The organism is Vibrio sp. 10N.247.310.17 (genome assembly GCF_041466605.1).
Classification (GTDB): domain Bacteria; phylum Pseudomonadota; class Gammaproteobacteria; order Enterobacterales; family Vibrionaceae; genus Vibrio; species Vibrio tasmaniensis_A.
Map to the genome: position 1 here is coordinate 1 of NZ_JBFSTC010000020.1, position 57671 is coordinate 57671.

Consider the following 57671-nt stretch of genomic DNA (forward strand, 5'->3'; position numbering starts at 1 on the left):
CCATATCACTTACTACCGTTTTTGTTTTAAGTTCCCGCTAATCCGCGATGAACCTAAAATAAGCGCTTGGGCTGTTAAATAAACGCCCTCCATTTAACGAAAAGGGTCACCATAATAATTATGGTGACCCTTTTTTGTTTCGATGAAAGACTGTCTTATTATAAAAATACTGAACGATTACTTACCGCGCATTTTTCCAATCGCAGTCCAAACAGCAACGACAATCAAGCCAGCTAAAACCCCAATCACACCGTTTAATAGCGTCGGTACCACCGCTGTCGCAATCGTATGTCCACTAAAATCCATAATAATCGGTTCAATTAAATGATGAATCGCAGGAACGTTGTGCACCACAATACCGCCGCCAACCAAGAACATCGCCGCAGTACCGACCACCGCAAGCGTCTTCATTAACTTGGGCGCAAACGCGACTAGACCGTTACCCAATTGAGTTTTAATGGTACTCCCATTCGATGTTCGCTGGAGATAGAAACCTAAATCGTCCAACTTCACGATCCCAGCAACTAAGCCATAAACACCAATCGTCATCACAACTGCAATCAAACTCACGACAAGAATCTGAGTGACGATACTTGTACCCGTCACGGTACCCAGAGCTATCACGATGATTTCCGCAGATAATATGAAATCAGTACGAATCGCGCCTGCGACCTTTCTCTTCTCATATTCCTCTATGGATTCGCCAGTACTCGTATCCTCTCCCTTTTCATCATCTTGATGAGAATGAGGAAATAGCTTCTCTAAGATTTTCTCTGCGCCTTCAAAACAAAGAAACAGACCACCAATCAAAAGCAAAGGCATGATCAGCCAAGGAATAAAGGCACTGATCAATAATGCCGCGGGCACCAAAATCAGCTTGTTTTTAAAGGAGCCTTTTGCAACCGCCCATACCACTGGGATCTCTCGTTCAGCAGAAACACCGGATACCTGCTGAGCGTTCAGCGCTAAATCATCCCCCAACACACCAGCGGTTTTTTTAGCTGCCACCTTAGACATCAGTGCGACATCATCCAACACGGTTGCAATGTCATCCAGTAGCGTTAATAAGCTTGCTCCAGCCATTTTATGGTCTCTTTTAAGGGATTAAACAATTGGTAAAATGTAACACCATCAATCCACTCATCAAAGTTATGAGTCTGTAAAAAATAGAGTCACAAGTTGTGTTTTCTATTGCCGTCTCAGCTAGACAGGACTAGTCTGTCTTCATCTTTCACGAACATAAAAGAAGAAGTATAGATGAAAAGTGAATACTCCTACCCAATCGGTGAGCCTGGAAAAAAATGGCAACAAGCAGAACGTCAAGCATGGTTCGCTCAAAGAACGGTTAAGCGTGAATATCAACAAGAAGTTGTGCCAAAGATTAAAGCACTTGCAGACCGTTTTGACATCGAACAATACGGCGCACTGAGCTACGACGAAGCTCGCTTCCCACTTTTCGCAATTAAGAGCAAAAACTGGGACGAGTCAAAGCCGACCATTCTCGTTACAGGTGGCGTTCACGGTTACGAAACCAGTGGTGTGCATGGCGCTATCAAATTTGCAGCGACCCAAGCAGAGAAATACGCAGCGCACTTCAACATTGTAGTAGCACCTTGTGTAAGCCCTTGGGGTTACGAAGTGATCAACCGCTGGAACCCAAATGCTGTTGATCCAAACCGTTCTTTCTATGACGATACGCCAGCAGAAGAATCAGCAAACCTACGAGCTTTAGTGGCCTCTTTGCCAGAAGTATTGGTTCACGTTGACCTGCATGAGACGACAGACTCTGATGAAACTGAATTCCGACCCGCACTCGCTGCTCGTGATGGTATTGAGTACATCGAAGGTATGATCCCAGATGGTTTCTACACGGTTGGCGATACAGAAAACCCGCAACCAGAATTCCAAGCGGCAGTCATTGCTTCAGTAGAAAAAGTAACGCACATTGCGCCTGCGGATGACGAAGGCAAGATCATTGGTTCAGATGTCACTCAACACGGTGTGATCAACTACCCAATGAAGAAGCTTGGCTTATGTGGCGGCGTGACCGACTGTAAGTACGGAACAACCACAGAGGTTTACCCAGACAGCGACAAAGTGACTGACGAAGAGTGTAATGACGCTCAAGTTGCAGCGGTAGTCGGTGCTTTGGATTACGTAATTCAACATGAATTGAACGCGTAAGCTATTAGCTAAAGCTGCTCCCTAAAACTAAAAAGAGCCACAAGTGACGATTCACTTGTGGCTCTTTTTTTTGTCTTTTCTACTTGTCTTTGATTTCTTCTTGGGCATAAAAAAGCGCCCTTGCACACAGCACAAGAGAGCTTTGAAATAACGCTGAATAAGGAGTAATTAGCGAACTATATACTCCCCATACTCGATTACTTTATTTAGCGATTTCACTAACGTTTTCTTGTCCTTTATCTACTTCAGTCAGTAGACCTTTCAACAAGCTAAAACAGCCAATCAGAAGAATGATCGTAAACGGCAGTGCAGCAATGATCGTGATCGATTGCAGAGCTTGGATAGATTGAGTACCACCAATCCACAGCATCACCATTGCGATAGCACCTGAGATAACCGCCCAAACCACTTTCTGTTTAACAGGAACTTCAAGCTTACCACCCGCCGTCATGCCATCGATAACGATAGAGCCTGAGTCTAACGTTGTAACGAAGAACACAATGATCAGTGCGACCGCGAGAACTGACAGAATGCTACCGAACGAGTAAGCATCTAGCATGTAGAACAAGCTTAGAGATACGTCTGTAATGCCTTGGTCGAGGCCAAGTTGTCCCACATGGTTAATTACTTGCTCGATAGCCACACCACCGAAGATCGACATCCAAGCCGACGTCACCAATGTTGGGATAATCAGTACGCAAAGTAGGAACTCACGAACCGTACGGCCCTTAGAAATACGCGCTACGAACATACCGAAGAATGGTGCATACGCAACCCACCATGCCCAGTAGAACACAGTCCAGCCATGCAGCCATGTTGTGTCTTCACGACCCGCACTTTGGCTCAAAGCTACGATGTTTTTCACATAGCCCGTTGCCGCAGTCGCCACAGAATCAAGCACTGTCGTAAAGTTCAATACAGCGATAAGACCAAGGAATACGAACGCTATAACCATGTTCAGGTTACTTAGGAACTTAACACCACCGTCCATGCCACGCATAACAGAGATGATCGCCAAACCCATAATCAAAACGATAATAGATTGCTGAAGGTAGATGTTGTTTTCCAAGCCAAACACGTGGCTAATACCACTTGCTGCTTGCGTACCACCTAGGCCCAATGAAGTCGCAAGGCCAAACAGAGTAACCAGTACCGTTAGTACGTCGATCACATCACCTGTTTTACCCCAAACTCGTTCACCCAGTATTGGGTAAAACACAGAACGCATTGATAGCGGTAAGCCTTTGTTGTAAACAAAGTACGCTAGACAAAGCGCCGTCATGCCATAGATAGCCCATGCATGAAAGCCCCAGTGGAATACGGTTGCACCAAGTGCCAGTTCACGGCCTGCTTCTGTAAAAGGTTCCGCATCTAATGGTGTTCCGAACCAGTTCGTGAAGAACGCGGTTGGCTCAGCAACACCCCAGAAAATAAGCCCGATACCCATACCGGCTGCGAATAACATCGCAATCCAAGATGACATCGAATAGTCCGCCGTCGCATCTTCGCCACCTAGGCGAATCTTACCCAACGGTGAAAATGCTAGAACAACAGCAAACGCTAGCATGATGTTAGCTCCCCACATAAACAGGAAGTCAAACTTTGATAAAACAGCACCCTTAATAGAATCAATAGCAGCTTTAGCGTCTGCTGGAGGAAGAGCAAGAAGAGTGATGATGAAGAGAAGAGATAAGCCTACTGAGGCTATGAAGACGGTGTTGTGGACATCCATGCCCCATTTACTGACGTTATCTTGACCAACTTGATAGTCAGTAGAATCGATACTGTATTTTTTTGATTTAAAACTCATAAATTATGATGTTCGCATATCCGAATCAACGAATATAAGGACGCTCTCCATATCCAATTACTACTTGATTGGCTCGCCGCACCACCTAAATAGAGGCGATAAAAATCACAATGATTGGTGATAAATGGACTTATTGGCTCAATCCCAAGGCGCGAATTATAGCACAGCTCAAAGCATTTTGACTGAGTTTTAGCTCAATAGCCACCCAAACCACCGTCAATAGTGATAGTCAAGCCAATAAAAACAGAATGAAATAAACAAATAAACATGTTTAAATACAGCACTTTAAATAAAAATAACGCACTGTAAAATCTCATGCAAACTTTCTAAAGATAAAATCAACAACAGCCTAATTTATTTATAGCTCTAACAAAAAAGCCCCGCTATAGGGGCGGGGAAATTACCAAAGGTAAAAGAGAAATCAGTATTCAAATGTCAGTGCTACGTCTAGCAGAGCAGCACTTCACATTTCAAAGACAGCACATTAGATCGCGAAGCAAAAACCTAGGTTATAGTCTTCGCCATTTTTTGCCGTGAACTCTTTATCTTCACTTGAAGCGTTCGGTCGACCGCTTTCATCGCCTTTCACTAAGCTCACCCAGTGACGGATGCCAGAAGAACGGCTCGCCTCAGTTTGGCCAAACGTGGTGCATGTCTCTAACTGGATATCTTGAATATCAACCAATTCTAAGTAGCCAGTGCCTTTACGAGCACCGATTGTCACTTCAACGTGCGTACCGCTTTCATCACGGAATAGGATTGCTGAAGGCTTAGATTTATCACCGGTGTAAGCCACAAAGTGTTTAGCGCGTTTCAGTCCAGTATGTTCACCATTCTTGAAGTAAACCTGAACGTGTCGGTAATCGATCTCGTAGCTCACTACATCTTCATGTGAACCCGTCTCTAGAGGGAATAGAGTATCAAGCAACTGTTTCGCCATTTTTTGTTTTTCGAGTTGCTTGTCTGCTTTCACCATTTCGACGGCAAAGACAGCTTCAGCAATAAATGTTGAATGGTTTCTGTGAAGTTCTGTTTTGTCTAGTGTCAGCATATTCATAGTCTATCCCTCGTACGGCTTTAAATTTCATTTAGGTCAAACATCCCAATAGACCCTTTTCAAAATTGTTCTTTACTGTGTGGTTTCCATGTTTTTCATACTACTGTTATTTTTGAAACAATTTCACAACAAAAATTACACAGTGTGAATTTTACTAAATTGCTTTTTTGCACAAACCGGCATTTCGAGCCCCCAGCCCTTTATTTAACTGGGTTGAGGGTTCCGTAGAAACGCGTTTACGTGTTGTTTGAATTTGTGCAATAACCGACTCAATCACAGTCAACATGCAACGCTATGGTCATCATTTCAGGAAAAACGGGAGGTGTTTTCATCTTGAAAACAAAAAACTGTATTATTGAGTCGTAACCATAAGCTTCGAGCAACGAACACCTGGTCGAAGTCACTCTAACTCTCACTGCCCACAAATAAGCAACACGTCCAAAGGAATCACGATGCTAAACATTGATAACCAGCACTTACTCTCTTTTATGGTGACAGAAGCGAACAACGCAGTTGCAGTCACAAACCCAGCAACGGGTGAACTCATCGGGCACGCACCGATATCATCAGAAACAGAGTTAGCGAGCGCGATTGAACGAGCTCATGTTGCACAGAAAGAGTGGGCCAAGGTTCCAGCTAAATCTCGTGCTGCATCACTGCACCGTTGGCACCAACTGATCCTTGAAAACAAAGAAGATCTGGCTCGAATCATGACGATTGAGCAGGGTAAACCGTTAGCAGAAGCGACAGGCGAAGTCGTGTATGGCGCGAGCTTTATTGAGTGGTTTGCAGAAGAAGCCAAACGTACTTATGGTGATTCTATTCCTAGCACAGTCGCTGGCAAACGCTTGGTGACCATCAAGCAGCCTATTGGAGTCGCGTGTGCAATTACGCCATGGAACTTTCCGATTGCGATGATCACTCGTAAGGCCGCTCCTGCCCTTGCTGCTGGCTGTAGTTTTATTGTAAAGCCCTCAGATGAAACGCCGCTTTCTGCATTTGCTGTGGTTGAATTGGCTTACCAAGCGGGCATTCCTAAAGATCTACTCCAAGTCGTACTTGGCGACAGCCCTGAACAGATTGGCGAGCTTTTCACATCACACCCACTGATCAAAAAGATCTCTTTTACTGGTTCGACTCGAGTCGGCAGTATCTTGATGGCTCAAGCGGCAAAAGGCATTAAGCGTACCTCAATGGAACTGGGTGGCAATGCACCGTTTATCGTGTTTGACGATGCGGATATCGACGCTGCAGTTCAAGGCGCAATGGCGTCGAAATTCCGTAATGCGGGACAAACATGTGTCTGTGCAAACCGTTTCTATGTTCACAGTAAAGTATACGATGAGTTCGTGGCTAAATTCGATCAAGCGGTTCAGCAGCTTAAGATTGGTAACGGCTTAGATGAGGGTGTCACCATTGGTCCTGTTGTCAGTCAGAATGCGAAGAACAACATCCAAGCATTAATAGACAGAGCGGTAGAACAAGGCGCGACACCTGTGACGCCAACTCAAGAGCTTGATGGGCTTTTCCTTCAGCCTGTCATTCTTAAAAATGTGAAACACAGCATGGACATTGTTCAGCAAGAGATCTTTGGTCCTGTCGCTCCTGTGATGCAATTCGAGACAGACGAAGAGCTTATTGAGATGGCAAACGACACCATTTATGGATTGGCGTCGTACTTCTACAGTCAGAACATTCATCGAGTATGGAACATCGCAGAGGCACTTGAGTACGGTATGGTCGGTATTAATGATGGTCTCATCTCAACCGAGGTCGCGCCGTTCGGCGGTGTTAAGCAATCAGGTATTGGCCGTGAAGGCGCAAAAGAAGGCATCGATGAATACATGGACATAAAGTATCTTTGCTTTGGCGGAAAATAAGGTTGGTAGTAACTAAGTTTCGGCAGTGATTAGGGCTCAGAAATAATTAAGTCTTAGTGATCACTAACCTACCCCACTCCCCACCTTTCTCACCACAAAAATGAATCAAAAAAAGCCGCGCTATAAAAGCGCGGCACCTTGGGCTCGGTTAAAGGGGGTTTCTTTTTTTTAGTATTTTACATTCTCTGTTTTTGTTATTGGGTTGCTTCTCTATCCCTGCGCTTTCAGTTTTAGACGCATAGCATGCAGTACTGGCTCAGTGTAACCACTAGGCTGAGCACAGCCTTCGAATACCAACTGACACGCTGCTGAAAATGCGATGCTGTTTTCAAAGTCAGGTGCCATATTACGGTAGCTCGGGTCGCCAGCGTTTTGCTCATCCACCACTGCGGCCATGCGCTTCATGGTTTTCATTACTTGGGCTTCATTACAAATCCCATGACGTAACCAGTTCGCAATGTGTTGGCTCGAAATACGCAGCGTAGCGCGGTCTTCCATCAAACCTACATCGTTAATATCTGGCACCTTAGAACACCCGACGCCTTGGTCAATCCAACGCACTACATAACCAAGAATACCTTGCGTATTGTTATCCAATTCATTTTGGATATCTTGAGCGGTCAGCTTTTGATTACCTAATAGCGGAATAGTCAGAATATCATCGACGTTCGCTCTCACTCGCTCACGAAGCTCTTTCTGACGACTTGGTACACTCACCTTGTGATAGTGCAGAGCATGCAAAGTCGCGGCAGTTGGAGAAGGAACCCAAGCAGTATTTGCGCCCGCTTGAGGATGTCCGATTTTCGCGTCCATCATCTTCGCCATATTGTCTGGCTCTGGCCACATACCTTTACCAATCTGGGCTTTACCTTGCAGGCCACAAGCTAAGCCAAGATCAACGTTCTGATCTTCGTATGCGCCAATCCAAGTCATGGTTTTCAGCTGTGTTTTAGGAGCGAATGGTCCCGCTTCCATACTGGTGTGAATCTCATCACCCGTTCGGTCTAAGAAACCTGTATTGATGAACACAACACGATCTTTAGCCGCTCGAATACATTCTTTAAGGTTAACCGAAGTACGACGCTCTTCGTCCATGATGCCGACTTTGATCGTGAATCGATCTAGCCCTAATGCATCTTCAATGCGGCCAAACAGCTCATTGGTGAACGCGACTTCTTCAGGACCATGCATCTTAGGTTTTACAATATTGATACTGTTCGCGGTCGAGTTTTGGTAAGCACTGTTCCCTTTTAAATCGTGCATTGCGATTAACGAGGTGACCATGCCATCCATAATGCCTTCAGGGACTTCATTGCCTTGAGCATCAATAATGGCAGGGTTGGTCATTAGGTGGCCCACATTGCGTATGAACAACATACTGCGACCTTTCAGCGAGATCTCGCCGCCCGTCACGCTGGTGTATTGGCGATCTGGATTAAGGTTACGAACGATGGTTTTGCCGTTTTTCTCTAGCGACTCTTGTAGGTCACCTTTCATCAAGCCTAACCAGTTGCGGTAAGCCAATGCTTTGTCTTCACCATCAACCGCAGCTACCGAGTCTTCGCAATCCATAATGGTGGTGAGAGCCGATTCCACCAGCACATCTTTAATACCAGCCACATCAACGCTACCAATCGGTGCGCTCGGGTCAATTTGAATTTCGATGTGCAGATTATTGTGTTTAAGAAGAATGCACGAAGGTGAACTCGCATCACCTTGATAACCAATGAACTGGTTGCGATCAATCAGAGTGACTTCTTCGCCATTGTCTAAGGTCGCTGTTAGTGTATTACCAATGCTGACGTTGCTGATGCTGTATTTGGTGACGTCTTTATGAGAGACACCGTTTAACGGTGCAGCGTCATCAAGGAAACCTCGAGCGTAGCTCACCACTTTAGCACCACGTACCGGGTTAAAGCTTCCGCCCTTTTCCGCGCCGTCACTTTCACTGATGACATCGGTTCCGTAGAGCGCATCGTATAAACTGCCCCAACGTGCGTTGGCCGCGTTAAGTGCAAAACGTGCATTCATAATAGGTACAACAAGCTGCGGACCCGCTTGTGTTGCAATTTCAGGCTCAACGCTGGCGGTCGTTACTTGAAAGTCATCGCCCTCAGGAACTAGGTAGCCAATCTGCTGTAAGAACTGTTTGTACTCGGCCGCATCTAGCGTTTGTCCCGCACGCTCTTGGTGCCAAACGTCAATTTGATGTTGAAGATCTTCACGCTTGATAAGCAGTGCGCGGTTCTTGGGAGCTAAGTCTTCAAGGATAGTTGCAAATGATTGCCAAAAGTCTTCAGCGACAATGCCTGTTCCAGGAATTACCTGCTCATTAATTAATTGGTAGAGGGTGCTATCAATGTTCAAGCTTCCCTGTTGAATACGACTGCTCATAAAATCTCTCTCAAACTAACTGATGACTACTCATTAAATCTAAGTAACTGGCTTAAATTTACGTTACTAGATTAAACTTACGCAACGGACATAAATTTAGCTAATTTATGCCAGTTATGCTGGATATTCACAAAAAAAATACCCTACAAACTGTGTTATTCCGTCACACCACTCTCTATTTCATTAGCGACACTTTTAATCAAGCGACGCATCCACTGATGGTCGGGATTGGTTTGTAACAATGGACTCCACGCCATCTTCACCTCAAAGGGTTCAATCGCAAATGGCGCAGGCTTGATCAACAATCTAGGGTTATTGCGCTGCAGTTGAGCCGCTTTGGTTGGAATGGTCAGGATCAGATTCTTTTGTTGTGCGAAGAGAATCGCCGACAAATAGTGTCGAGTAAACACCGTGATATTGCGCGTTTTACCAATGCGCATTAATGCTTCATCTATCCAACCGAGCTTTTGCGCTTCGCTTGGGTTGATCCCAACTCCGGTTCCCATTCCGGTCTTACTTACCCAGATATGTTGCGCCTTTAGATAAGACAAAATATCGAAGTTGTCCGCTATTGGGTTATCACAACTAAATAGGCAAGAAAACCCGTCGTGCCAAAGGCTCATCTGATGGAACGACTGTGGAATGTCGTCAAAACGGTTGATGATAATATCAACAGTGCCTTGCTCCACATCCTGATAACTCACGTCACTTGGCGTCATGATATCCAGTCGTATTTTCGGCGCGATCTCGCTTAACCTTTTCAGAAGAGGTTGAATAATAGTCGACTCAGCATAGTCACTCGCCATGATACGAAACACACGTTCACTGTCTTCTGCATTAAATTCCGTGGTCGGCTGCAGTGTCTTCTCTACATTAACCAAGATGTTTCGAATCAGTGGCTGCAACTTATGTGCTCGCTCGGTCGGTATCATCCCTTCACTGGTTCTCACTAACAGCGGGTCTTCAAAAAGATCACGCAGTCGGCGTAGGCCATTACTCATGGCTGGCTGAGTAATACCCAGTTGATTTGCTGCACGCGTTACGTTTCTTTCACGTAGCAACATGTCTAAATACACAAGTAAATTAAGGTCTACACGAGCAATATTCATAAGAAAAATACCGAACATAATAACTATAAATTAACAAAATTATCACATACATGGTTATTCTTTGTCCATGGTTAGATTTAATCCAAATCAAATGACCTCGCCAAATTGGCCAACATGTCCACGTGAAACTAAGGAATAGTTATGTCGCAAATTACACAAGATATCGAAAAGATTGAAGTTGCAAAAAGCGCTGCTGGTGCTCCATGGGATGCAATTAACCCTGAATCTGCAGCCCGTATGCGAGCTCAAAACAAATTCAAAACAGGTCTGGATATTGCGCAATACACGGCAGATATTATGCGTGCAGACATGGCGGCTTACGACGAAGATAGCTCTCAATACACTCAGTCTCTGGGTTGCTGGCATGGTTTCATCGGCCAACAAAAGCTGATTTCGATTAAAAAGCACTTTGATGGCAAGACAGACCGTCGTTACCTATACCTTTCAGGTTGGATGGTCGCGGCACTTCGCTCTGACTTCGGTCCACTTCCAGACCAATCAATGCATGAGAAAACCTCGGTTGCTGGCCTAGTAGAAGAGCTATACACCTTCCTACGCCAAGCAGATGCTCGTGAACTAGGTGGCTTATTCCGTCAACTAGATGCGGCACGTGAAGCTGGCGATGTGAATCTACAAGACCGAATCCAAGACAAAATCGACAACCACGTAACACACGTAGTGCCAATCATTGCGGATATCGATGCAGGTTTCGGTAACGCAGAAGCGACTTACCTAATGGCTAAGCAGATGATTGAAGCGGGTGCATGTTGTCTACAAATCGAAAACCAAGTAGCCGATGAGAAGCAATGTGGTCACCAAGACGGCAAAGTAACGGTTCCTCATGCTGATTTCCACGCAAAACTTCGCGCACTTCGTTACGCTTTCCTTGAACTAGGCATCGACAACGGCATCATCGTTGCTCGTACCGATTCACAAGGTGCTGGCCTAACAAAAGAAATCGCGGTAGTGAAAGAGCCAGGCGACCAAGGTGACATCTACAACTCTTACCTAGATGTTGAAGAGATTGATGTTGCAGATATGGCTGAAGGTGATGTTTGCTTCAACCGTGACGGCAAGCTAGTTCGTCCTAAGCGTCTGCCTTCAGGCTTATACCAATTCCGCGAAGGTACGGGTGAAGACCGCTGTGTATTCGACTGTATTGAAGCAATCAACGCGGGTGCTGACCTTCTTTGGATTGAGACTGAGAAACCACACATCGGTCAAATCAAAGAGATGATGGACGGCGTACGTGAAGTACACCCTAATGCGAAACTGGTTTACAACAACTCTCCATCATTCAACTGGACATTAAACTTCCGCCAACAAGCATACGATGCAATGGCAGCAGAAGGTAAAGATGTATCAGCTTACGACCGTGCAAGCCTAATGAGTGCGGAATACGATGAAACTGAACTGTCTGCAAGCGCTGACGAGAAGATTCGTACATTCCAAGCGGACGCATCTCGCGAAGCGGGTATCTTCCACCACTTGATTACTCTGCCGACTTACCACACAGCAGCACTGTCTACCGACAACCTTGCAAAAGAATACTTCGGTGACCAAGGCATGTTGGGCTACGTTGCTAATGTTCAACGTAAAGAGATTCGCCAAGGTATCGCATGTGTTAAACACCAAAATATGTCTGGTTCAGACATGGGTGACGACCACAAAGAATACTTTGCTGGTGAAAATGCACTAAAAGCAGCGGGTGAAGCGAATACGTCTAATCAATTTGATTAATCGTTAACAGCGTTTCCCTTCTAGAATCTCCCCCTCCCTTTTCCCTGTTAGGTGCTGGGAGGGAGGAGGTTTTGGGATCAAGCTTGTACTGCCGGCTTCATCTCAAAGCCTCAGATTTGTGTTCCACACCACGGTTAACCGAACAACTTCTGTTTAAGCTAACTGTATACATATTTGTTCAGATTCCTATTTGTTGAGATTCTTATTTTTTGAGAGTGCCTATGACTTCAATACCGACACACCTACAAGATGCAAAAACACTGTTATCAGAAAATGGTTTCGCAACGGGTGATACTTGGTATCACGGCACATCTTCAGCTTTACTCGCGTCTATTCAAGGTCAAGGGCTAAAGCGCTCTGGAGACAAAGCGCTCAATGAAGCCGCTTCAAAAACCATGGCAACGATTGGCAATAATTACACAGAATCCGTTGAGCCCGTCTTCTTAACACAGAGTAAAGAACTGGCCTACTACTGGGCTCAGCAAACCATTCGCGAGCGCAGCACTCGTTTTGAGGGTGAAGAGCACCCTATCGTATTAGCGGTAAATTTAACGGATAAACAACGTGCCAAAGTAAGGCCTGACGTTGGCGCAATGAGCCTATTAATGATGAGTGTTGGCGAGCAATTCATGGCTCACTTAACTGAGATCTATCAAAAGAACAACATCGCAGGCCCAAGCATCGAACTGCGCACTGCGGATCGTATGGATTATCTCAATAAACTTGGAATGGCCTACATTGATGAAGACATCAGTCGTGCTTGCGTGCAAGAGCTTTATGAACCAGAGCTGTCAGAGCCGGAACTGACCAGTTAATCAGGTTCATTACGTAAGCACTATTCAGAATAAAAAATGGCTCCTAAGTAGGAGCCATTTTTTATGTGCGAAGTTATTCACATGCTAGTTAATCAATAGACCAGTAAATTTATGGACCAGTTGATCTATGGACACAGACGACCTTGCTGTGCAGGTTGCGTCATTTCAATGTCACCTTGTAGCGAGCGATACACAACGGTATTCCACACTTCACCATTATCCATTTCAAACTCGATAGCATAGTTCAAACCCGCGACAACCTGAGTTCGAACACTCAAGATCTGTTTGAGCTTAGCAGAGGTGTTCATTTGGCCAAGAACGACGTCTAACGCTTGCTTAGCTTGTGGTGTGATATCACTTTGCGACCAACCACCCGTCAGATTTTTAGTGCTACAAATCGGATTCGCATTCTCTTGTGATTGAACTGGAACCTCAGATTTCTGACTGCATCCTGCTAACACAGCGACACTAAGCAAGGTTGCTACTCCAAGTAATGATGTTAATCGTACTTTCTTCATAAATTCTCTCTACATCGTTCATTCAGTCAGTCATTTACGAGAGATTACCTGTAATGATGTTTCATATGCAGGCAAGCTTAAACCTCGAATGTCATCACTTCATCAGAGATTATGGTGTAACTAATCTATAAATACAGAGCACTGTCAGAAAACCAAAGCCGGACAATAAGCAGACAAGTAAGTATTTGAGAATACACTAATTTAGGGGTTCATGAATTGATTGAAAAATGGCGAAACCATGTTGTTTAGGATTAGTACAAGTAGTAAACTCCCACTTTAAATGCAGCTTGTTTTTGAGAAACTAAACGCACAAAAAGTTAGGGCAACTTTATAAAGTAACTACTCTCAAACATCAGCCATAGATACATCTCTCATAAACGGGTATAAGTCACATAAAAACAATTGGATAAACTTAGGCGGTTCACTACATGGAATTAATGTCGTCTTTAGGTTCACTGTTGGCTAGCAGCCTGCCTATCGAAAAAAAACAACACGCTCTGGTTGAACTCGTACTCGACACTTATCAACCGCAACAGCGCACGGCTCTTTTCAAAACAGTGGCAGAACATCGTCGAAGCCAAATAGAATTGCTTTTCCCTGAACATCAAACAAAAAGCGACTCAGTAATGTTTGAAGTGATGGACTACCGCGATCTGGTTCAGCGCTATCCAAATACCTTATCCGCAGAGGTTGCTCTCTTAGAGGAAGCGGTAGGACAATGCTATATGCATTGGTTGGACTTTTGGTGTGAATGTGAAATTTCCGCAATCAAAGCAAAATTACCATTGAGCACCCATGCCCCTTATCCTATAGATCTGCCCATTAAAGATAGTGCTTACTATGGTGTAATCATTGACCAAATAGAAAATAGCCCACTCTTAGTACAAACGCCAAGTCGCCCTCAAGGAATACCAATCAACGATGCTATTGCTTTAAGCAACCTTGAGGTTTTTATTAAAGGTGAGAAGTGGTATGAGATGCTGCCTTTACTCCACTTATCACAAACAGGTAAGCACTTTATTCTACTCAAACACCCAACAGATGAAGCCTTTCCAACCCTAGTCTCTTCAGCCCTAATTCAGGACTGGTCAAAAAATGAGACTTGGCTAAGCTACGCCCCCATGTTTAGCAACGACAAATGGAAGTACGGTTTATCCAGACGTGGTTATAAGGGACTGGCAGAGCTACATATTTTTACTCAACCGGCCCTATCAAAGTGTGACTCTATTCCAGAGTTCGATAATAAGTTCCAATTACAATTAGCCGAAATGCAAGCTGTATGTGAAATTCTACGCCTAACCGTGAGTGGAAATATTCAACAAAAAGTCTACTTCCTTTATCTTGCTCAAAAAGAGATGCTTAACTTGTTACATCAAGCGAGCTATAAAATTGGTTTCACCATTATAGATCAACCTTTGATACTCGATTTTTACAAGGCTATCGAACCACAAGCATACTTGCCGCTAGGGTCTTGTGACTTGAACGAAACGAACTTACTGACTTACCGCGGGTTATGGAATATTGAACTGATGTTGAAGGCATTCAATCATGTCAACTTTCGAGACTATAGACGGTGCCTCCGTGAAAATAAAAATACAGCGTGGCAAATAATATGAAGACGTTTGATCTTGGGCTAGAGGCGATATTCTATGCTAAAGCCATCACTCTGCTTGCAACGGTCGCTGTTGTTGTAATGTGGCTGTTCTACTATTGTTATCGCCTTAAACAAAAGAACGAAGCGATAGTGGGGACACACCATATACCTTACATCGCATATTCCATCTGTATTATTACGTGGATCAGCAGTAATGCCTACTTCCACACTGGCTTGTTGCCAGGACTTGGCACCACAGCAGCCATATTCGCAGCAAAGTTGGCCAACCTCAGCTCTTTCCTTGCTTTTGCCTTTGCGTATTACTTCTCGTGTCAGCTCGCAGCCGAAAACCGCAGTGGTAAAATCCATAGGTGGCAACAAACCATTCTCGCGAGCATGACGGGCTACTCTTTCTATATCAATTTGACCCCAGGGTTAACGGTAGAAGATGTCACCATTACGGCTCCAAGCCAATTCGTGATCGAGTTTGGCCCGCATACACCCTACTTTTTCATTGGGGTTATCAGCTTGATTGCCCTTACACTGACTAATCTAGTGACCATGCGTACCAATAGCAGCAAGCTAACATTAGCCAAAGCCAACTACATGATTACAGGCATCTTGGTATTCATGCTATCTACAGCAACGATTCACATTGGCGTTGCCTATTTCCTACGTGATTTCTCGCTCACTTGGCTCCCCCCAGCGTTGTCGCTTAGTGAGATGTTATTTGTAGGCTATGCTCTGCTGACCTCTCGCTTCTACAGTTTCAAATACCTTACATACATAAGCCTTAATGTGCTGCTGGTGTGTGCAATTTTAGTGATACCTTTTTGTACGGTATTTATTCCCCTAACTGACGGTAACCAATGGCTATTAGCGATACCCATCTGCGCGATTATCGGCATTACATGGAGTCCAATCTACAAACGTGTAAGTCCTTACTCCTCATTGCTTGTCTATAGAAACAAAAAGACACCGGTACAACAGATACTCGCATTAGAAGAAGGCTTTAAGTTGTCGATTGACGATGCCATGCGTCGTTTAGGTCGCCAACTGCAAATCCCAGAAGATAAGCTTCGACTAGTTAACAGTAATTACAACGAAACCTTCTACGAAGATTACCTATCTAGCAAAGAGTCCGTTCTAGTGTTCGATGAGCTTTCTGAAGAGCTAGATGATACTGCGCTCGCTAAACGGCCGCTAAAAGCACTTTATGACAAGATGAGTTCAAACAACACCGCGTTGGTAATGCCACTATTCGGACACAAAAAATCAGTCACACACTTGCTAGTATCATCGCACAAAAGCAACAATCGTATGTTCTCTAATGAAGAAATCTCTGCACTGCAAACCTTGTTAACGCGTGTACAAAGCACCATCGAAGCCGATAGACGAATTCGCCAAAGTCGTGCTCTTGCTAACTCGATCGCTCATGAGATGCGTAACCCACTCGCTCAAGTGCAACTGCATTTTGAGGTGTTAAAGCAGCACATTGATAATCAAGCACCAACTCAACAAATCTTGACTGACATTGAGAATGGCCAAGCAGCGATTCAACGCGGGCGACAACTGATTGATATCATCTTACGAGAAGTCAGTGACAGCTCGCCTGAGCATGGACCAATCACCATGACATCTATCCACAAGGCCGTGGACCAAGCCGTCAGCCACTATGGCTTTGAGAACGAGAAGATCATTGAGCGAATTCGTTTACCACAACACGCTGATTTTGTGGCAAAACTAAATGAAACTCTATTCAACTTCGTCATTTTCAATCTGATACGCAATGCAATCTATTACTTTGATTCTTACCCAGACAGCCAAATTGAGATCAGCACCAAAACAGGATCTTACGAGAACGCTCTCACATTTCGTGATACCGGCCCCGGCATTGACGAAGCCATTGTTCATAAGGTCTTTGATGACTTTTTCTCTTTCCAAAAAAGCGGTGGTAGCGGCTTAGGACTGGGTTATTGCCAACGAGTGATGCGCTCATTTGGTGGCAGAGTAGAATGCCATTCCAAACTTGGTGAATTTACTGAGTTTCACCTGTACTTCCCTATTGTACCCAATGCTCCAAAAGCGGAGACGCTGCGTACGCCTTATTTCAACGGTTGGAAACACAACCAATCGACGGAAGATAAAGCCGAAGCTGATGTAAAACCAGAGAGCCAAACTCCAAGCCGTGATATAGAACCTGAACCGGCAAGTACGCTAACAGAAAGTAAGCAAACAGAACGCACGCAAGCAGAAAATCAACCAGCATCAAGCCATCTTGCACCGACGGTACTTATTGTTGATGACAAAGAAGTGCAACGCACGCTTGTTCAGATGTACCTGAGCCGACTTGGCGTAAATAGCTTGCAAGCTAAAAACGGGGAAAATGCTGTCGAGCTGTTCAGATCACACAAAGTTGATTTGATCTTAATGGACGTACAAATGCCGATAATGAATGGCTTTGACGCAAGCCAGATCATCAAGGCGCGCTCACCTCAAACACCAATTATTGCTTTGTCTGGTGAATCAGGACAACGAGAGCTAGACATGATCAGAAAACTGATGGACGGTCGCCTAGAGAAGCCAACCTCTTTGAACGCACTGCAACACCTACTGGACAACTGGCTAGAGAAAGGCTGGGCGCCAAACGCTTCTAAAGAAACAGAAAATGAATAGCTGACTACGGTTAAGTGAATCAATGAAAAAAAACGATTAGAACTCACTGATGGTTGGCCTCAATCATCGCTGTTTCGATCAAATCCAGTAACCACTTGTATTTGGCAGAATGTTGGTTTTTCTTATGAAGATAGGCAAATACCTCCATTTTCTCTGCATCTTCTTCTAATCCTTCAATCACAATCGAGCGCAATACTCCCTTGTGCTGTTCGATCACCGGAGGCATGCAGGGTGCGATCATGTTGGAATGCTTAATCGTTTCTATTAACCCAACAACTGACGTCGTTCGAAGCGCCATATTAATCGATTTACCTTGGCTTAAAACTTCTTCTTCCAATCGCGAGTGTTTGTTTTGATCGAAGTAAGCAAGGTCAACATGCGCAAATGGAAAGGACAACAAATCATCAATCTGTGCTACATCCTCTTTAAAAGGATGGTCGACTCTTACTGCCAATACAAATTTTAGGGTTACGAGAGGCACAGCAATGATCTCGGCGGGCAGGTTTTCAGCTTCAAAGTGAATAACAAAATCAATCTCGTCACTCTTAAGTCTTTCCAGTGAATCTTGGGAGCTAGTATGACTAATCAACCTCGAAAGTGGACTTTCATCTGAGAGTTGATGAAACAGAGAGGGTGTTAACCAAGGCAAAAGGTGCGGGTTCGCCTCTATCTTAAAATCTTCGCTTAGTTCGGCAGGAGTAAACTGTTTACCCTCTTCTATCGCCGTGACCAACCCGTCCAATAGTGGAAAAACACGTCGATACAGTTCATCAGAATAAGGCGTCGGGAGAAACTGCTTATTGGACAAAACAAATAGCTCTTCACCTAATGATTCCTTAAGCTTTTTGACGCTTTGGCTTACCGCTGGTGTCGAGACAAACAGCTTTTCAGCTGCTTTGCGCAAGCTTTTTTCCTGATACACCACCACAAACACTTTCAATAAGTTCAAATCGACGTTATTCAGTTTCACACCCAAACCATAAACCAATACTTAACGAATGGTTAAGTTTATATGAATTAACTTAACGATGTCCACTTTGTATAGTTACCTCACCTTCACGCAGTACACGGATGTAGTGAGATAAATTTATGAGGCATCTATGTTATTACAACGTTCAATCCTTTCTCTAACTCCTTTGTTTCTGGCAAGTGTCGCTTTCGCGGAAGAAGCCGAAATTCAAGATATGTCAGATCCGTTAGCCGTCTATACACAAGGTGGCTTCGGTTACACAGACAAAGGCTTAAACCTGAAAATCGGGCAAACCTATGACACTGGTAGCGATACGACCATGGGTATGAATGTCTTCGAAGTCAAAGGCATCGCTGGTGAAGCCATTGGTTGGAATAACCGAGGCGCAGATGACACTATCGATTCGATTCGTTTCAGAAACTTCGGCGTAGACTTAACCAATGGTCGAGGCACACAAGTCGATATGTCTTGGGATTTCGATAGTAATCAAGGTAGTGCGTCATACAGCTTTATACAGGCTCTTCCACAAATGGGCATGTTTAACTTCTATCCGCTTGCGGGTGTTGGTGTTGCTGCAGGTGAGGAGTTGGTTGAAGGCTCTGGAGGCAACCTCGACGCGGATCAACTTCGTGATCGCTACAACATGCACGGTACTTTCTACGTGGCGGGTATGTACGCAAAAATGCAACTTACCGACAAGATTTGGTTGAACTATAACCCTATGTATTTAGGCACGATGTCTGGTTCATCAACGTTCAAAGATTATGGATTCGAGGGCAGTGATTCTGTACTCGCACATGAGTTTGCTGCGAGCTACCAGATTAACCCAAGGGCGAACGTTCGTTATTTTGCAAATTGGACAGAAAACACCAGTATCGAAGACGGTGATCACCGCATCGAATTTAACTATCAGTTTTAAGCAGTCACTTTCTGCTTGGATGAGCTCTTTCAGTTTGAACCAATGATTTCTGTTCGACGAGCCATTCCCGTTTTGACGAATAATTTTGAGTTTTGAGGACACATTATGAATATGATATCTAAAGCCTTTGTTGGTAGTTTCACTTGCCCATTACGCTCAGCTGCCATGCTAGTTTCTGTAACAGCCTTGTTTTCAGCCACAGCGATAGCAGGCAACGGTGATGCGACAGAAACGATCCAAACGCGTGCAGGTGACTTTACTTTCGAAACCGACTTTCTTCATGGCATTCCAACACAAGAAAGCTCTGCAAAACTGTTTGAACTGATGGACTATCAACGCGCGTCACAAGCTTACATTTGGTCCGTGCCTTTGGTGTCAAACTACGCATGGAAACAAGCCTATGCCGACATGGGGGCAGAGGATGGTCAAATTACTTATGTTGAGTCTCATGAATCTAAGCTAGGAGGTTTAACTTACAATACCTCTACGCCTTACGCGATTACTTGGTTTAACGTAGAGAAAGAGCCCGTTGTTATAGAAATTCCCACAAATGAACTGCGTGGCGCGGTACACACCATGTGGCAAATCGGTATTTCTCAGATGACTGAGCCGGGCGTCTACGTGGTAAAAGCGAAAGGTTCTGAAACGCCGAGTAACCTGCCAAAAGGCGCAAAAGTATTTGAGTCTGATACCAATAATGTTTTCTTGGGTGTTCGCTTAATGGCTAAGTCAGATCAGCAACGTATGAAAGACTTAGAAGCATTAAAAATTACTGACCTTAACGGCAAGCCGCTCAGTAGCAAAGGCGTGAACTTCCCTGAACGTGGTGACGATGCTAAGCACCCACGTGGTATGGCATTTTGGGAGACCTTGAATGAAGCGATCCAAGCCGAACCTGTAGCAGAGCGCGACCGCATGATGCACGACATGTTACGCCCACTAGGTATTGAAAAAGGCAAAGCATTTACTCCATCAGCTCAGCAGCGTGACATCTTAGAACAAGCTGTAATCATGGGTGAAGCTATGGTTAAAAACATCGATTTCAACAAGACTGAACGTCTACCACACGCGGCTTATGGCAAAGAAGGGAATTCGTGGGAAATCGCAACGGCTTCAACACCAAACCAAGACCGTCACTATGGTATGGACCTCGATGGACGTGCAGCTTGGTTTTATGAAGCCGTCACTAACGACATTGCAATGCATGGATTTGAGAACGGCGGTTGGGGTCAGATCTACCTAGACAACTACCGTGACGACAATGGCAAAGGGCTAAATGGCAGTAACCACTATACTTTGACGCTAGATGGAGATGTAAATTTCGCCGATTTATTCTGGACCATCACTGTCTACAACGTCGAGAACCGCGCCATCATCGACAACGAAATTGAGCGTGCCGACGTGGGTTCTAACATTGAAGGGACAGTTAAAGATTCGCAAGGCAATTACACCTTCCACTTCTCGCCAACTAAGCCTGCTGATGTAAATGAAGCGAATTGGGTGCAAACCCGAGAAGATGAAAACTGGTTTGTTTACTTCCGCGCTTACTCACCAAGTAAAGCATTTGTAGCGCAACAGCCAGAAACCTTACTGCCTAACTTTAAGCGAGTGGACTAGCCGCTAAGTCTATGTACTAACGATAAAGTCCATTACGACCCACGATAAAAGAGGAGCCTCAGCGCTCCTCTTTTTAATCCTGCTACCTTTCTAGCCTTCAAAGGCGCTGCGAAATAAACTCAACTAGTTGTTTTTCTGATTCTTGAAACAATTCCATGATTTAAAAGAGTAAAAGGGTTATACATAATAATGTGTTATCTAAATTACTGAAATTATCATGACGCTCAAAGAGATCCTTAACATTCCCAATGTCCGCTACTTCTTAATGTTTAGAAGCAGCTACTTTGCGCGTTTTTACTACCCTATATTCACCCTACTTTATTTAGATTACGGGTTAACCCTGTCTCAATTCGCGATGCTCAATGTAGTTTGGGCGGCCACCATTGTGCTTGCTGAAGTACCGTCGGGTGCATTCGCCGATACCTTAGGCCGCAAGAAACTGGTGGTGCTGTCTTCGATTGTGATGTTTGTTGAGATCGCCATGATAGCGCTAGTACCAACCGGAAACCCCGACTTGGTATTCATAGTCTTTCTGATTAACCGGATTCTCAGTGGCTTAGCGATGGCACTGGCCAGCGGCGCCGACGAGGCATTGGCTTACGACACCTTAAAAGAACAAGGCAATGAAGAGTTGTGGCCTCGAGTGCTGCAAATTCAGCTTCGTGTCGCCTCAACGGTCGGTATCTTTGTCACACTAATTGGCGCGGCGATGTACGACGTGAACTTTATGGCGAACATCTTTCATTTCCTTGGACTATCTGAACCAGAAAGCACTAAAGATCTGATGCGTATTCCTGTGTTCGCCACCCTATTTGTAGCGATGATCGCCATCTATGCCGCGATTAATATGCGCGAAGAGAAAAAGGTAATGCCAAGCGACCAAACCAAATTGGCAACCACCATCGCCAGCCTTAAATTAACAGCTGACACAGGTAAGTGGGTACTTGCTACGCCTTACGTGCTGTTCATGTTGTTGTATTACAGCCTGTTCGAACACACCTCAAGAATGTTCCTAACCATGAACAGCCAATATTATCTCGCCATCGATATTCCTATTATCTACTTCGGTTTTATTGGCGCGGGGATCAGTTTGCTTAAAATCATATTGGCGGGGCAAAGCCGTAGGCTAGCAGAAAGCATGGAGCCTAAAACCTTCATTGTGGTTATGGGTTTAGCAAGCATGGCGACTTATTATTGGATCAGTTTAGGTTGGACGATTTACGGGGTTATTCCAGCACTAGTACTGATTTTTATTATCATGACGATGAACATTTTCATTAGCTACCACCTGAATAAAAAAACCGAATCACACAACCGAGCCACTGTCCTCAGCTTTAAAGGCCTGATGTTTAATCTCGGATATGGGCTGATCGGCATTTTGTACGCTTACTACTATAAACTGGTGTCTCAGGGCTACACCGAACAAGAAATAGAACAGAACCTCGCTTTCTTAGCTTCACTGTCTTCGTTTTTCTATTACTTCACCTTATTGTTCGTTTTGATTAGCGCGTTGTTCTATTTCAAAAACAAAAAACAGCCGATCTTTTGAAGAACGTACTGATACTGAATGGAGAGTAAAAGTGAGCCTCTGGCTATAAATAGACCATGTCGCTTCTTATCATGTGATTTTTTGTTAAGATAATCATCAAATTACATAACACATGGAAGCGTCATGTCTTTTAGTTGGATAGCTTTTACTCTTCTCGCAGCCTTCAGCCAATCTTGGCGCAATGCCTTTCAAAGCAAGTTAAGTGGCACCATGAGTGTTGCTGGTGTGACGCTGGCACGTTTTATCTGGGCAGGCCCAATCGCCTTAATTTATCTGTGCGCCCTCTATCAATGGAAGCCAGTATCCACACCTGATTTTTCGGGTGAGTTTGTTTTCTACATTATTGCAGCAGCCATTATGCAGATCCTCGCGACGGGCTTAATGGTGATGTTATTTAAGCTCGAAAACTATGCGATAGGAGCAGGCTTAGCCAAGTGTGAAGCCCCCGTATCTGCTGTGTTATCCGTATTGTTTTTTGGAACTGCTTTAACATTAACAGGTTGGATTGGCGTGCTTATTGGCACGTTAGGCGTACTAATCATGAGTAGCGCTTCTGGCTGGCGAAGCTTGTCCCCGAAAGTGTTCTTATTAGGTATGGCTTGTAGCACCGCTTTTGCTTTAACGTCTCTTTGGGTACGTGAAGCAAGCTTGAGCATAGGGCTGCCCTTCCCTCACAGCGCTGCTTGGGTGCTGTTTCTGGTCATTACTCTTCAGACATGCATTATCTGTACGTATCTCTTTTTCAGAGAGCGAGACACGCTGCGCCAGATATTCAAGAAATCTAAACTGGTGGTGATGACAAGCCTAGCGAGTGTTATCGGTTCTCTGGGTTGGTTTAGCGCGATGTCGCTTCAAGCCGTGCCGTACGTAAAGACACTCGGGCAAGTCGAAGTGATCTTCATGGTGTTGATATCCTACTTCTGGTTAGGGCAAAGCATCGCACGCAAAGACATTGTTGCACTCATCTTACTCTCTATCGCAGCAGTATTGGTTATGTGGCAGTGACGAGCTCGTTAATATGACTAGGACAAATTGAAGTCATATTGCGACCGTTTGTTTTCGCTTGATATAACGCTTTGTCGGCTCGGCTAATAAACCCATTCCAACTCTCATGCGGGTGAAGCTGAGCAACACCAAAACTCGACGTCAGAAACATCTCATTTCCTTGCACTGCTGAGATCTCTGAAATAGACAATCGCAGCTTACAAGCAATAACCTGTGCTTGTAGAAAATTAACATTGGGCAATAAAATCATTATCTCGTCTCCGCCAAAACGAAACGCGCTGGCTGTTGGCGATGTTTTTATCGCACTTTGAACCATTTCAGCAAAAGACTTGATGACGAGATCACCTACAATATGTCCGTGTTGGTCATTGATTGACTTAAAATTATCAATATCCATCATAATGGCACTTACAGGCGTAGTCCCCGCCTGCTTCATGATGACTGGAACCATTTCATCTAATGCTCTGCGGTTTCCAAGTGCCGTTAAAGGGTCGCTGTAAGACAGGTCATGAATAGACCTAAGCAACCTTGCATTAATCAACCAAAGCATTGTGAAGCTCATCGACACGATAAGAACAATACTCATTAAAAAGGCAAGTTGATGAATGAGTGCGGCTGCCATGAAATCCTGAAGCTCAGCTGAAAATAGCGTCACTAATACTCGGAAAACCATAAACCCGCCATATATCAAAAATGATAAGGCCATCATCCGAGTAGCTAAGTTCAAGTCATCACGTTGACCCTTTAACACCACAAACGCAGTGCAAAGAGTGACAAAGGCTAAATAGAAACTAATGAGAATAATTCGAGCCTTGATGGAAGGTTCATAGTACGTGAAGTGAATAAAACCTAGCAGAAGAGCCAACATCATCAAACTGCTGAGGTAGGTACATTTTAAAGAGTATTCTCGGAACAGGCATAAGCTATACAAAGCGAGATGAAAGCCTAGCGCAATGACCATATTGGCACCAATAACAGTGACCCAATCCGGTAACTCCCCCCTTAGGCTCAACATCAACGGCCCAGTTCCAATAACAAATATTGAAAGGGAAAAGCTAGAGAGCCCTTTAATTGGCTGTTGCGTAAATTGGAACAGCAATAAGCCAATGCAGTAAGTGAAAGAGAACAAAATAATAATAAAATTAAGCGTTCTCATATCCAGCGAAAAACCATCCATGATTTTCTATCTTCCATACGCAACCAAATTTCAACATGGTTAATAATCATACAAACCACAAAAACATTCACCATATGAATCTTTATATTTTATAAAATAAGGGATGGGTCACATATGCAGAGATTCTTGTCGCATGAGTCCATGACATGGATAGGCATGTAAAACTCGCCCACATATGGCTTCATAGCATCACGGAATCTACAGGCTTCTGCACTCGTTACTTGGTTGAATGACGACTGTCTGGCATTATGCGCCCAAGAAACCTGTGGTTATTACACAGCAAAGAATGAACGAAGGTAGTCAGTGGTAGAAAACAGCCAACAATTAAGTGACCGTTACGACGAACATGGTTACTTTGTTATCAGAAATTATTTCGATGAAGCTCAAATTGCATCGCTTAGAAAAGTCGTGCTGAAATTTCATGAATCATGGAAAGCAGACAACGAAGAATTCTATAAAGAAGAAGCATTTAACTCATCTTTAATTACGGGAAGCGAATATTTGCTCGCCGACGATAGAAGCGTGCTTTTCGACTTCATCAGCTCGAAACAAGTGATGAACGTGGTTGATGCGGTGATTCCGAACAAACCGGCATTCATGAATACACAGCTGTTCTTCAACCCAGTAAATCCGCAACAAAAAGACTTCTGGCATCGTGACTGTCAATACGACTACGACATTGATGACCAGATGAAAGTCATCATGGAAACCCAAGTATTGCATCTGCGAGTGCCCCTTTTTGATGAGCCCGGCATGGAACTTATCCCCGGCACGCACAAACGTTGGGATAACGAAGAAGAGTACAATGTTCGCCAAGAAAAAAACGGCAAAGTGAGCAGCGATGACATCTCTGGCGGTAAGCAGATACCGTTAGCCGCCGGTGACTTATTGGTGTTTTCAGCGGATATGATCCACCGAGGCCGATATGGCTTGGATCGTTTGGCTTTGGATATTTTGATCTTCGATTCGGCGGCAGACTATGTCGACTACGTTGATGACGATTGTTTACCAACACCAGCTATGTTGAGCAATATTAGCGACCCAAGATTGTTTATGAACACGCTACACTTAAAATCAATGCAGTACTCATAATCCATAAAGGTGCCCGAACTATGACTGACACTAAGCAAAATACCCGAATTAGCCAGTTCCGTTTCGGTCAGCCAAAAGAATCTCTCAAGTTAGAACATGTCGCTTTAGGGGCATTAGACAAAGATAAAGTTCGCGTACAAATTGAAGCGACTAACATCAACCCTAGTGATCTGTTGTCGATTTATGGTGTTGGGCAGTACAAACATAGCCACCAGCCGCCGAGAATACCGGGATTTGAAGCGGTAGGAAGGGTTATAGAATCCAGCAATGCCGAGTTTGCAGTAAACCAGCGTGTGCTTGTGGCAACCAGTGGAACATGGCAGAACTATGTCGATGTATCACCAGATGATCTGTTCCAAATTCCTCAACATTTAGAAAATGGCTACGCCTGTCAGTTGTACATTAATGCGCTAACTGCATGGGTGTTAACGACAGAAATAGCTAAGCTGACCCAAGAAGATGTGTTGATCATCAACGCGGGCAGCTCAGCCATCGGTAAGATATTCTCTCAATTATCAGAATCACTCGGCTTCAAAATCATTGTCGTTACATCACAACCGAAACAATACCCGACCATTTCAAGTTGGGTGTTAGATGCAAATGATGATTTAGTTTCTCAAATTAAGGCGTTAGGCTTGCCTATGCCGACCGTTGCCTTTGATGCGATTGGTGGCTCACCCGGAACCGATCTTATTCACACCCTTAGCAACAATGGGCGTTTTATCAACTATGGCACGCTGTCACTGGATTTTTACGAGCCACGTTTTTTTGAGCACGCGAAAAGCCAAAGCATCGATTTCAGCACCTTCTTCTTACGTTATTGGGAAGAGGCTGAAGGCAAAGATGTGCGCCGTGATAAATTCACAACCATGCTAGATCACTTCATCACAAACGACATACAGCTCGACGTCGACCGCTACCTGCCATTCGATGAAGTGCAAACCGCGATTGATCTCATCGAATCGAAAACCACACGCCTAGAGGGCAAGATCATCTTGCTTCCTTAGTACATCGTTGATCGCGATAACTTGCGCTCGTGTTAGGTAACCCTCCTAACACTGCGTTAAACGGCGGAGTTTGGAATGTATACTAGTCCATGAAGACATTAATACACTGTTATTGGTCGGTATAGACTCTGAATAAGCGTAATTACTTCAGATAAATAACGTTTGTATCTTTCGGTTTGCTCAACCCAGTTTCAAGTTTTTCCGACAGCGTTTCCGCACACATAGGTTTGGCCAAGAGATAACCTTGTCCGTAGTCACAGTGCGATTGCGCTAAGAAGCTTGACTGGATCGTTGTTTCAATTCCTTCAGCAACGACCTTAATACCTAGCTGGTGAGCCATTGAAACAACTGCCGCACATAGAGCTCGGTCATTCATGTCGCACTCAAGATCATTGACAAAGCTTCGGTCAATTTTCAAACCATCAATGTTGAACTCTCGCAAGAACCCTAGTGAAGAGTATCCGGTGCCAAAATCATCTAACCAGACTTTGATCCCCATACTCCTAAGGTCGTCTAACGTTTTCTTTGCGCTTACCTTATCAAACATTAGGGCCGTTTCAGTTACTTCTATATGTAACCTTGTCACTTCAACTTGATGTTTTTGTGTTTGATATTGGAATGTTCGGAGTGCTTTATCGCCATAGAGCTGCTTTGGAGACAGGTTTATCGCAACATAAAATTCAGGAGGAAGGTGATGTCTACAATCCCACTCCTGAATATCTTTGCAGGCTTGCATTACTATCCAATCACCAAGTGTATGAATAATATCCGTGGCTTCAGCGATAGGAATGAACTCAATTGGAGAAATATTGCCTTTTGTAGGATGATGCCAACGTATAAGGGCTTCAACTCCAACGACATGCCCTGTTTTCAGGTCAAACTTTGGTTGATATAAAAGCCTAAACTGAGAAAAATCATCTATCGCAGATCTAAGTTCCTTTTCGATGACTCCTCTTGCGAGTATCTTCTGTTCGATTTCTTGGTTGAAGAAACAGTACCTACCTTTACCATTCTCTTTGGCGCTGTACATTGCCATGTCCGCACTTTTAACCAAGTCTTCAGAGGTGTTTCCCGAGTCTGGATATAAAGCAACGCCAACACTCGCTCCAACCACTACCGATTCACCTACGGAACTGAGGTAAATCGGCTGTTTTAGTGAGTTCACAATATCAGAGGCAAACTTAGATACTGTATCCTGTGTCTTAACTCCTGATAAGCGAAGCAAAAACTCATCCCCCCCCAACTCTTGCAATCATGCATTGAGGCTCGTCCTTTGTAGCTATTTGCCCCATTTTTTTTAGCGAGTTAGTTAATGTCTGAGCCACTTCACTTAACAGCTCATCTCCAGCTTGGTGTCCAAGGTTGTCATTGACTCGTTTAAACTCGTCCAAATCGATAAAGAAAACCGCAAACACCTCTTTTGACTGTTTGCATCGATGAATACATCGTTCAAGGCATTTAATAAACTGAGAGCGATTCGGTAACTTAGTCAGCGGATCGTTATAAGCTAAAAACTCAACTTCCTCATTCCGTTGCTTGAGGCTTGAATCCATACTATCAAACGCCTGAGCAAGTTCTCCGAGTTCATCACTGCGCTGAATGTTGTTTGGTACTTGGAAAATCCCTTTACTGATGCGTTTCGAATGTTGTAGGAGTTGATTAATCGGACGAATCATCGTCTTAGCTAATAACATGGAAAAGAGTAAGCTCACCAAACACGTGAACATTGTCAAGATTATGCTCAACACCGCGCTATAGCTTCTACTTGACTCAGTAATATCCTTGATAATGGTGTTATTTTTCTCGATATCGTCTTTCACGGCCTTTAAGGAGTAGCTCATCACTATGCCACCTAACCGAGTCTTATTCATCGTGATTGGCCGCGCAACAATCAGTGCTGATGAATTGATTTCTGTGTAAGCTTCTTGCTTATTCAAGACATTTTCTTGCACCCTTGGCATATCCAAGTTGGAGCCATAACCGAGTACTACATCTTCTCCTGTATGAACTATCAGACCATTAGCATCAAAAACCTTTATGAATATGACATCTTTATTTTCAAAGGCAGGCTCTAAAATGGAGTTAATATTATCGATATCATAAAAATACATCGGATCAAAAAGTGCATCTGACAGGTACTCAACCGTTTGTTCTGCTTGACTCTGAGCTTGGGAAGTAAAGTTCTCTGCAATATTCGTTGCCGTTTCTTCCAGAATTTCATCACTATAGTATGAAGATATCAGCCACTGAGACAAGGAAAGGCAGCCCATAGTCAAAACGACCATAAGCATGTTTCCGAGAACCAATTTACCTTTTAACTTCATAAGCAATAACTTCTCTAGTTAACGGGAGATGTATTCATCAACCAGTCGTTTTTGCGCTTCCGCCCAAGAAATGCTTTCTACAATCTCTGGTGTGATAGCATCAAACTTTTTCGTCTTCTTATAAGCTTTCAAAGCCAGTTTACCTTCCTCACTTTCATGAGCCGCAAGCAATACTAAGAGCATGTTTTGCTTAAGTTCGGAGGAGAGATCAGGGCGTATTAGAACTAGTGAGCGGGGAATCGCTTGAGAAGCATGGATTACCTGTAACTGTTGTTTTACCTGCTCGGGAATTTCTTTCTCCCAATCGAGATTACTAAATGCAGCTGACGCAACAATATTACGATGAACCCAGCTCATCATGTTGGATTCTCCTCCCGACTTTGAATATTCATCGGAGAAAAAATATCCCACCTTATCTTTCGGTGGATACTCTCTAGGGGAACTTAGCTCATAGAGCTTATATCCTTGCCCAAGCAGTATCGCCGCAGGTACAAGAAACGCACTAGTAGAACCGACATCCTCAAAGACAACCGTTTTTCCACGCAGGTCACCTAGGGAGTCGACCCCGTTATTGCGTTTGGAAAAGAAGATTGAATGATATTCAGCCACACCGCCTTTCCATCGTCTTGCTAAAAGTTCAGCACCCGAATATTGCATTAATTCCTGTGCTGCAAACACCGTTTCAGAAACCAGATCTACCTGACCGCTTTTTATCCAACGAGCCATTTGACGAGAGTCGCGGGCGACAACAACTTGGCCTGTTTTGATACCATCGTTAGATAGATTTTCAGCTAAGTAATCAGCAAAAGGCTGTGCACGTTTGAATGCTTTTTTTGGGTTAGAGCTAATAATCCCTATGATTATTGTTTCTTCACGCAAGGTGCTTTTCGTGTCTGCACTAGCGGATACCGTGAAAAGCGAACAAACAATTACTGCTAGCAGTATAACGAACTGTTTACAAATGGACTGACAACTAAACATGCACGCACCAAAATGTGATATTTATCCCAATATTAAAACTATAATATTCGAAAATCATAGAATCTGCCATCTTGTATTAGCGATTAGTGGTGTAAGTACACAATCGCGAATAAATTAATCTCATTACGTTAACAACAAGTTGTTATTGCGTCTTCTTACGTGAAAATTTAGAGCAAATAGTCTTTACTCTAAGATCATAAACGTGGTCACGAACCATCTAACAACAAATTCGAAAACATCTTTGATGGCTTAAACATTCCCACCAACATCTGTATTCTCCCTCGCACTGATCTATTTCCCTCTTATCGAAGTACAAGTTATTAATAATTCGATATAAATCGCTCTATTGTTTGAAATTGTTGTCTACAGTTTTATAGAGCTTGTCGCTTCGATAATTGCCACAAGTAATGACACCTTTTGATGGTAAGTCTTGGTTATAAGGAAAGGAAATGGAAAGCCTAATTGTCACACTCAAGCACGCCAGCAAAAGCTTTGTTGATGGCAAAGATACCCATCACGTGCTGGACAATGTCGACTTCGCTTTAGCGACAGGGGCAAGCGTGGCTTTGACAGGGGCGAGTGGCAGTGGGAAAAGTACTCTGCTGAATATCATTGCGGGGTTTGAACCTCTATCCGGTGGCGAACTATCTGGTGGAGAATTGTGGCTCGATGGCGAGAACTCATTCGATTGGAAAGATCCACAGTGGAGCCGATTCCGCCATCAAAAACTAGGCGTTATCTTTCAGCAGTTCAACTTGTTAACCCCACTCAACGTAAAACAGAACATCGCCTTCCCTCTCCATTTAAATCAACAAAAATGGGGCGACTGGTGCGATTACTTAGTGGAAGCGTTAGGCATCAGTGAATTGCTCGATAGGCATGTATCTGCACTCTCTGGCGGTCAACAACAACGAGTCGCAATAGCGCGTGCGCTAGCCCATAAACCCAAACTATTGCTTGCCGACGAACCCACAGGCAACCTCGACCACAAAGCAGGGTTAGAGGTTATGAAACTGCTTAGTGAAATCACTACACAAGGCAACACTGCCGTGCTTTTGGTTACGCACAGCCCAGAATGCGCCAGCTTTATGCAGACAAAATTGGTGTTAGATGATGGTTGTTTAAGGAACGCCGATCTAACCCCAAGAGCGGCAGCGTTGTGAGTAATCCAATGAAGCAAACTGGTTTCGCTCAGAACCAGCTCACCCATACCAAACTGACTCTGAACCTATTCGCGGCACACTATCGTCAATCGCCACTGCAAGCCGCAGCGATTCTGATCGGCATTGTGCTAGCGGTCACCTTGTTTGTCGCAGTGCAAGCCATCAACCTCAATGCCAAGCGCAGTTATGCAGAATCGACCGAGCAACTTAGCGCTCAAGCTCAGAACCTTATCATTCCACCAGCAGGGCAAAACTATTTGCCGGAATCGCTCTACTTCAGCTTAAGACAAAGTGGACTAAGCGCTGCGCTACCTGTAATTGAAGGGCGAGTAAGAGACGAACAAGGCCGACGCTGGTCAGTTCAAGGAAGTGAGTTGATCGCCGCCCTCACTTCAAGAGCTCGCCACGCTCGCGTCGACGAAAAAAGCAATACTCAAACCAAAGAGCCAAACATTTCCCTGTTCGACAATGCCTTACCTTTGCCGCAACTCTTAGCGGGTGAACCCATTGTGATGATGAGCCAATCTCAGCACCAGAGTTTGGACGAAGTGGACACGCTCACTTTGGATGAAGTACTGACCAAAGTCGTGGTATTGCCAGATGAATGGCAGCTAGGTAGCCGAATGTTGATGGATATTGGGTTCGCTCAGCAACTGCTTAACAAGCAAGGGCAACTGAGCTACATCGCTATTTTTGACACTAAGAGCGACACTAACAGCAATACTCAGGATAAATGGCAAAGCCTTATTGGCGAACAAGGGCAATGGATTTCCAACAACCAAAGCACGGATCTCGGTTCAATTACCGATAGCTTTCACCTCAATCTCACCGCCATGAGTTTGTTGGCGTTTTTAGTTGGCTTGTTCATCGCTTACAACGGTGTGAAGTACAGTTTGCTGAAACGTAATCGGCTGTTGGTACAAATTCAACAAGCTGGGATTGCACCAAGCATCGTATTTTCAGCTCTGTTGGTCGAGCTGACTGTTTTAGTCACACTGGGCGCGTCGCTTGGTTTCATTCTCGGCATTCAACTCAGCCATTGGCTACACCCAACCGTCGCGATAACGCTTGAACAACTTTATGGTGCAACACTGCTTCCCGGCACATGGCAGTGGCAATGGTTAGTGCAGGCACTGCTACTCACGCTGGCCGCAACGCTTGTCGCGTGTTGGCAGCACTTTAAACAGCGCGTGCGACAACCCCTCTCTTCCCATGGCGGTTTCTATCAAGCGCCGGAAGCGTCTAACGAAAATCAGCTGTTTGTTATAGGGTCAGTATTAACCATTGTCGCGTTAGCAGGGTTATGGCTGAGCGAGCATCATCGCTTCACCATGGCTTGGCTCGGTGTGTTAGTGGTGTCGATTCCTTTATACCTGACCAAAACACTCAGCGTGCTAGCGAACTGGAGCGAAAAACGTACCCAATCGGGGTTAATACAATATCTGTTCGCTGAGCTGCGTGAACTTATCTCCCCTCTCTCCCTTGCCATGATGGCGTTGCTTCTCGCCGTCACCGCCAATATCGGAATGAATACCTTAGTCGGCAGCTTTGAATCCACGTTAAAGCAATGGCTTGAACAGCGCTTACATGCCGATATTTACGTTAGCCCTGCCCAAGGTGAAATCGCGAATGTGGAACGTGCGTTAGAGCAGTTTGAAAATGTTGAAACCGTTTATAAGCAATATTATGTCGATGATAACTTGCAGGGCTTACCTACTTTGCTCGGCACCAAAGACAAAGACACACTTGAGCAAACCATGGTATTTCAATCCCACCTTGATGATTTCTGGACGCGCTTTTACCAAGGTGAATTCGTGGCGATCAGCGAACCTACGGCAGTGAAGCTCGGCTTGTCCCTTGGAAGCCGACTCAAGCTCGACGTGATCCAAGACAAAACACTCATCGTCGGGGCGATTTTCCACGATTACGGCTCACCGAATGGCGAAGTGTTAATTGCGCCTAATCTATGGCTCGAAAGCGGATTTACTGACTTACCCACCAGCTTGGGAATCAAAGTCTCTGGCGACCCACAGGTGGTGTACGAACAGCTACGCCAACAACTCAATCTGCACCCTAGCCAGCTTTACGATCAAGCGCAGATCAAATCGATCGCTTTAGATATCTTCTCACAAACCTTTGCCATCACTCGGGCGCTTAATGGCGTCACTTTAATGGTGGCGGTGATAGGGTTGTTCTGCGCCTGTTTCATGTTGCTCGATGCACGCAAAGCCGCCATTGCAAGGTTGTATGCACTCGGTGTTAGTCAGCAAAAATTGATGGCGATGGTGGTCGGGCAAATCGTTGTTCTAGTCGCCTTCACTCTGGTTATCGCTTTACCACTCGGCGCCATGGTCGGTTATGTGTTAACGGACATCGTCACCCTGCGCGCCTTTGGTTGGAGCTTAAATTACGTATGGAATTGGAGTGACGCACTCAGCATCGCAGCAATCACCATTCTTGTGGCTGTGTTTGCGACCTTGATTCCACTGTGGCGTTTGGTCAGCAAACCCGTTGTATCCAGTTTACAGAGCGAGGTGTTGTGATGAATCGAGCAATAAGAGTTTTCGTTCTCACACTAGGCATCTTGTTCCTTTTAGGGTGTGAGGAATCTGAACACAACTCTAAACAACAAACCGCTCAAAATATGGGTTCGATACTCGGCACTGAAAAACAAACCGACGATGAAACGCAAAAACAGAGTGACCAATTCACACCTGTAGTAAAAGGCGTGGAGATCACCTTCCCTGCCGACCATCAAGCACACCCTAATTTTCGTCATGAATGGTGGTACTTAACCGCAAACTTAATTGATGAAGACGGCAATGCGTTAGGCGTGCAGTGGACACAATTCCGCTTCGCGGCTGCACCACTGGAAAGTGGCAATAGCACTAAGGAAACTACGTGGCAAAGTCAGCAAATCTACATGGCACACAGCGCAGTCACCACTAAAGATAAGCACTACGCCGATGAAAAGTGGTCACGTGACCAAGCTGAACTGGCGGGTGTCAGCACTTCCCCATTTCGTGTCTATCTTGATGACTGGCAATGGAACTCTTCAAGCGATGATCTATTCCCCGCAACCTTGGACGCTAATTCAGATCAGTTTGGCTACTCGCTTAAGTTAACCAGCAACGCGCCTTATCAAAAGCAAGGCGTACAAGGCTACAGCACTAAAAGTAGCGATGGCAAAGTGGCTTCCTACTACTACAGCCAACCATTCATTAATGTATCGGGCGAGGTAACTATTGATGGAGTAACCCATCTGGTTTCTGGCAAAGGTTGGATAGACAGAGAATGGAGCTCTCAGTTTTTACTCGACTCGCAACAAGGTTGGGATTGGTTTGCGCTAAGGCTGAGTGATGAAACCAGCTTGGTGGTATTTCAACTTCGAAACTCAACAACAGGCAAAGCCAGTTATTCCCATGCAAGGCTGATGAAACAAAATGGCTCTGGCATCGCGATTAAGCAGCAAGACATCCGCTTAACCGCTATCAAGCAAACAGAAATCGACGGACGCGATTATCCAACAGAATGGCAAGTTTCGATTCCAACTCAACAAATCGAACTGACCGTCTCGGCACTCAATCCAGAAGCAAAAATGCCACTGTCTGTACCCTATTGGGAAGGGCCAATCGTTATTGAAGGAACACACTCTGGTACGGGCTATATGGAGTTGACTGGGTACTAAGCATACCGGCACGAACACCATTACGATCCAAAGCTTTTGCTATACCGAAAATTTTACTACCGTGGATATAACTTTGTAGATCTCGACTTAATTCATTGTTTTGTCGAGGGAAAACGCGAAACCCATCGCAATACAATCCCTATTTCAAATACAACGATGTTTAAAGAGTAATACCCTAAGAACCTTCGCTAAGGCAAAGTCATATATTTCGAGAATATTGTTATTGTGCTAATGGACACTTACTTTTCTTACAAGACAAATAACGATAAAAAGGAGTTCGCAACAAATGAAAGCATCACTTAAATTTATCACTCTTTTGATCTTAGTTATTTCAATTCTAGGATGTGAAGATAAAAACGACGTCTATGCTAACCCTCCTAGCCATCTATTAGAGCAACTAGAAGCATACTTCCCACTGTCTATTAAGTATGTAAGAAAAAATGAACAAATAGCACTAACCCAAGGTATCCCTTTACTACCTCAATACGTTGAAATTGCACATAAGATTGGCATCAAATATCCTGAAAAAATCCGCGTACATTATGCCGATTCAATTCCTTTGCCTGAAAATGAATCGTTGCTATTTCAAATGCAACGTTTGGGGCTTGACTCTCCTTACTTTACGGGTTCAACATTTGGTTATGGCATTTGGATCGCTAACAAAGCAAAAGGTGACAAATTACTACTTTCTCATGAATTGATTCATGTAAAACAAGTCGAAGATTTGGGGCTTGAAGCATTTACTAAAAAGTATTTATTGCAACTAGCCATCTTTGGTTACGTTGAAGCACCGATAGAAATCGAAGCTTATGAAAATGCAGGTAAATACTTATAACCGCATTCATTATTAAACTACTTATCAATCGATTCAACGGACTCCAATAACACTTTGTAATATTTAGTTTTTTTGGGTTAGAGTACTCGCATATTTTTTTGCGTATATAACGTTTACGCATATAGCTTCGTCGTATAGTTTCAACAAATTGACAAGGCATTAGGTGATCGAGAGAATTATGAGTGACTACCAACTGACTGTGATTAGCCAAGTTTGGGTTTTATTAGCCTTCTACCCCATGGTTTCTTATCTCTACTACTTAAATTCCAGGTCGATTGCTCAATCTGCTCACGGCCTATTATCCTTAGTTGGATTTTTTTATGCTGTTGTTGCATGCGAATTTACTCAGTTTGACCCCCTGTATTATTGGTATTGGCCTATTGGTCTGTTTTTTGTCCTATCTTTGCTTTCAACAATCTACTCATTTAAAGCCTTTAAAGGGAAGAAATTAGTGCATCTCATTCATGTGGTTACCATCCTCTCGAATGTACTGACCAGTTTTGTTTCGTTAATGGCGGTAGCCCATGATTGGATATAAGCGCAAACAAATATTTAAGATTTCGAAGGTCTTGCCACGCGACGGCTTGCCAACCCACTAGTGATATGAAAAAGCCATCACGAGGATGGCAATTTACGATTAGAGATTATGGAGGCATACCTTCATAACGCTCGTCTAAACGCTATTTAGTCAAATCGGCTTTGATTTGATCAACTTGATTCGCCAAAGAAGTATCTTGGAAATATTCACTGTGTGTTTTTCCTAAGTACAACTTCTTATTTGCTACTCGTTGATCCAACTTGTCTTTAGCAATAGTGCCTTGTGCCAACTTATTGTTTAACTCAAGCGCAATTGCGGAGCTGTCTGAGACTATACTTCCTTTTGTATCGTAGTAACGAACTTGGCTGATATTCGCATCAAATGGGTCACAGTAAGCAGCTCCCAAATCACCATTTTCAATAATGCTGCTGTATTGTGCTTCGCTGATAGGCGTCTCTTTGTTTAGTACGAACTGGCTCCCTCGTACACACCAATTAATTCTTGTTCCAACACCTGGGAAGTATGCCGAGATCAAGTTAACTGCATAGTATGTATCTGGGGCTGACTCGTTTAATTTTGCATATCTATCAATCACCTTACCGCCAACAACTTGGAACTCAACTTCGCCATTGTCATAAGACTCAAAGAAATAGCTATTTCTAAACATCTTGCTGAAATTGACGTTATCAACAAAGCGCCCACTGTCGGATGTGAAGCTTTTCAGTTGCTGCTTGTGTTGAATACTACCTGTTGTAATGTTCGTCACTAAACCAACCACTGTGTTTTTCGCAGCGTCACTTTGCCAAGCAGTATAGTTACTTATATCTTGTTGAGGTGTGTTTGTCGTAGCATCGGCATCTACACTGTACTTGTAACTAAGCTCGGTAATGTCTTGGCCTACTTTATTGACCTTGGCATATGACTTGTAACGACGCGCTTCGCAATCTTGAAAATTTGCATCATAGTAGAAATAACTGATCCAATCTTTAGCTTCGATAGCTTCGGTAGTGTGAGCAGAGTAATCGACAATTCCGTTTGCGCCATAAACACCATAGAAATCTTTAAGATCTTTTTGCTGCTTAGATGATAGCTCTTCATTAAATTCATCGTCCCACCCAATACTGTAAATATTAAACAGGTTTAGAGACTTGATACACTCTTTGATATCAGTACTACCTATAGCATTAGCTGTATACATGACGGGACTGCTATAAGAGTTTTTTGCAACGTCATCTTTTGGATCTGCAACACTTCCTGATGCCGGGGTTATGGACATTTGAGGAACTACGGTTTTAGTCTTTTTAGGTGGTGGCGCAGCGCTATCGCTACCACCACCGCATGCAGAAAGTGTTACAGCTAATACTGATATCGTTGGGATAATAAACTTCAAATTTTTTCCTCGGCATTTTGAGCAAGTGATTATATAAATGATCACTCAAATACGATCAAAAAACTAAATGCTTATATAACCAAATTCAAACCATTGACGAAACAGACGTGTACATCCACTATCAATACTAAATTTAATCATTTAATAACAATAAGTTAAACATAAAAATTGAAAGTAATCGATTATTGACACGTTTGACAAAAGAAACCAATTACAACAACCGGTTCTTATACTGTTCTGGCGTTTGGTTCGCGTAACGTTTGAACATGGTGATAAATGGGCTTGCTTGGTTATAACCCAATGTAAGAGCGACCTCTTTAACCGACTGGCCGTTTCTCAACAAGTCCATTGAGTATAGGTAGCGCACTCGCAGTCGCCACTCGGTAAAGCTCATTCCGAGCTCCGTCTGGCAGTGGCGAGAAAGGGTTCTTTCCGTAGTGTGGACACGTTCAGCCCAATCTTTCAGCGTCACTTCATCGGTTGGGTTCTCTTCAACAGAAGCTAATATAGGCGCTAGATACTTATTGTCGGTTGAAGGCAAGAAGTGGTGTTCAACCTCACGCTGCGCAAGTTGGTCAAGCAGTACCTGAACGAGCCTTTGATCTTGCTCTTTTTCTGCAACATTGATTCCACGATCGCGAAAATCATCGATGATAGAAGACACAATCGGCGTGATCTTTATAAGGCTGGTTTTATCTGGCAGGTGTTGCGTGAGTTCTGGGGCGATATTTAGCGAGCAGTAGTCCAAAGGCTTACGGTTATAACTACAATGCATCACCCCGGCCGGTACCCAAATCGCCAAATGTGGTGGCGCTAGAAATCGGGTGCTTTCCGCTTCCATCTCTAATATACCGCCACTGATCAATTGAACCTGTCCCCATGAGTGGCTATGAACTCGGGTTTCAGTATTCGAAAGAAACGCTTCAAAATTCATAAATACATTGGATGGTGCCTTATCAATTGATAAGGATGGATGAAGGTTTCTGGACTGTTTTTTCAAACTTGTCTTCCTATCGCGCCTGATGTCTTTCTAAAGATACTTGTAAGTATAACGACCTGTCAAACTAGCCGCATCAACTCATTTGCGACGGAATTCACATGCATTATCTCTTACCATTTTTTACAGTCTGTATCTGGGGCGCCAATGCAATCGTCAACAAGCTTGCTGCAAGCACCATAGAACCTAGCGCGATGAGTTTTTACCGCTGGTTTTTTGCGATGTTAATTCTCACGCCTTTCTGCATTCGCCCAGTGATGAAACAGTGGGCTGTCATTAAGCCAAACTTATCTAAATTAGCGTTCCTCGGCTTTTTGGGCATGGTGTTGAACCAATCTCTAGGTTACTACGCAGGCTTAACCACAACCGCTTCCAACATGGCATTGATCACGTCTCTAGTCCCGTTGATCAGTGTATTTCTAAGCGTTCCTTTGTTGCACAAGTCCATTTCTAGTTTAAGTATTGTTGGCGGTGTGTTGTCACTGTCAGGCTTAGCTCTGATGTTAGGCAAAGGCGACCCTTTGTTCTTCATGCATCAAGAATTGACTCAAGGCGATGGCTATATGCTGATTGCGGCCTTTGTTTATGCTTCTTACTGTGTGTTATTGAAACGCTGGAAAATGCCCATCAGTAGCTGGGTGGTAATTTACATTCAGGGTCTGTTTGCTGTCGCTATGCTTACGCCACTTTGGCTTACCAGCGAACAACTGTTACCACCGCAACAAGCGATCCCATTGATAGCTTACGCCGCGGTGGCCGCTTCAATTTTAGCGCCTTGGATGTGGGTGAAGGCGATTGACACGATTGGTGCTGACTCAAGCGCGATGTTTATGAATTTGATGCCAGTTATCGCGATTGTATTAGCTTCCACCTGGCTGGGCGAAAAGATTAACCAGTTCCACATCATTGGTGGTGTGATGGTGATTTCCGGTGTCATCCTTGCTCAAATCAAAAGAAAACCAAGGCTTGAGGCTCCCTTACCTCAGCAAAACTAACCCCGCTTAACCTGCGACAATGCCCCATTCCATTTTCCACTCAGTACCTGCCTCGTTAGCAGGTACTGTTGTTTATTGTCGATTTCTCGATTCATGCTCTCTAATTTTATTTTTCGTTCATGAAGCTTTTAAGTACACTTAATAATGGTGTTTGCTATTGCAATATCTCGCCAACTTCCATTTAATGCACTAAGTACGGTTTAAGTGTTCAAAGCGTTAGAATAACTCCCCAGAAAGCAGGTAACTGTTGATCTAATCGCTCTCCTATGGTCACACGGCTCATGTAACCCAGGTCACTATGAGCCATTTAGAAAATTTACAGCAACGAAATAACCGTCTAGTTACTTTGGTTTATACAAAAGTGAACACTTTAAAATCGATATAAATTTAGCTTTAACACCTTAACTTACCGATAAATACAGATTATTATTGCAAAATGTATTAAAAGAGTTTTCTAGCAATAATACGAAAGGAAATATCTACGCGAAGGTTCTATACTTTTCGAACAGAAAGTGAGCTTATAAGAAAACAATCAAAACTATCGTTTTGGGATTAATTAAGATACCATCACTTAAACTAAACCGGATAAGCAACGGTTAGTTGGCTAACTCAAAAAGGTACCGATATGAGTACCACACGGCTTAGAAACACCTAGCATTCCGCTAGGTGTTTTTTTTTGCAATCCACCCTTCCGCCAGCTTGCTCGATAGAGTACTCCTCTGTTGGAGCGTCACGTCCACCTCCTTTAAACATCAATAGTCATCAACTCGCCATCTGTTTGAAAAAATAGTCTTGTTCGTGAGATTATCCGCTTTAATTTATGTCATCTTAAGTATATTGTTATTAGCAAGTAACGAGCATGTTATTCAGAACAATAATAATGAAGGAAGATAGATGAGCAGTCACAATAGCCGACAAGATGGTAAACGAGACGTTACTCTGCGTTTTTTAGCTGAACCCGGGGATGTGAACTTTGGTGGTAAAGTTCATGGTGGTGCCGTAATGAAATGGGTCGATTTAGCGGCTTACGCTTGTTCTGCTGGATGGAGTGGTAAGTACTGTATTACCGCTTACGCTGGTGGTATTCGATTCGTTGCTCCAATCCATGTGGGTAACCTTGTTGAAGTAAGTGCGAAGGTCATTTATACAGGTTCATCTTCTATGCACATCGCTATCGATGTTCAAGCCAGCGACCCAAAAGAACTCAACAACCGCCTAACGACTCACTGTATCGTGATTATGGTCGCTGTTGATGAAAATGGTAACCCGACTAAAGTGCCAGAATGGGTACCAGAAACATCAGAAGACATCGAATTAAGAGATTCTGCTATTCGCCTAATGAACATGCGAAAACAGATCGGTGAAGAGATGGAAGCACACGTAAAGTATCTTAAATAGGCGCAGCTAGCAGATATACTCTACAAAACCTTATTACGATGCCAGGCAGTACTTGCTTGGCATTTTCAATTCCCTCTCTATACCCAAGTAAATCCGTTACACACCTAATGCTGACTATAACGCGTGATACCCAGTCAAAAGTTAAAATGATCCGATACTTGTTCACGGATTTATTTTGACTGTAATAAAGTCGTCATTTTGCTCTGTTTAAATACCGCCAATCATAATGGATGTATTTAAATTTCTTGGAGCCACTTTTGAGCACAACATTTCCCACCCTTTGCGAATCTACACTGACGAACTTGAAGGCAGTTGAGTATCAATGGGTTAGAAGTTTGTACGTCGAAGGCTACGACACGAATGAAATTAACCACTATATCCAAGCTTGTTTTGGCGGTGATCAGACGTTTGCGGATCTGTTTCGTCGCGTAGCTCTTTATCAAGACAGCATCTATGTTTTACTTCAGCATTTAGGTTGCGCACCTTCTAGCAAAGAGTTCTAGTCTCACATCACCTCTTCCTTTTCTCCTTCCCTTTTTGAAATATTTACCACTAAATCAATAACTACCGAGAATACCCACCACAAAAATTAACACGAGCCTGCCTTTATAGGCACTTTCTGTGTAATAGACCTATCCGTTGCATGCAAATTATTGAAGTATCACGCATGGAAATATTACACATATATCAATAGAGCTGTGGCCCCCTATACTGAGTGTCTGATTTGTGAGACTCGTTGATGTCTTCAATTAGAGAGATGAAACCGGAAAAATCCAGGAAAGAGGTACTTCAGTATTTAATGACTGAAAGAAACCAAAAAGACTGAGATAGAGATAGAGATAAAAGTAGCGGGCATAAAAAAACCCAAGTAAGTACCTGGGTTAGAGTTACAAAAACCACTAATCATTAATAGCGTAAGGAACCTGATTAGTAGCCAGCTATGCGTAACCTGAGGGTTATTTTTATTACTGATCGGCGGCCAAACCAAATGATGTAATAAAAATGCCAATATAGAGCGACCTAACGGTCGCTCTTTTGTCTTTCTTATAAGGACAGCTTATCCTTTTACACCACCCGACGTCAAACCGCCAACTAACCAACGCTGAGCCAGTAAGAACACGATAGTAATCGGAAGTGCGGAAAGTACCGCTGCTGCCGCAAAGTCGCCCCATAAGTAGTTCTGAGGATATAGGTACTGCTGCATACCTACCGCTAGCGTGTAAGAGTTCACGTCCGATAATAGGATGGAAGCAACTGGTACCTCACCAACAACACCAATGAAAGATAAAATGAATACAACCGCTAGGATGGGTACTGACAGTGGTAATAGAACCAATCTGAACGCTTGCCAAGGTGTTGCGCCATCTAATGCTGCAGCTTCTTCCAAAGAGTTATCAATCGTCTCAAAGTAGCCCTTAATCGTCCAAACGTGCAATGCAATACCGCCCAAGTACGAGAAGATCAGACCGCCATGCGTGTTCAAGCCTAAGAATGGGATGTATTGCCCTAATTTGTCGAACAGTGCGTAGATAGCCACTAGAGCCAATACCGCAGGGAACATTTGAAAAATCATCATCGCTTTCAGGATAGTTTCTTTACCTTTAAAGCGCATACGAGCAAATGCGTAAGCCGATGTTGTCGACAGTGTCACAATAAGAATTGACGTAATACCCGCTACTTTTATCGAGTTCCACAGCCAAGTCAGTACTGGGAATGGAGGCGGAGTAACTGAGCCATCAGCATTCGTCACTGACATACCCAGAGCCAATTTCCAGTGTTCCAAAGATGGGTTATCTGGAATCAAGCTACCGGTTGCAAAGTTACCTTCGCGGAATGAGATAGCAATAATCATCAGTAGTGGGAAAATAATTAGCGCTAAGAAGCACCACAGCGCAATATGCGTTGCCCATACTCGGTATTTAAGGCTCTTACCTTGTACCATAGCCATTGTCGTGCTCCTTAATCTTGAGTCAATTTAGTGAAACGAAGGTTTAGTAACGCTAGGGCACCAACCAATAGGAAGATAAGCGTTGCGATTGCACTTGCTAGACCAAAGTCTTGACCGCCGCCGCCTTCGAATGCAATTCGGTACGTGTAGCTTACAAGCAAGTCTGTGTAACCCGCTGGCTCAGAAGTACCAATCATGTTCGGGCCACCGTTCGTCAATAGTTGAATCATTACAAAGTTATTGAAGTTAAAGGCAAACGCTGCAATCAATAGTGGTGTTAACGGTTTTATCATCAATGGAAAAGTGATTCGCTTGAAGTTATCAAGGAAGTTAGCACCATCGATTGCTGACGCTTCGTACAAATCTTCAGGAATCGCTTTTAGTAGACCCATACATAGAATCATCATGTAAGGGAAGCCTAGCCAAGTGTTAACAATCAACACCATGGATTTCGCTAAGATCGGGTCGGAGAACCAGTTTGGGCTTAAACCAAAGATACTCTCAAGCACCATGTTAATCTCACCAAAGCTCTGGTTGAATAGGCCCTTAAAGATAAGAATCGAGATAAATGCTGGTACGGCGTAAGGCAAAATTAGTAGAACACGATACACAGCACGGCCTTTCAGCTCTTCCCACTGCACAACGTTTGCCAGAACCAAACCAATTGCAAGTGTGAAGGCTACCGTACAAATGGAGAATACAACCGTCCAAATAAAGATACTGATAAACGGTTCTTTGATGCCGTCATCTTTCCAAACACGTTCAAAGTTGGCTGTACCAATGTCTACAACAAATCCTGGAGAAATGGTGTTACCGATAAACTCACCTTTCTCGTCAACCGGTTGGTAGAAACCCACTTCCATGTTTGGTTTCAATATTTCACCAGATTCATTGTTGTATAACGTTTCCCCGTCATCTTGAAGAGTGTAAAGCGGTGCAACGGCAGCAAATTTACGTAAGCCGCTCATGCGGATGTCATCACCATTTGGCAGATGGAAATCGACACCACTGATCACAGAGCGATTTTGGATGATCGCTTTGATCTTCTCTTTTTCACCTTGTACAGAGTCAATTGCAGATAGGTCCATCTCTGTTGATGTCATGCCTTCCAGAGAAAATACATCAGTTGCTAACAGCTGGTCGCCATCTTTCACAACGATCTGGTGACCGTTATCTGTTTTGTACAAAGTGAATGGGTAGCTTTCACCGCTTTGGAATGAACGGTCTAAAAGAACGGTTTGAGTACGCTCTAGAGAGAGCTGGTTTTTTGCGCTGTAGTTAGTAAACGCAAGCCCTACGGTATATGCCAGTGGGAAAAGAATGAATAAGATCATTCCGGCAATACCGGGGTAAATATAACGGTGGGCGTAAGTTTTCTTACTACCAAAAATGTAAAGAGCCAAAGCCGTTAAAATCACAGTAAGCAGCGCAAATGCGAGCTCACCGCGAGAATACATTAAAATTGTAGCGTAGCCATTAATTAAGCCAACACTACCAAGCAACCCCCATTTGATGAAGACGCTTTTACTGCCTGGAAGGCTTGATGGTGCCGGGATCGCATCTGAACCTTGAACTGACTGCATAGAGGAACCTGCTAACGAGATATAAAAATAGAAAAGTAAGGAGAGGTTGCCCCCTCCTTAAAAGGTAGTGCTTGGTTGTTACTTAGTCATTCGAGCTTCAGCACCTTTTAGTGCTTGCTCTACTGATTGACGGCTATCAACTACGTTGCCAATAGCTTCTTCCATGCTGTACCAGAATGTTGTGAACTGAGGGATGTTAGGCATGATTTCGCCGTTCATCGCGTTATCCATTGTTGCTGCAATACGAGTGTCGCTGTCTAGTTGACGTTGGAAAGAGTTAAGAGCAACAGCGCCTAATGGCTTGTCGTCGTTCAAGCTCTTCATACCTTCATCAGTTAGTAGGTAGTTTTCCATAAACTCAACGGCTAGATCACGGTTTGGAGAAGCGGTGCTGATACCACCAGCCCATACACCAACGAATGGCTTAGACGCTTTACCGTTGAACTTAGGCAATGTTGCTACGCCGTAATCTACGCCAGCTTTCTCGATGTTTGCCCAGCCCCAAGGACCGTTAATTGTCATTGCAACGTTACCTGCTACGAATTCAGACTCAGCAACTGAGTAATCCATATCCGCAGAAATAACTTTGTCTTTTACCATCTTCTCAATGAAACCTAGAGACTTCTGAACACCGTCAGTCGCTACGCCTGCATCTTTAATGTCGTAACCTTCCGCTGTTTGCTTGAACGCGTAACCGCCGTCAGCTGCAAGTAGAGGCCATGTGAAGTAAGCGCCACCACGTAGAGGCCACATGATTGCTTTCTTGCCATCTTTTTGAAGCTTAGCGTTTAGTGCAGGGATCTCTTCCCAAGACTTAGGTGGATTAGGAACAAGTGCTTTGTTGTAGATAAGAGAAACTGACTCAACTGCAACTGGGTAAGCGATTGTTTTACCGTCGTAAGAAACAGCATCCCATGCGAAGTCTACGATACCTTCTTTAGTTTCCTTAGAAGGTTTGATATCAACAAGAAGACCTGCTTCTGCAAAACCACCAAAACGGTCGTGTGCGTAGAAAATCATGTCTGGGCCATCGCCAGCTGCTGCAACCTGAGAGAATTTCTCTTCTAGTTTGTCAGGGAAAGCGACGGTTACTTTAACACCAGTATCTTCTTCAAAGCGTTTACCTACTTCAGCCATTCCTTCATAAGCTTTGTCGCCACCAACCCAAATAGTTAGTTGACCTTCTTCGATAGCAGCGTTTGCACCAAAAGAACCCAGAGCAACGATTGTGCCTAGAGCTACAGCGCTTAGAGCGTTTTTCATGTCAATATCCTTTTTATATTTATACGTAGGGCGCATTCAATTAAGACGAGCCAGTTTTCGGAGGCTATGATCTGAGAAAATCAATGACAGCTCATCATCCTAGCCACTACGCCCTAGCTATTATGGCCTAATTTCGTGATCGTCATCCGGTAAGATTGGCGAGCGAAGTCACAAAGTAGATACTCATCGTGATCCACATCACCGTTATGCGGTGAATTTATTTGAACTGGATCGCCAGTTATAGATAACCCCCTTTATCTACTCCTCCCCTCCTACTCCCCCTAGTTAATTTTCTATTGGGAGGATGTACCATTACGCGAATTCACCGAAACTGCATTCATCCAAGAGTGGATAGTAAGAACCCTTTACCAGCGAATGTTATGCGTTGACGCATTCTTCATTTAGTTGGCTTCACTGCCCGCTGTTGTCTTTATTAAGCATCGAGCTAAATCTGTGATTGAATCACGGGGGAGATTTAGCTGGATGTGGGGGAAATAGGCACCAGTTTGGCTATGACGGGTGGGCTTGGTTAAAGAATTCAAGTCCCACCCACTTTTTTCTTACTCACTCAATACTTACCAATTCCTACAGTTACTGCTGACCCAAAAATTCCTTATAATGATAAGCAGTAAAACTTAAAATTTGATCGATCGAGGACAAGCTAGATGGCGAGTGTCACGTTAAAAAACGTTTATAAATCATATGGTGATGTACAGATTTCTAAGGACGTAACCTTAGACATCAACGAAGGTGAATTCGTAGTATTCGTTGGACCATCAGGTTGTGGTAAATCGACGCTATTACGCTGTATCGCAGGTCTAGAAGATATTACGTCTGGTGATTTGTACATTGGTGATCAACGCATGAACGATGTTGAGCCATCAAAACGTGGTGTAGGTATGGTATTCCAATCTTACGCGCTCTACCCTCACCTAAATCTCTACGACAACATGTCTTTTGGTCTTAAACTGGCAAACGCCGATAAAGCTGAAATTGACAAGCGTGTTGAACATGCTGCAGAAATCCTTCAGCTTGGTCACCTTCTTGAACGTCAACCTAAAGCATTGTCTGGTGGTCAACGTCAACGTGTTGCGATTGGTCGTACTCTGGTTTCTCAACCAAACGTATTCCTACTTGATGAGCCTCTGTCTAACCTGGATGCAGCACTGCGTGTTCAAATGCGTTCACAAATCACCAAGCTACAGCGTCAACTGGGCTGTACCATGATTTATGTAACACACGACCAAGTTGAAGCGATGACAATGGCGGATAAAATCGTTGTGCTTGATGGCGGTTTTGTTTCTCAAGTGGGTAAACCTCTTGATCTTTACCACTATCCTCAAAACCGTTTCGTTGCTGGCTTTATTGGCTCACCAAAAATGAACTTTATGTCGGTTCACATCGAACAAGCTGAAGCAGAACGCGTATTGGTACAACTTTCAAACGGTATGACTTTCTGGGTCCCAGTTGATGGCACGACTGTCAACGCTGGTGACCGTATGTCTCTAGGTGTTCGTCCTGAGCACTTATTGTCTGCTGAAACAGGTGATGCGACGATTGAAGCTGATGTGTTGATGGTCGAGAAGCTCGGTAACGAAACACAAGTTTACCTAAACCTCGACAGTGCCGATGCTGACGTTATCTATCGCCAGCCAGACACGTTGACGATTGAGTCTGGTGACAAGCTAGCGATTGGTATTCCTGCACACCGTTGTCACTTGTTCCATAGCGATGGTAGAGCATGTCGTCGCTTGTACAAAGAGTACGGCACCGACTAATCGGTTCGTCTTTTTAGGATATAACTTGCCCATATCGAATCCCTCTTACCAAGTAAGGGGGATTTTTTGTTTAAAGGCGCCAACTACTTTCGCTTTGATGTTTTAGTCTTGCGCACCGCTCAGTTAGCTTTTTCGAGCGGCAATAAAAAAGGCCTAGTGGATGCTAGACCTTTATCTGTTTGAGCTAAAAAGCCACCCTATCTAAACGATATAGGTTGGCCCTGCAGAAACTTAGTGGATTGGCGTATCACTTGTTTTGTTGAACTGGCCAAAATGCTTTTCTAACACTTCTGGTGTTAGTTTGCCTTCCGCTTCTAGTCGCTTAAATTCAGCAACGATCGCTTTTTGCTCTTCAATTGATGGCAGTTTTACTTCTGGCTCATCGCCCATCTCTTGAGTCATCTGCTCTAGTTCTTTTTCAAAATCGCTCATGATACTTACCTAAATATTAAACCTAATCAGATTTTACTCATTTACGCTCTGTGATGCTAGAGCGATTAAGTGCAAAGCCCGAAACCAGATCAAGCTAAGGCCAGTTAGAAGAAAACAAAACCCTAAATAAAAAGAGCTGGATTCATAGTTAAATGAACCCAGCTCTCTGTCAACGTCACTAGCTCAAGCAGCATTACAGCTTAAATGAACCAACCATCTTATCTAGGCGAGAAGACAGGTCGCGAAGCTCTTGGCTCGCTTCAGCAAGCTGCTCAGCGGTACCCGTTGTCACTTCATTGATTGCGTTAATCTCTTCAATGTTCTGGTTGATGGTGTGAACTACGGTTGATTGCTCTTCCGTTGCCGTTGCTACTTGCGTGTTACGATCGGTGATGTCTACGATGCGGTCCGAAATGCCACCCAGTACATCTACGGCTTCATCCGATGCAGCTACACCTTCAAGGGTAATGACTTTACCTGTACTCATTGCTGCTACTGCATCTTTAGCATCGCTTTGCAGTTGGTTGATCATCTTCTGAATCTCTTCCGTTGAGTCTGCCGTGCGACTTGCTAGATTTCGTACTTCATCGGCTACCACGGCAAAGCCACGGCCTTGCTCACCGGCACGCGCAGCTTCAATCGCAGCGTTCAATGCAAGTAAATTGGTTTGCTCTGAAATATCACGGATAACACCCAGAATAGAGCCGATATCTTGTGTTGTTGAAGCAAGTTGTTCAACCACTTGACCCGTGCTCTCAATATCTTGAGCTAAGCGGCTAATTGCATCTTTTGCTTTATTTACCACAGAGCGACCGACTTCCGTATTGCCCGAAGCTTGAGTGGCCGTTTCCGCAGCCGTTGCCGCATTTGATGCAATCTCGCTGATGGTCATGCCCATTTGGTTAATTGCAGCAACTACTTGAAGGGTTTGATCACGTTGCTCTTGGCTATTATCGTGGGTGATGTGTGCTTTGTTAGAAACACTCTCTGCCGCCACTTGAAGCGCTTGGCTTGTCGAACATACTTCTTTCATAGACTCGTGAATCTTTTCAATGAATCCATTAAAGCCCTTTGAAAGCTGTGCAATTTCATCGTTGCCTTTCACTTCAATACGCTGCGCCAGGTCGCCATCACCTTCGCCAAGGTCACCGAAACGCTTAGCCAGAAGTTTAATCGGTTGAGTAATGCTGTTCGCCAGAACTACGCCCATTAGGATAAATACTAATGCCACAACCGCCGTCATGATCAGCATCTTTTGCGCTGTCGCATCTAACTCTGCAAACACTTCTCCAGTCGGAACTACACCAATAACAAACCAGTCCATGGAAGACACATACAAGCTCGCCACAAACAGCTCTTGGCCCTGGCTTTCAGTGGTAATCAGGTTAAAGCCCGACTTGTTCAATAGTTGGCTTGATTGAGGACCGTAAAGTTGTTGAAGTGATGAATCACTGCGAGAACGCTCACGGTGAATTTGAACATCACCTTGGCTATCGGTTAAGAATACGAAGCCTGTATTTTCAATCTTAAAGCCATTGAGTAGGTTAACCATGTCATCCATCGATTTTGATAGACCTGACATTGCCAAACCAGAAGGCTGCTGATAGTTAGCAAACATCTTCACTTCGCCATTCGCTTCTTGGAACATGCTCACCATGGTCGGCTGTCCAGATTGCGTAAAGCCAAAGAACCAACCGTCTTGCTGTTGGTTTAGCTGGCGTAAGAAACCATCTTGGTTCCAGTAGTAAGCTGTTTGACGGTTCGCCACCGAGGCATCGTTCAACTGATATTGGTTGCGAACATTGTTCAGTTGTTTAACCAGCTTATTCTCTAGCGCGGCATCGCGCTCGGTCGATTCGATAGCATCAGAAATGAATTCATTTGAAGCAATTTGCTCCGCAGCTAACAATAACTGAGAGACTTCACGGTCAATTTCACCATTGATTCGCTCCAACATACCGGGAAGCTCAATATCAACCAAACGGTGACTCAATACATCTCTTGCTTGCTGTTGTGCCATCGCGCCGACAATCACTGTCGATGCAAGAACCGCAAAGGTAATTCCAAGTACAACTTTTTGTTTGATACTCAGAGAGTTAGTTTTAAACATATTTGGACCTTTAAAAGAATCGCTCATTATTGGTATACCCTGAACAGGACTTTTTTAGTGCACTCCAACAAGCAATGCACAATCTGAGTGATGTATCGGCCAAAACCAGTAAAACTAGAGACTTTTCTCTCAAAAAAACTGCAAACATAATGTAACAATAAAAACCATTCAGATTAGATCTGAATTAACTGAGCAAATATCGTACTGTCGAGAATCGATTTTAGCTCACGGCCCTTAGATCTAACCGCACTCAAACAACGACCTCCCCCCGAGCTTTTGTATATAAAAACCAATTGATATGGTAATAATCACACCCTAACGATGTTTTTGGCTAAACACTTGTAAATCTTTCCAATTTTGAAAAAATAAATTCCACAAACGTACTGGAACTTTTTCCTAGTAATCAGTGACCAATACTCAAAATAAAAATCAAATGGATACCCAGAGAGTCCAAAATGCACAAAACAAATTTCGAAGTCCTTCAAAACTATTTAGAGTCTCAAATCATTGGTCAAAAAGAGCTTGTTAAGCAGCTGATGATAGCCCTTTTGGCCGATGGTCATATCCTCGTTGAAGGGCCTCCCGGGCTAGCAAAAACTCGCGCAGTAAAATCATTGGCTGACTGTGTCGAGGGAGACTTCCACCGCATTCAATTCACGCCAGATTTGTTACCTGCTGATTTAACGGGTACCGATATATTTCGTCCAGAAACGGGAGAATTCACCTTCCAATCGGGCCCGATTTTCAACTCGCTTATTCTGGCGGATGAGATCAACCGTGCTCCGGCGAAAGTGCAAGCCGCAATGCTAGAAGCGATGGCTGAGAAGCAGGTGACGGCGGGACGAAAAACCTATGCCTTACCCGATTTGTTTTTGGTAATGGCAACGCAAAACCCAATTGAGCAAGAAGGCACTTACCCGCTACCAGAAGCTCAATTAGACCGTTTCTTGCTGCATTTAGAAGTGGCTTATCCAGACATGGAAAGTGAGCTGGAGATTTTGCGCCTAAACAGAGGCGAAGCTCAAGGCAATCAACCAGTTCAACCAGAGCCTATTTCTCAACAAACTATCTTCGAAGCTCGCCAAGAAGTGCTCAACATTCACATGGCAGACACCATTGAGCAGTACATCATCAGATTGGTAATGGCGACGCGCCAACCTAAGCAATACAGCGACCAGCTTGATCAATGGTTAGACATGGGTGTTAGCCCGCGTGCAACCATCGCGTTAGACCGTTGTGCCCGCGCTCACGCTTGGCTTGCAGGACGAGATTACGTCACTCCACAAGATGTTCAAGCGATGGCATTCCCTGTACTGCGTCACCGCCTGCTTCGTAGCTACCACGCACAAGCCGAAGGGGTCACTGCAAACCAAGTGATCGCACACCTTCTCTCGTTGGTTGGTAGCGCATAGGGATACGCGCATGAAGAATCAATTACCCAACCATAGTGACGGCGTCACGTTAAACCTGGACGAACTGCTGCAATACAAAGCGCAGTCTGTCCGCTGGTTGCCTCCAGCCAAGAGCCTGTGGTCGCAACTTAACGGCCAGCACGAAAGCAATCGTAAAGGTCGCGGGATGAATTTCTCTGAGGTTCGTCAATATCAGGCGGGCGACGATATCCGCAGCATTGATTGGCGCGTCACGGCGAGAACAGGCAAGGCGCACACCAAACTGTTTTCTGAAGAAAGAGAACAGCCTGTGATTTTGTTCTTAGATCTGTCGAGCAGTATGATTTTCGGCTCAACCTTGTTGCTTAAATCGGTTCAACTCGCACACTTTGCCAGCCAACTTTGCTGGTTAACCGTCGCTCAAAAAGACCGTATTGGTGCAGTGATCGATACTGGCCAAGAGATCATTGAGATTAAACCCAGTGCTAGCAACCACGCTCCGCTGCGTATTTTACAAAAAGTCATAGAAATCAATAACGCAGCGCTGACTAACCCAAACAATCACAGCAACACAACCTTAGAGCATGGGCTGAAGTCTCTTCATCAGCTTTGCCCGAAAGGCAGCGATATCATTATGCTCAGTGATTTTGTTCGTTATAGCGAAAGTAATTACTCACTTATCAATCAAATACGTCGGCATAATCGGGTTCGCTTGGTGCATTTTTACGATCCATTAGAGCAAGGTGTCACTGCTTTCAAAGGTTCAAAACAGATCACCGACGGCAATAAAACGCAATGGTTTAACTTTTCATCAAGCAAGGAAAAGGAAAAGCTCAGTCACGCATTTGATCAGAAGCAACAACAACTTATGCAAATGAGCCTTTCTTTGGCGATCCCATACAGTTCATTGTCTTGTGCGCAATCGTTAATGAGCCAAGTATCAGGAGTTCAGTCATGAATCAACCTCTCGACTTGAGCCCTATTATTACGCCAAGCGCACCGTCATGGTGGCCTTTGGCATGGGGTTGGTGGTTAATCATTATCACGGCCATTGTTCTGATCGCCTTAGTATTTTTCATTGTAAACAAAAGACAAAAGAACCAATACGCGAAGAACGAAGCACTTGCTTGCTTTCGTGATAGTCAGCCTTCAAATACCTTGTCTCCGAGTGCAGCTCAAGACATCGTTCGTCAGGCAGCACTAAGCTATTTCCCACGCGAAAAAGTGGCAGGCTTGTCTGGTGATGATTGGTTGACGTTCTTAGATGCGCAATTGGCAAAACCTTTGTTCGCCGCAAAACAATCGCAATGGCAACAAGCGCTCTACCAAGATGCAACCTTAATGAGCAACGAACAGAAAAAGGCTCAACAGCAATTGGTTAACGACTGCGAAATCTGGCTTCGTAAAGCCCTTCCTCCAAAGCGAGGTCGTTATGACTGATCTTTTAAACACGAGCTTACTAAATATTGAATTCGTTTGGTGGTGGATGTTTTTCCTCGCGCCACTGCCGGTTCTCGTTTACTTGTTCTCTCCTAAGGCGGAATCGAACAATGCCCTAAGGCTTCCATTTCTGCCCGAGGACAGCAATACCAAAACGCCGAGCAGTCGCTTACCCAAGGCGTTGTCGGTCATCATCTGGCTTTTATTGGTAACGGCCATGGCACGTCCAGTTTGGTACGGTGAACCGGTTGAGTTTCAGCCAAAACACCGAGACTTGATGTTGGTTGTCGACCTCTCCGGCTCGATGAGCCAAGAAGACATGCAATTCAATGGCGAATACATCGATCGCTTATCTGCGGTGAAACATGTATTGAGTGACTTTATTGAGCGACGAAAAGGCGACCGAGTCGGATTGGTGCTATTTGCTGATCACGCCTATCTGCAAACGCCACTGACGTTAGATAGAGACACGCTTTCACAACAACTCAATCAGGCAGTGTTAAAGCTGATTGGTACTCAAACCGCGATTGGTGATGGTATCGGCCTTGCCACCAAAACCTTTGTCGACAGTGACGCCCCTCAGCGTGTGATGATTCTACTCAGTGACGGCAGCAATACCGCAGGCGTATTAGATCCACTAGAAGCCGCGGATATTGCTAAGAAGTACAACGCGACGATTTACACCGTGGGTGTCGGTGCGGGTGAAATGATGGTCAAAGAGTTCTTCATGACTCGTAAGGTCAATACTGCTCAAGACTTGGATGAGCGTACTCTAATGGAAATCGCCAAACGCACTGGCGGTCAGTACTTCCGTGCGCGTGACAGCAAAGAGCTGGCAACGATTTACGACACCATCAACCAGTTAGAGCCCGTGACGAACGCCACTAAGATCTGGCGACCACAACAAGAGTGGTTTGTCTGGCCACTGTCTGCGGCAATGTTTTTCGCATTTATGCTGTTAGCCATTAGGAGAAACAATGTCTAACTTTACTTTTATCTACCCATATTGGTTCTTGGCTCTTGCCGTGCTGCCCGCTATTTGGTGGCTTAGCAAGAGACAATCCAAGCAAGGGTTATTAGCGTCACACATCGCCCGTTATTTGGCTCCTGAATCGAGCAAGCCATCGAAAAACCGCGGCACTTATTTCGGTGTTTGGTGGTTGGTCGGTGTCATCGCATTGGCCGGTCCAAGCTTTGAAAAAAATGAACAACCAAGCTTTGAAAAAACACAAGCTCGAGTTGTGCTCATTGATATGTCGATGTCGATGTATGCCACTGACATTAAACCAAACCGTTTAACACAGGCGCGATACAAGGCTTTGGATCTACTATCACTCTGGAAAGAAGGCCTAACGGGAATGGTGGCATACGCCGGAGATGCTTACACCATCAGTCCGCTAACGTCTGACATCAACACCATCAAGAACCTCGTACCCAACCTATCACCAGATATCATGCCCTTCCAAGGCGGCAATGCAGCATCGGCAGTTAAGCTTGCGATTGAGATGATGACTCGTGCTCATATCTATAAAGGCGATCTGGTACTGATTGCTGATGATATTGATGGTCAAGAGAAGAAAGATATCGACTCGCTACTCTCTGGTAGTCATTGGACGTTATCAGTCTTGGCTGTAGGTACGGAAAGCGGCGCGCCGATCTCGTTACCTACAGGTTCGATGTTACAGACCGACTCAGGACAAACCGTGGTTGCGAAAACCAACGTAGACAATATGCGCGACCTGACTCGTCGCTCTGGCGGCACATTCACTGAATTGCAATTGGATAACTCAGACGTTGAACACATCGCAAGTTACCTCGACCGAGTTGCGACAACATCAGAAGTGACTAAAACCAATAACTCACTCAACACCAGAGTGAACAACGGTTTCTGGTTATTGCCGTTTCTGTTACTTCCTGCACTTGGGCTATTTCGAAAAGGGGTCATTTGGTGTGGCCTAGCTGTACTTGTCTCGTTCAGCCAACCGAATACTGCGTTTGCAAATCCTTGGAAAACCGATGACCAAGTGGGTTATCAGTTGTATCAAGATGAGGACTTTCAACAAGCCGCAGAACAATTCGAACAGCAAGAATGGAAAGGCATTGCGCAATACAAAGCCGGTGATTTCGAAGCGGCCGAACAGACGCTACAAGGTCTTTCTGGCGAAGATGCTCGTTACAACCTCGCCAATGCACAAGCAAAGCAAGGTAAATACGACCAAGCGATAAAAGAGTATCAACGCATTCTCGAAAGTAACCCTGAACATGCTTACGCGAAGAAGAACCTAGAGATTGTCGAACAGGCTCAGAAGCAACAGCAACAGCAACAGCAACAGCAACACGATTCTGATTCCAAAGACCAAAATGAACAAGACCAGCAAGGTCAGCAAGGTCAGCAAAATGATTCTTCGCAAAGCTCGCAGGATCAACCACAAAGCTCAGCTGACAATGGGAAGTCGCAAAGTCAAAGTGGCAGCCAAGATCAAAGCAACAAACAAGATCAAAGTGAAAACCAAGATCAGAATACTGACCAAAGCCAAGCTGATGATAGCCGCTCTGATTCCAAGACGGATGAAGAAAGCGACAAGCAAGCTGTGCAACAAAACAAAGCGGATCAAGCAGATAAACAGTCACAGGACAAAGGTGACTTAGCATCTCAAACTGCCCAAGCACAAGAGGCTGCTAAGGAAGACAGTGATAACAACACTCAACCAGCTGCAGCACAAGCATCAGGTCAACCTATGTCGAGCGATCCGGATATGCGAAAGCTTGAGCAAGTAGAAAGCGCCCGTGACCCGAGCCAACTGCTTAAAGCGCAAATGATTCTACAAGCACGCCAAAAAAGTGCTCCTAACAACCAAAACAAAAAGTGGTAACCATGCGATTTTTAAACAAGCCATTTTTATCAATGCTACTGACACTGCTAATCGGTGTTTTCTCGTCACACTCTGTATTCGCAGCGACCGCTGTGGCGAGTGTTTCGCAAAACAGTGTTACCAAAGATGAAGTCTTCCTACTTAGAGTGGCGACCGATGAAAAAGTATCGTCCGGTGCTTTAGATCTAACCTTCCTTCAGAAGAATTTCTACGTCGGCACCCCAAGCTTTGGGTCATCGATGCGAATCGTCAATGGTAGCCGCACTGTGTCTAGCGAGTGGAATATTACCCTTGCCCCACTTCGATTAGGCCGATTAGAAATACCTAGCTTTGATATTGAAGGTGCCAAAACCCAACCGATCACCATCAACGTTTCGATTAATAAAGCCGCTCCAAAGCAGAGTGATATGGCGGAATTCCAATTAAATCTCAGCAAAAACATCTTGTATCCACAAGAAGTCGCCGAGCTTGATGTAAAGCTCATCATCAAAGCGGATCCAAGAAGATTACAAGATCCCCAGATCTCTCTACCAAACTCATCAAATTTGGACGTGGAACCCATCGGTGAGTCGAAACAGTTCCAAGATGTTATCAACGGACAAGAAGTCACAGTTGTTCAGCAATCTTTCCATATATCGTCACAGCAAGCAGGACAATTTCAGCTTCAAGGGCCAAAGTTAACCGGTGCTGTTGTTTACTCAACCAACAACTCAAGCAAAACTCGCCTTTTCCAGCTCGATACTCCTGTTGAAAGTCTGAATGTCACCGTCAAGCCTGTACCAAAAGGCTATCAAGGTGAGTGGTTACCAACCTCTGACTTTAAGTTGCTACAGAAATGGTCAGACAGCCAAGGTAATGAGCTAACAGATAGCGATGGTTTCGATAGTAATAAGCAAGGTTTTAAATTGGAAGCCGGTGATTCGTTAACTCGCACCATCACAATGACAGCGCGTAATTTAACACAACACCAACTGCCGAAACTAAACATCACCTACCCTAAATCGATACGTGTTTATGAAGAGAAACCGCAATTTGGCACAAACCAGTCTGGTGATGCTGTGGTTGTTTATAAGCAAGTATTGATTCCGAAAGAGGCTGGAAATATCTCGCTTCCTGATGTGTCTCAAGCTTGGTTCAACACCGATACGCAATCGGAACAAACCAGTAAAGCGCTTGGCTTAAAATTGTCGATACAAGCTAGCGAGCGAGCAACATCAAGTATGCCTCCTCCAGCGATTGAAGCACCGGCACAACAAGTAAGCCCGACGGTTGTTAGCGTTGATAATCCAGGAGTATGGCCTTATCTCACTGCGCTATTTGCTATGTTGTGGTTAACCAGTTCTGCGATTGCTTTCTACTTCTGGTCACGCCGCGGTACAGCAGTAAAACCAACGCAAAAAGATGAACGTCAATCCGATACGGCAGAAGCGC

At 44.3% G+C, this 57671-nt stretch carries 45 protein-coding genes (1 of these 45 running past the window's edge); 27 read left to right on the forward strand and 18 right to left on the reverse strand.

Annotated features, from left to right (window positions below):
• Window positions 1-177 precede the first annotated feature (177 nt).
• Entirely contained in the window at window positions 178-1083 is a 906-nt protein-coding gene (locus tag AB6D80_RS08145; protein ID WP_372188225.1) for a DUF808 domain-containing protein, read from the reverse strand.
• A gap of 174 nt (window positions 1084-1257) precedes the next feature.
• Between AB6D80_RS08145 and AB6D80_RS08150 the strand changes: the two genes are divergently transcribed.
• Window positions 1258-2184 carry a M14 family metallocarboxypeptidase gene (locus tag AB6D80_RS08150; protein ID WP_372188227.1) on the forward strand — a complete coding sequence of 309 codons (927 nt, stop codon included), beginning with the start codon at window positions 1258-1260 and terminating at the stop codon, window positions 2182-2184.
• 202 nt (window positions 2185-2386) lie between these two features.
• On the opposite strand, the gene AB6D80_RS08155 is transcribed toward AB6D80_RS08150, so the two are convergent.
• On the reverse strand, window positions 2387-3994 hold the full coding sequence (locus tag AB6D80_RS08155; protein WP_269334650.1) for a BCCT family transporter: 1608 nt from the start codon (window positions 3992-3994) through the stop codon (window positions 2387-2389).
• Window positions 3995-4478: 484 nt separating this feature from the next.
• Entirely contained in the window at window positions 4479-5051 is a 573-nt protein-coding gene (locus AB6D80_RS08160; RefSeq protein ID WP_372188229.1) for a hypothetical protein, read from the reverse strand.
• Window positions 5052-5503: 452 nt separating this feature from the next.
• Here AB6D80_RS08160 and AB6D80_RS08165 point away from each other — a divergent pair, with 452 nt between their 5' ends.
• A complete protein-coding gene (locus tag AB6D80_RS08165; protein ID WP_372188230.1) occupies window positions 5504-6931 on the forward strand; it encodes an NAD-dependent succinate-semialdehyde dehydrogenase in 1428 nt (475 codons plus the stop codon).
• Between the two features lie 210 nt (window positions 6932-7141).
• Here AB6D80_RS08165 and AB6D80_RS08170 read toward each other — a convergent pair whose 3' ends face one another.
• Both AB6D80_RS08170 and AB6D80_RS08175 read right to left on the reverse strand, forming a co-directional pair.
• A complete protein-coding gene (locus AB6D80_RS08170; RefSeq protein ID WP_372188232.1) occupies window positions 7142-9325 on the reverse strand; it encodes a malate synthase G in 2184 nt (727 codons plus the stop codon).
• Between the two features lie 155 nt (window positions 9326-9480).
• Window positions 9481-10434 (reverse strand): LysR family transcriptional regulator, encoded by a 954-nt coding sequence (locus AB6D80_RS08175; RefSeq protein WP_017077357.1) that lies wholly within the window; start codon window positions 10432-10434, stop codon window positions 9481-9483.
• A 141-nt stretch (window positions 10435-10575) separates the two neighbouring features.
• Between AB6D80_RS08175 and AB6D80_RS08180 the strand changes: the two genes are divergently transcribed.
• Together AB6D80_RS08180 and AB6D80_RS08185 are read left to right on the forward strand one after the other, a co-directional pair.
• On the forward strand, window positions 10576-12174 hold the full coding sequence (locus tag AB6D80_RS08180) for an isocitrate lyase (RefSeq protein ID WP_372188233.1): 1599 nt from the start codon (window positions 10576-10578) through the stop codon (window positions 12172-12174).
• 221 nt (window positions 12175-12395) lie between these two features.
• Window positions 12396-12989, forward strand: a complete 594-nt coding sequence (locus tag AB6D80_RS08185) for a hypothetical protein (RefSeq protein WP_372188235.1) — start codon at window positions 12396-12398, stop codon at window positions 12987-12989.
• A gap of 125 nt (window positions 12990-13114) precedes the next feature.
• Here the strand turns inward: AB6D80_RS08185 and AB6D80_RS08190 are convergent, their stop codons facing one another.
• Complete coding sequence (locus AB6D80_RS08190) at window positions 13115-13507, reverse strand: cystatin domain-containing protein (protein WP_102568570.1); 393 nt, start codon at window positions 13505-13507, stop codon at window positions 13115-13117.
• 428 nt (window positions 13508-13935) lie between these two features.
• Here AB6D80_RS08190 and AB6D80_RS08195 point away from each other — a divergent pair, with 428 nt between their 5' ends.
• Together AB6D80_RS08195 and AB6D80_RS08200 are read left to right on the forward strand one after the other, a co-directional pair.
• A complete protein-coding gene (locus tag AB6D80_RS08195) occupies window positions 13936-15123 on the forward strand; it encodes an acyl-homoserine-lactone synthase (protein ID WP_372188237.1) in 1188 nt (395 codons plus the stop codon).
• A complete protein-coding gene (locus AB6D80_RS08200) occupies window positions 15120-17777 on the forward strand; it encodes a response regulator (protein WP_372188239.1) in 2658 nt (885 codons plus the stop codon). Before AB6D80_RS08195 ends, AB6D80_RS08200 begins: the two co-directional genes overlap by 4 nt.
• A 43-nt stretch (window positions 17778-17820) precedes the next feature.
• Here the strand turns inward: AB6D80_RS08200 and AB6D80_RS08205 are convergent, their stop codons facing one another.
• Window positions 17821-18747 carry a LysR family transcriptional regulator gene (locus AB6D80_RS08205; RefSeq protein WP_009845787.1) on the reverse strand — a complete coding sequence of 309 codons (927 nt, stop codon included), beginning with the start codon at window positions 18745-18747 and terminating at the stop codon, window positions 17821-17823.
• Window positions 18748-18877: 130 nt separating this feature from the next.
• Here AB6D80_RS08205 and AB6D80_RS08210 point away from each other — a divergent pair, with 130 nt between their 5' ends.
• The 4 genes from AB6D80_RS08210 (at window position 18878) to AB6D80_RS08225 (ending at window position 23837) form a co-directional block, all read left to right on the forward strand.
• A complete protein-coding gene (locus AB6D80_RS08210; protein WP_012600238.1) occupies window positions 18878-19666 on the forward strand; it encodes a hypothetical protein in 789 nt (262 codons plus the stop codon).
• Between the two features lie 105 nt (window positions 19667-19771).
• Window positions 19772-21283, forward strand: coding sequence for a DUF1214 domain-containing protein (locus AB6D80_RS08215; protein ID WP_372188241.1), 1512 nt, complete (start codon window positions 19772-19774; stop codon window positions 21281-21283).
• Window positions 21284-21500: 217 nt separating this feature from the next.
• Window positions 21501-22832, forward strand: a complete 1332-nt coding sequence (locus AB6D80_RS08220; protein ID WP_012600236.1) for an MFS transporter — start codon at window positions 21501-21503, stop codon at window positions 22830-22832.
• Between the two features lie 123 nt (window positions 22833-22955).
• On the forward strand, window positions 22956-23837 hold the full coding sequence (locus AB6D80_RS08225; protein WP_372188243.1) for a multidrug transporter: 882 nt from the start codon (window positions 22956-22958) through the stop codon (window positions 23835-23837).
• Here the strand turns inward: AB6D80_RS08225 and AB6D80_RS08230 are convergent.
• Window positions 23824-25014: a GGDEF domain-containing protein gene (locus AB6D80_RS08230; RefSeq protein WP_372188245.1), complete on the reverse strand. Its 1191-nt coding sequence runs from the start codon at window positions 25012-25014 to the stop codon at window positions 23824-23826. The two genes, AB6D80_RS08225 and AB6D80_RS08230, sit on opposite strands and share 14 nt — an antisense overlap.
• A gap of 303 nt (window positions 25015-25317) precedes the next feature.
• On the opposite strand from AB6D80_RS08230, the gene AB6D80_RS08235 reads away from it, so the two are divergent.
• Both AB6D80_RS08235 and AB6D80_RS08240 read left to right on the forward strand, forming a co-directional pair.
• Window positions 25318-26106, forward strand: a complete 789-nt coding sequence (locus AB6D80_RS08235; RefSeq protein ID WP_372188246.1) for a phytanoyl-CoA dioxygenase family protein — start codon at window positions 25318-25320, stop codon at window positions 26104-26106.
• 20 nt (window positions 26107-26126) lie between these two features.
• Complete coding sequence (locus AB6D80_RS08240; protein ID WP_372188248.1) at window positions 26127-27113, forward strand: zinc-dependent alcohol dehydrogenase family protein; 987 nt, start codon at window positions 26127-26129, stop codon at window positions 27111-27113.
• Between the two features lie 142 nt (window positions 27114-27255).
• Here AB6D80_RS08240 and AB6D80_RS08245 read toward each other — a convergent pair whose 3' ends face one another.
• Genes AB6D80_RS08245 through AB6D80_RS08255 form a run of 3 tightly spaced genes read right to left on the reverse strand, consistent with a single transcriptional unit; the run spans window position 27256 to window position 30316 of the window.
• Window positions 27256-28338: a putative bifunctional diguanylate cyclase/phosphodiesterase gene (locus AB6D80_RS08245; RefSeq protein WP_372188250.1), complete on the reverse strand. Its 1083-nt coding sequence runs from the start codon at window positions 28336-28338 to the stop codon at window positions 27256-27258.
• 4 nt (window positions 28339-28342) lie between these two features.
• Window positions 28343-29437, reverse strand: a complete 1095-nt coding sequence (locus tag AB6D80_RS08250; RefSeq protein ID WP_372188252.1) for a diguanylate cyclase domain-containing protein — start codon at window positions 29435-29437, stop codon at window positions 28343-28345.
• An 18-nt stretch (window positions 29438-29455) separates the two neighbouring features.
• Window positions 29456-30316, reverse strand: a complete 861-nt coding sequence (locus AB6D80_RS08255) for a phosphate/phosphite/phosphonate ABC transporter substrate-binding protein (protein WP_372188254.1) — start codon at window positions 30314-30316, stop codon at window positions 29456-29458.
• A gap of 551 nt (window positions 30317-30867) precedes the next feature.
• On the opposite strand from AB6D80_RS08255, the gene AB6D80_RS08260 reads away from it, so the two are divergent.
• The 5 genes from AB6D80_RS08260 (at window position 30868) to AB6D80_RS08280 (ending at window position 36642) form a co-directional block, all read left to right on the forward strand.
• A complete protein-coding gene (locus AB6D80_RS08260) occupies window positions 30868-31581 on the forward strand; it encodes an ABC transporter ATP-binding protein (protein ID WP_372188256.1) in 714 nt (237 codons plus the stop codon).
• Window positions 31582-31589: 8 nt separating this feature from the next.
• Window positions 31590-34124 (forward strand): FtsX-like permease family protein, encoded by a 2535-nt coding sequence (locus tag AB6D80_RS08265; protein ID WP_372188257.1) that lies wholly within the window; start codon window positions 31590-31592, stop codon window positions 34122-34124.
• Complete coding sequence (locus AB6D80_RS08270) at window positions 34124-35269, forward strand: lipocalin-like domain-containing protein (RefSeq protein WP_372188258.1); 1146 nt, start codon at window positions 34124-34126, stop codon at window positions 35267-35269. Before AB6D80_RS08265 ends, AB6D80_RS08270 begins: the two co-directional genes overlap by 1 nt.
• A 286-nt stretch (window positions 35270-35555) precedes the next feature.
• Window positions 35556-36104 (forward strand): hypothetical protein, encoded by a 549-nt coding sequence (locus AB6D80_RS08275; protein WP_017096225.1) that lies wholly within the window; start codon window positions 35556-35558, stop codon window positions 36102-36104.
• A 178-nt stretch (window positions 36105-36282) separates the two neighbouring features.
• Window positions 36283-36642, forward strand: coding sequence for a hypothetical protein (locus tag AB6D80_RS08280; RefSeq protein ID WP_017096226.1), 360 nt, complete (start codon window positions 36283-36285; stop codon window positions 36640-36642).
• Between the two features lie 142 nt (window positions 36643-36784).
• Here AB6D80_RS08280 and AB6D80_RS08285 read toward each other — a convergent pair whose 3' ends face one another.
• Together AB6D80_RS08285 and AB6D80_RS08290 are read right to left on the reverse strand one after the other, a co-directional pair.
• Window positions 36785-38032 carry a hypothetical protein gene (locus AB6D80_RS08285; RefSeq protein ID WP_372188260.1) on the reverse strand — a complete coding sequence of 416 codons (1248 nt, stop codon included), beginning with the start codon at window positions 38030-38032 and terminating at the stop codon, window positions 36785-36787.
• Window positions 38033-38243: 211 nt separating this feature from the next.
• On the reverse strand, window positions 38244-39032 hold the full coding sequence (locus AB6D80_RS08290; RefSeq protein WP_371701947.1) for a helix-turn-helix transcriptional regulator: 789 nt from the start codon (window positions 39030-39032) through the stop codon (window positions 38244-38246).
• A gap of 98 nt (window positions 39033-39130) precedes the next feature.
• Here AB6D80_RS08290 and AB6D80_RS08295 point away from each other — a divergent pair, with 98 nt between their 5' ends.
• The 3 genes from AB6D80_RS08295 (at window position 39131) to AB6D80_RS08305 (ending at window position 41925) form a co-directional block, all read left to right on the forward strand.
• Complete coding sequence (locus AB6D80_RS08295; protein ID WP_012600207.1) at window positions 39131-40024, forward strand: DMT family transporter; 894 nt, start codon at window positions 39131-39133, stop codon at window positions 40022-40024.
• Between the two features lie 894 nt (window positions 40025-40918).
• Window positions 40919-41422 (forward strand): acyl-CoA thioesterase, encoded by a 504-nt coding sequence (locus tag AB6D80_RS08300; RefSeq protein WP_012600206.1) that lies wholly within the window; start codon window positions 40919-40921, stop codon window positions 41420-41422.
• A 230-nt stretch (window positions 41423-41652) separates the two neighbouring features.
• Window positions 41653-41925: a hypothetical protein gene (locus tag AB6D80_RS08305; RefSeq protein ID WP_012600205.1), complete on the forward strand. Its 273-nt coding sequence runs from the start codon at window positions 41653-41655 to the stop codon at window positions 41923-41925.
• Window positions 41926-42479: 554 nt separating this feature from the next.
• Here AB6D80_RS08305 and malG read toward each other — a convergent pair.
• The 3 genes from malG to malE all read right to left on the reverse strand — a co-directional run bounded on the left by malG (window position 42480) and on the right by malE (window position 46216).
• Entirely contained in the window at window positions 42480-43370 is an 891-nt protein-coding gene (gene malG, locus AB6D80_RS08310; RefSeq protein WP_009845806.1) for a maltose ABC transporter permease MalG, read from the reverse strand.
• A gap of 11 nt (window positions 43371-43381) precedes the next feature.
• Window positions 43382-44953 carry a maltose ABC transporter permease MalF gene (gene malF, locus AB6D80_RS08315; RefSeq protein ID WP_017096229.1) on the reverse strand — a complete coding sequence of 524 codons (1572 nt, stop codon included), beginning with the start codon at window positions 44951-44953 and terminating at the stop codon, window positions 43382-43384.
• A 78-nt stretch (window positions 44954-45031) separates the two neighbouring features.
• Window positions 45032-46216 (reverse strand): maltose/maltodextrin ABC transporter substrate-binding protein MalE, encoded by a 1185-nt coding sequence (malE, locus tag AB6D80_RS08320; RefSeq protein WP_009845808.1) that lies wholly within the window; start codon window positions 46214-46216, stop codon window positions 45032-45034.
• A gap of 665 nt (window positions 46217-46881) precedes the next feature.
• Here malE and malK point away from each other — a divergent pair.
• Window positions 46882-47994 carry a maltose/maltodextrin ABC transporter ATP-binding protein MalK gene (gene malK / locus AB6D80_RS08325; protein ID WP_372188262.1) on the forward strand — a complete coding sequence of 371 codons (1113 nt, stop codon included), beginning with the start codon at window positions 46882-46884 and terminating at the stop codon, window positions 47992-47994.
• A 231-nt stretch (window positions 47995-48225) separates the two neighbouring features.
• Here malK and AB6D80_RS08330 read toward each other — a convergent pair whose 3' ends face one another.
• Both AB6D80_RS08330 and AB6D80_RS08335 read right to left on the reverse strand, forming a co-directional pair.
• Window positions 48226-48426 (reverse strand): hypothetical protein, encoded by a 201-nt coding sequence (locus AB6D80_RS08330; protein WP_004732016.1) that lies wholly within the window; start codon window positions 48424-48426, stop codon window positions 48226-48228.
• A 193-nt stretch (window positions 48427-48619) separates the two neighbouring features.
• Window positions 48620-50536 (reverse strand): methyl-accepting chemotaxis protein, encoded by a 1917-nt coding sequence (locus tag AB6D80_RS08335; RefSeq protein WP_102492376.1) that lies wholly within the window; start codon window positions 50534-50536, stop codon window positions 48620-48622.
• Window positions 50537-50991: 455 nt separating this feature from the next.
• Here AB6D80_RS08335 and AB6D80_RS08340 point away from each other — a divergent pair, with 455 nt between their 5' ends.
• The 6 genes in view from AB6D80_RS08340 to AB6D80_RS08365 are tightly spaced (at most 10 nt apart) and all read left to right on the forward strand, a layout consistent with a single transcriptional unit that may run on beyond the window.
• Window positions 50992-51948: a MoxR family ATPase gene (locus tag AB6D80_RS08340; RefSeq protein ID WP_012600202.1), complete on the forward strand. Its 957-nt coding sequence runs from the start codon at window positions 50992-50994 to the stop codon at window positions 51946-51948.
• A 10-nt stretch (window positions 51949-51958) separates the two neighbouring features.
• Window positions 51959-52885: a DUF58 domain-containing protein gene (locus AB6D80_RS08345; protein ID WP_029223170.1), complete on the forward strand. Its 927-nt coding sequence runs from the start codon at window positions 51959-51961 to the stop codon at window positions 52883-52885.
• Window positions 52882-53367, forward strand: coding sequence for a DUF4381 domain-containing protein (locus AB6D80_RS08350; RefSeq protein ID WP_371701945.1), 486 nt, complete (start codon window positions 52882-52884; stop codon window positions 53365-53367). The genes AB6D80_RS08345 and AB6D80_RS08350 overlap by 4 nt, the downstream gene beginning before the upstream one ends.
• A complete protein-coding gene (locus tag AB6D80_RS08355) occupies window positions 53360-54352 on the forward strand; it encodes a VWA domain-containing protein (protein ID WP_371701943.1) in 993 nt (330 codons plus the stop codon). Before AB6D80_RS08350 ends, AB6D80_RS08355 begins: the two co-directional genes overlap by 8 nt.
• Window positions 54345-56240: a VWA domain-containing protein gene (locus AB6D80_RS08360; protein WP_372188264.1), complete on the forward strand. Its 1896-nt coding sequence runs from the start codon at window positions 54345-54347 to the stop codon at window positions 56238-56240. Before AB6D80_RS08355 ends, AB6D80_RS08360 begins: the two co-directional genes overlap by 8 nt.
• Window positions 56241-56242: 2 nt before the next feature.
• A protein-coding gene (locus AB6D80_RS08365) for a BatD family protein (protein WP_371701940.1) crosses the window boundary here: on the forward strand, window positions 56243-57671 show its 5' portion. Its footprint extends 254 nt past the window's final position; 1429 of the gene's 1683 nt are visible here — the first part of the coding sequence; its start codon is at window positions 56243-56245; its stop codon lies off the right edge, out of view.

Excerpts from the sequence above, each read along its gene's own strand:
- AB6D80_RS08300 (WP_012600206.1), top strand. The coding sequence starts at position 40,919 with ATGAGCAGTCACAATAGCCGACAAGATGGTAAACGAGACGTTACTCTG.
- AB6D80_RS08155 (WP_269334650.1), bottom strand. The coding sequence starts at position 3,994 with ATGAGTTTTAAATCAAAAAAATACAGTATCGATTCTACTGACTATCAA.
- AB6D80_RS08340 (WP_012600202.1), top strand. The coding sequence starts at position 50,992 with ATGCACAAAACAAATTTCGAAGTCCTTCAAAACTATTTAGAGTCTCAA.
- AB6D80_RS08175 (WP_017077357.1), bottom strand. The coding sequence starts at position 10,434 with ATGAATATTGCTCGTGTAGACCTTAATTTACTTGTGTATTTAGACATG.
- AB6D80_RS08240 (WP_372188248.1), top strand. The coding sequence starts at position 26,127 with ATGACTGACACTAAGCAAAATACCCGAATTAGCCAGTTCCGTTTCGGT.
- AB6D80_RS08265 (WP_372188257.1), top strand. The coding sequence starts at position 31,590 with ATGAAGCAAACTGGTTTCGCTCAGAACCAGCTCACCCATACCAAACTG.
- malG (WP_009845806.1), bottom strand. The coding sequence starts at position 43,370 with ATGGCTATGGTACAAGGTAAGAGCCTTAAATACCGAGTATGGGCAACG.
- AB6D80_RS08275 (WP_017096225.1), top strand. The coding sequence starts at position 35,556 with ATGAAAGCATCACTTAAATTTATCACTCTTTTGATCTTAGTTATTTCA.
- AB6D80_RS08230 (WP_372188245.1), bottom strand. The coding sequence starts at position 25,014 with ATGGATGGTTTTTCGCTGGATATGAGAACGCTTAATTTTATTATTATT.
- AB6D80_RS08280 (WP_017096226.1), top strand. The coding sequence starts at position 36,283 with ATGAGTGACTACCAACTGACTGTGATTAGCCAAGTTTGGGTTTTATTA.
- malF (WP_017096229.1), bottom strand. The coding sequence starts at position 44,953 with ATGCAGTCAGTTCAAGGTTCAGATGCGATCCCGGCACCATCAAGCCTT.
- AB6D80_RS08195 (WP_372188237.1), top strand. The coding sequence starts at position 13,936 with ATGGAATTAATGTCGTCTTTAGGTTCACTGTTGGCTAGCAGCCTGCCT.
- AB6D80_RS08185 (WP_372188235.1), top strand. The coding sequence starts at position 12,396 with ATGACTTCAATACCGACACACCTACAAGATGCAAAAACACTGTTATCA.
- AB6D80_RS08160 (WP_372188229.1), bottom strand. The coding sequence starts at position 5,051 with ATGAATATGCTGACACTAGACAAAACAGAACTTCACAGAAACCATTCA.
- AB6D80_RS08180 (WP_372188233.1), top strand. The coding sequence starts at position 10,576 with ATGTCGCAAATTACACAAGATATCGAAAAGATTGAAGTTGCAAAAAGC.
- malK (WP_372188262.1), top strand. The coding sequence starts at position 46,882 with ATGGCGAGTGTCACGTTAAAAAACGTTTATAAATCATATGGTGATGTA.
- AB6D80_RS08220 (WP_012600236.1), top strand. The coding sequence starts at position 21,501 with ATGACGCTCAAAGAGATCCTTAACATTCCCAATGTCCGCTACTTCTTA.
- malE (WP_009845808.1), bottom strand. The coding sequence starts at position 46,216 with ATGAAAAACGCTCTAAGCGCTGTAGCTCTAGGCACAATCGTTGCTCTG.
- AB6D80_RS08270 (WP_372188258.1), top strand. The coding sequence starts at position 34,124 with ATGAATCGAGCAATAAGAGTTTTCGTTCTCACACTAGGCATCTTGTTC.
- AB6D80_RS08200 (WP_372188239.1), top strand. The coding sequence starts at position 15,120 with ATGAAGACGTTTGATCTTGGGCTAGAGGCGATATTCTATGCTAAAGCC.
- AB6D80_RS08225 (WP_372188243.1), top strand. The coding sequence starts at position 22,956 with ATGTCTTTTAGTTGGATAGCTTTTACTCTTCTCGCAGCCTTCAGCCAA.
- AB6D80_RS08305 (WP_012600205.1), top strand. The coding sequence starts at position 41,653 with ATGTATTTAAATTTCTTGGAGCCACTTTTGAGCACAACATTTCCCACC.
- AB6D80_RS08350 (WP_371701945.1), top strand. The coding sequence starts at position 52,882 with ATGAATCAACCTCTCGACTTGAGCCCTATTATTACGCCAAGCGCACCG.
- AB6D80_RS08165 (WP_372188230.1), top strand. The coding sequence starts at position 5,504 with ATGCTAAACATTGATAACCAGCACTTACTCTCTTTTATGGTGACAGAA.
- AB6D80_RS08330 (WP_004732016.1), bottom strand. The coding sequence starts at position 48,426 with ATGAGCGATTTTGAAAAAGAACTAGAGCAGATGACTCAAGAGATGGGC.
- AB6D80_RS08215 (WP_372188241.1), top strand. The coding sequence starts at position 19,772 with ATGAATATGATATCTAAAGCCTTTGTTGGTAGTTTCACTTGCCCATTA.
- AB6D80_RS08260 (WP_372188256.1), top strand. The coding sequence starts at position 30,868 with ATGGAAAGCCTAATTGTCACACTCAAGCACGCCAGCAAAAGCTTTGTT.
- AB6D80_RS08360 (WP_372188264.1), top strand. The coding sequence starts at position 54,345 with ATGTCTAACTTTACTTTTATCTACCCATATTGGTTCTTGGCTCTTGCC.
- AB6D80_RS08250 (WP_372188252.1), bottom strand. The coding sequence starts at position 29,437 with ATGAAGTTAAAAGGTAAATTGGTTCTCGGAAACATGCTTATGGTCGTT.
- AB6D80_RS08210 (WP_012600238.1), top strand. The coding sequence starts at position 18,878 with ATGTTATTACAACGTTCAATCCTTTCTCTAACTCCTTTGTTTCTGGCA.
- AB6D80_RS08345 (WP_029223170.1), top strand. The coding sequence starts at position 51,959 with ATGAAGAATCAATTACCCAACCATAGTGACGGCGTCACGTTAAACCTG.
- AB6D80_RS08190 (WP_102568570.1), bottom strand. The coding sequence starts at position 13,507 with ATGAAGAAAGTACGATTAACATCATTACTTGGAGTAGCAACCTTGCTT.
- AB6D80_RS08170 (WP_372188232.1), bottom strand. The coding sequence starts at position 9,325 with ATGAGCAGTCGTATTCAACAGGGAAGCTTGAACATTGATAGCACCCTC.
- AB6D80_RS08150 (WP_372188227.1), top strand. The coding sequence starts at position 1,258 with ATGAAAAGTGAATACTCCTACCCAATCGGTGAGCCTGGAAAAAAATGG.
- AB6D80_RS08335 (WP_102492376.1), bottom strand. The coding sequence starts at position 50,536 with ATGTTTAAAACTAACTCTCTGAGTATCAAACAAAAAGTTGTACTTGGA.
- AB6D80_RS08145 (WP_372188225.1), bottom strand. The coding sequence starts at position 1,083 with ATGGCTGGAGCAAGCTTATTAACGCTACTGGATGACATTGCAACCGTG.
- AB6D80_RS08355 (WP_371701943.1), top strand. The coding sequence starts at position 53,360 with ATGACTGATCTTTTAAACACGAGCTTACTAAATATTGAATTCGTTTGG.
- AB6D80_RS08295 (WP_012600207.1), top strand. The coding sequence starts at position 39,131 with ATGCATTATCTCTTACCATTTTTTACAGTCTGTATCTGGGGCGCCAAT.